The organism is Sedimenticola selenatireducens, assembly GCF_007625115.1.
Classification (GTDB): domain Bacteria; phylum Pseudomonadota; class Gammaproteobacteria; order Chromatiales; family Chromatiaceae; genus Sedimenticola; species Sedimenticola selenatireducens_A.
Genome location: NZ_VMNH01000008.1, coordinates 1 through 56077, shown reverse-complemented (window position 1 = coordinate 56077; position 56077 = coordinate 1). Strand labels below are relative to the sequence as shown.

59 protein-coding genes and 1 tRNA gene (1 of these 60 cut by a window edge) are annotated in these 56077 nt (G+C 50.4%); 39 read left to right on the top strand and 21 right to left on the bottom strand.

Annotated features, from left to right (window positions below; translation table 11 throughout):
- Together FHP88_RS08545 and FHP88_RS08540 are read left to right on the top strand one after the other, a co-directional pair.
- Positions 1–798, top strand: partial view of a YeeE/YedE family protein gene (locus FHP88_RS08545; RefSeq protein WP_144358622.1) — the 3' portion only. Its footprint begins 465 nt before the window's first position; 798 of the gene's 1263 nt are visible here — the last part of the coding sequence; its start codon lies off the left edge, out of view; the stop codon is at positions 796–798.
- Between the two features lie 57 nt (positions 799–855).
- Positions 856–931, top strand: a tRNA-Lys gene (locus FHP88_RS08540).
- Between the two features lie 211 nt (positions 932–1142).
- On the opposite strand, the gene FHP88_RS08535 is transcribed toward FHP88_RS08540, so the two are convergent.
- The 3 genes from FHP88_RS08535 to FHP88_RS19140 all read right to left on the bottom strand — a co-directional run bounded on the left by FHP88_RS08535 (position 1143) and on the right by FHP88_RS19140 (position 2941).
- Positions 1143–1886, bottom strand: coding sequence for a Crp/Fnr family transcriptional regulator (locus tag FHP88_RS08535; RefSeq protein ID WP_144358621.1), 744 nt, complete (start codon positions 1884–1886; stop codon positions 1143–1145).
- Between the two features lie 167 nt (positions 1887–2053).
- Positions 2054–2518 carry a hypothetical protein gene (locus tag FHP88_RS08530; protein ID WP_144358620.1) on the bottom strand — a complete coding sequence of 155 codons (465 nt, stop codon included), beginning with the start codon at positions 2516–2518 and terminating at the stop codon, positions 2054–2056.
- A 282-nt stretch (positions 2519–2800) separates the two neighbouring features.
- On the bottom strand, positions 2801–2941 hold the full coding sequence (locus FHP88_RS19140) for a hypothetical protein (protein WP_186297657.1): 141 nt from the start codon (positions 2939–2941) through the stop codon (positions 2801–2803).
- Positions 2942–3087: 146 nt separating this feature from the next.
- Here FHP88_RS19140 and FHP88_RS08525 point away from each other — a divergent pair, with 146 nt between their 5' ends.
- Positions 3088–3444 carry a hypothetical protein gene (locus tag FHP88_RS08525; RefSeq protein WP_144358619.1) on the top strand — a complete coding sequence of 119 codons (357 nt, stop codon included), beginning with the start codon at positions 3088–3090 and terminating at the stop codon, positions 3442–3444.
- Here FHP88_RS08525 and FHP88_RS08520 read toward each other — a convergent pair.
- Positions 3437–4207 (bottom strand): TatD family hydrolase, encoded by a 771-nt coding sequence (locus tag FHP88_RS08520; RefSeq protein ID WP_144358618.1) that lies wholly within the window; start codon positions 4205–4207, stop codon positions 3437–3439. The two genes, FHP88_RS08525 and FHP88_RS08520, sit on opposite strands and share 8 nt — an antisense overlap.
- Before the next feature lie 122 nt (positions 4208–4329).
- Between FHP88_RS08520 and xthA the strand changes: the two genes are divergently transcribed.
- The gene (gene xthA, locus FHP88_RS08515) at positions 4330–5145 is read left to right on the top strand and encodes an exodeoxyribonuclease III (protein WP_144358617.1); all 816 of its coding nucleotides are present in this window, start codon (positions 4330–4332) and stop codon (positions 5143–5145) included.
- Between the two features lie 6 nt (positions 5146–5151).
- Positions 5152–5520: a hypothetical protein gene (locus FHP88_RS08510; RefSeq protein ID WP_144358616.1), complete on the top strand. Its 369-nt coding sequence runs from the start codon at positions 5152–5154 to the stop codon at positions 5518–5520.
- A gap of 6 nt (positions 5521–5526) precedes the next feature.
- Here the strand turns inward: FHP88_RS08510 and FHP88_RS08505 are convergent, their stop codons facing one another.
- Together FHP88_RS08505 and mtaB are read right to left on the bottom strand one after the other, a co-directional pair.
- Positions 5527–6255 carry a phosphatase PAP2 family protein gene (locus FHP88_RS08505; RefSeq protein ID WP_144358615.1) on the bottom strand — a complete coding sequence of 243 codons (729 nt, stop codon included), beginning with the start codon at positions 6253–6255 and terminating at the stop codon, positions 5527–5529.
- Positions 6252–7550 (bottom strand): tRNA (N(6)-L-threonylcarbamoyladenosine(37)-C(2))-methylthiotransferase MtaB, encoded by a 1299-nt coding sequence (gene mtaB / locus FHP88_RS08500; RefSeq protein WP_144358614.1) that lies wholly within the window; start codon positions 7548–7550, stop codon positions 6252–6254. The genes FHP88_RS08505 and mtaB overlap by 4 nt, the downstream gene beginning before the upstream one ends.
- A gap of 188 nt (positions 7551–7738) precedes the next feature.
- Here mtaB and rmuC point away from each other — a divergent pair, with 188 nt between their 5' ends.
- Positions 7739–9175 carry a DNA recombination protein RmuC gene (rmuC, locus tag FHP88_RS08495; RefSeq protein WP_144358613.1) on the top strand — a complete coding sequence of 479 codons (1437 nt, stop codon included), beginning with the start codon at positions 7739–7741 and terminating at the stop codon, positions 9173–9175.
- A 38-nt stretch (positions 9176–9213) separates the two neighbouring features.
- Here the strand turns inward: rmuC and FHP88_RS08490 are convergent, their stop codons facing one another.
- A complete protein-coding gene (locus tag FHP88_RS08490) occupies positions 9214–9666 on the bottom strand; it encodes an RT0821/Lpp0805 family surface protein (RefSeq protein WP_144358612.1) in 453 nt (150 codons plus the stop codon).
- Between the two features lie 341 nt (positions 9667–10007).
- Between FHP88_RS08490 and FHP88_RS08485 the strand changes: the two genes are divergently transcribed.
- Positions 10008–11240 carry a CsgG/HfaB family protein gene (locus FHP88_RS08485; protein WP_144358611.1) on the top strand — a complete coding sequence of 411 codons (1233 nt, stop codon included), beginning with the start codon at positions 10008–10010 and terminating at the stop codon, positions 11238–11240.
- Positions 11241–11305: 65 nt separating this feature from the next.
- Here FHP88_RS08485 and FHP88_RS08480 read toward each other — a convergent pair whose 3' ends face one another.
- The gene (locus FHP88_RS08480) at positions 11306–11734 is read right to left on the bottom strand and encodes a rhodanese-like domain-containing protein (RefSeq protein ID WP_144358610.1); all 429 of its coding nucleotides are present in this window, start codon (positions 11732–11734) and stop codon (positions 11306–11308) included.
- Positions 11735–11815: 81 nt separating this feature from the next.
- On the opposite strand from FHP88_RS08480, the gene FHP88_RS08475 reads away from it, so the two are divergent.
- The 3 genes from FHP88_RS08475 (at position 11816) to FHP88_RS08465 (ending at position 15700) form a co-directional block, all read left to right on the top strand.
- Positions 11816–12718 carry a lysophospholipid acyltransferase family protein gene (locus tag FHP88_RS08475; RefSeq protein WP_144358609.1) on the top strand — a complete coding sequence of 301 codons (903 nt, stop codon included), beginning with the start codon at positions 11816–11818 and terminating at the stop codon, positions 12716–12718.
- A gap of 310 nt (positions 12719–13028) precedes the next feature.
- Entirely contained in the window at positions 13029–14843 is a 1815-nt protein-coding gene (locus FHP88_RS08470; protein ID WP_186297656.1) for a VWA domain-containing protein, read from the top strand.
- Positions 14840–15700: a hypothetical protein gene (locus FHP88_RS08465; protein ID WP_144358607.1), complete on the top strand. Its 861-nt coding sequence runs from the start codon at positions 14840–14842 to the stop codon at positions 15698–15700. The genes FHP88_RS08470 and FHP88_RS08465 overlap by 4 nt, the downstream gene beginning before the upstream one ends.
- 72 nt (positions 15701–15772) lie before the next feature.
- Here the strand turns inward: FHP88_RS08465 and soxZ are convergent, their stop codons facing one another.
- The 4 genes from soxZ to FHP88_RS08445 form a co-directional block, all read right to left on the bottom strand.
- A complete protein-coding gene (soxZ, locus tag FHP88_RS08460; protein WP_144358606.1) occupies positions 15773–16087 on the bottom strand; it encodes a thiosulfate oxidation carrier complex protein SoxZ in 315 nt (104 codons plus the stop codon).
- A gap of 72 nt (positions 16088–16159) precedes the next feature.
- Positions 16160–16636, bottom strand: a complete 477-nt coding sequence (gene soxY, locus FHP88_RS08455; RefSeq protein WP_144358605.1) for a thiosulfate oxidation carrier protein SoxY — start codon at positions 16634–16636, stop codon at positions 16160–16162.
- Positions 16637–17011: 375 nt separating this feature from the next.
- Positions 17012–18502, bottom strand: a complete 1491-nt coding sequence (locus FHP88_RS08450; protein ID WP_144358604.1) for a M48 family metalloprotease — start codon at positions 18500–18502, stop codon at positions 17012–17014.
- A gap of 193 nt (positions 18503–18695) precedes the next feature.
- Positions 18696–19250, bottom strand: a complete 555-nt coding sequence (locus tag FHP88_RS08445) for a hypothetical protein (RefSeq protein WP_144358603.1) — start codon at positions 19248–19250, stop codon at positions 18696–18698.
- Positions 19251–19461: 211 nt separating this feature from the next.
- Between FHP88_RS08445 and FHP88_RS08440 the strand changes: the two genes are divergently transcribed.
- Positions 19462–20064: an FmdE family protein gene (locus FHP88_RS08440; protein ID WP_144358602.1), complete on the top strand. Its 603-nt coding sequence runs from the start codon at positions 19462–19464 to the stop codon at positions 20062–20064.
- Positions 20065–20138: 74 nt separating this feature from the next.
- Here the strand turns inward: FHP88_RS08440 and FHP88_RS08435 are convergent, their stop codons facing one another.
- The 4 genes from FHP88_RS08435 to FHP88_RS08420 all read right to left on the bottom strand — a co-directional run bounded on the left by FHP88_RS08435 (position 20139) and on the right by FHP88_RS08420 (position 22239).
- The gene (locus FHP88_RS08435; protein ID WP_144358601.1) at positions 20139–20483 is read right to left on the bottom strand and encodes a TusE/DsrC/DsvC family sulfur relay protein; all 345 of its coding nucleotides are present in this window, start codon (positions 20481–20483) and stop codon (positions 20139–20141) included.
- 161 nt (positions 20484–20644) lie between these two features.
- Positions 20645–21304, bottom strand: a complete 660-nt coding sequence (gene cas6 / locus FHP88_RS08430) for a type I-MYXAN CRISPR-associated protein Cas6/Cmx6 (protein WP_144358600.1) — start codon at positions 21302–21304, stop codon at positions 20645–20647.
- A gap of 26 nt (positions 21305–21330) precedes the next feature.
- Entirely contained in the window at positions 21331–22035 is a 705-nt protein-coding gene (locus tag FHP88_RS08425; RefSeq protein WP_144358599.1) for a hypothetical protein, read from the bottom strand.
- Positions 22036–22062: 27 nt separating this feature from the next.
- On the bottom strand, positions 22063–22239 hold the full coding sequence (locus FHP88_RS08420; protein ID WP_144358598.1) for a sulfur relay protein DsrC: 177 nt from the start codon (positions 22237–22239) through the stop codon (positions 22063–22065).
- Positions 22240–22736: 497 nt separating this feature from the next.
- On the opposite strand from FHP88_RS08420, the gene dsrA reads away from it, so the two are divergent.
- The 17 genes from dsrA (at position 22737) to FHP88_RS08335 (ending at position 37154) form a co-directional block, all read left to right on the top strand.
- Entirely contained in the window at positions 22737–23981 is a 1245-nt protein-coding gene (gene dsrA, locus FHP88_RS08415) for a dissimilatory-type sulfite reductase subunit alpha (protein WP_144358597.1), read from the top strand.
- Between the two features lie 96 nt (positions 23982–24077).
- Positions 24078–25151, top strand: a complete 1074-nt coding sequence (gene dsrB, locus FHP88_RS08410; protein ID WP_144358596.1) for a dissimilatory-type sulfite reductase subunit beta — start codon at positions 24078–24080, stop codon at positions 25149–25151.
- A gap of 25 nt (positions 25152–25176) precedes the next feature.
- Positions 25177–25569 carry a sulfurtransferase complex subunit TusD gene (tusD, locus tag FHP88_RS08405; protein ID WP_144358595.1) on the top strand — a complete coding sequence of 131 codons (393 nt, stop codon included), beginning with the start codon at positions 25177–25179 and terminating at the stop codon, positions 25567–25569.
- 16 nt (positions 25570–25585) lie between these two features.
- On the top strand, positions 25586–25975 hold the full coding sequence (gene tusC / locus FHP88_RS08400; RefSeq protein ID WP_144358594.1) for a sulfurtransferase complex subunit TusC: 390 nt from the start codon (positions 25586–25588) through the stop codon (positions 25973–25975).
- 12 nt (positions 25976–25987) lie between these two features.
- Positions 25988–26296 (top strand): sulfurtransferase complex subunit TusB, encoded by a 309-nt coding sequence (tusB, locus tag FHP88_RS08395; protein WP_144358593.1) that lies wholly within the window; start codon positions 25988–25990, stop codon positions 26294–26296.
- 49 nt (positions 26297–26345) lie between these two features.
- Entirely contained in the window at positions 26346–26678 is a 333-nt protein-coding gene (locus tag FHP88_RS08390) for a TusE/DsrC/DsvC family sulfur relay protein (protein ID WP_144358592.1), read from the top strand.
- Between the two features lie 196 nt (positions 26679–26874).
- A complete protein-coding gene (locus FHP88_RS08385; RefSeq protein ID WP_144358591.1) occupies positions 26875–27594 on the top strand; it encodes a respiratory nitrate reductase subunit gamma in 720 nt (239 codons plus the stop codon).
- Positions 27595–27630: 36 nt separating this feature from the next.
- Positions 27631–29169, top strand: a complete 1539-nt coding sequence (gene dsrK, locus FHP88_RS08380; RefSeq protein WP_144358590.1) for a sulfate reduction electron transfer complex DsrMKJOP subunit DsrK — start codon at positions 27631–27633, stop codon at positions 29167–29169.
- A gap of 86 nt (positions 29170–29255) precedes the next feature.
- Entirely contained in the window at positions 29256–31211 is a 1956-nt protein-coding gene (locus tag FHP88_RS08375; RefSeq protein WP_144358589.1) for an NAD(P)-binding protein, read from the top strand.
- Between the two features lie 8 nt (positions 31212–31219).
- Positions 31220–31741, top strand: coding sequence for a sulfur reduction protein DsrJ (locus FHP88_RS08370; protein WP_144358588.1), 522 nt, complete (start codon positions 31220–31222; stop codon positions 31739–31741).
- A 2-nt stretch (positions 31742–31743) separates the two neighbouring features.
- Complete coding sequence (gene dsrO, locus FHP88_RS08365) at positions 31744–32517, top strand: sulfate reduction electron transfer complex DsrMKJOP subunit DsrO (RefSeq protein WP_144358587.1); 774 nt, start codon at positions 31744–31746, stop codon at positions 32515–32517.
- A 20-nt stretch (positions 32518–32537) separates the two neighbouring features.
- A complete protein-coding gene (nrfD, locus tag FHP88_RS08360) occupies positions 32538–33743 on the top strand; it encodes an NrfD/PsrC family molybdoenzyme membrane anchor subunit (RefSeq protein ID WP_144358586.1) in 1206 nt (401 codons plus the stop codon).
- A 197-nt stretch (positions 33744–33940) separates the two neighbouring features.
- Positions 33941–35332, top strand: a complete 1392-nt coding sequence (locus FHP88_RS08355) for a cobyrinate a,c-diamide synthase (protein ID WP_144358585.1) — start codon at positions 33941–33943, stop codon at positions 35330–35332.
- Between the two features lie 85 nt (positions 35333–35417).
- Positions 35418–35741, top strand: coding sequence for a HesB/IscA family protein (locus tag FHP88_RS08350; RefSeq protein ID WP_144358584.1), 324 nt, complete (start codon positions 35418–35420; stop codon positions 35739–35741).
- Positions 35742–35925: 184 nt separating this feature from the next.
- Positions 35926–36147 (top strand): hypothetical protein, encoded by a 222-nt coding sequence (locus FHP88_RS08345; RefSeq protein ID WP_144358583.1) that lies wholly within the window; start codon positions 35926–35928, stop codon positions 36145–36147.
- An 84-nt stretch (positions 36148–36231) separates the two neighbouring features.
- Entirely contained in the window at positions 36232–36675 is a 444-nt protein-coding gene (locus tag FHP88_RS08340) for an SRPBCC family protein (protein WP_144358582.1), read from the top strand.
- 71 nt (positions 36676–36746) lie between these two features.
- Positions 36747–37154, top strand: a complete 408-nt coding sequence (locus FHP88_RS08335) for a GFA family protein (RefSeq protein WP_144358581.1) — start codon at positions 36747–36749, stop codon at positions 37152–37154.
- 55 nt (positions 37155–37209) lie between these two features.
- Here FHP88_RS08335 and fusA read toward each other — a convergent pair whose 3' ends face one another.
- From fusA to grxC, 4 genes are all read right to left on the bottom strand, one after another.
- Positions 37210–39270 (bottom strand): elongation factor G, encoded by a 2061-nt coding sequence (gene fusA, locus FHP88_RS08330; RefSeq protein ID WP_144358580.1) that lies wholly within the window; start codon positions 39268–39270, stop codon positions 37210–37212.
- A gap of 165 nt (positions 39271–39435) precedes the next feature.
- Positions 39436–39879 (bottom strand): hypothetical protein, encoded by a 444-nt coding sequence (locus FHP88_RS08325; RefSeq protein ID WP_144358579.1) that lies wholly within the window; start codon positions 39877–39879, stop codon positions 39436–39438.
- Between the two features lie 4 nt (positions 39880–39883).
- On the bottom strand, positions 39884–40285 hold the full coding sequence (locus FHP88_RS08320; RefSeq protein WP_144358578.1) for an RNA-binding S4 domain-containing protein: 402 nt from the start codon (positions 40283–40285) through the stop codon (positions 39884–39886).
- Positions 40282–40566, bottom strand: coding sequence for a glutaredoxin 3 (grxC, locus tag FHP88_RS08315; protein ID WP_144358577.1), 285 nt, complete (start codon positions 40564–40566; stop codon positions 40282–40284). The genes FHP88_RS08320 and grxC overlap by 4 nt, the downstream gene beginning before the upstream one ends.
- 190 nt (positions 40567–40756) lie before the next feature.
- Here grxC and pepN point away from each other — a divergent pair, with 190 nt between their 5' ends.
- From pepN to FHP88_RS08300, 3 genes are all read left to right on the top strand, one after another.
- Positions 40757–43390, top strand: a complete 2634-nt coding sequence (gene pepN, locus FHP88_RS08310; protein WP_144358576.1) for an aminopeptidase N — start codon at positions 40757–40759, stop codon at positions 43388–43390.
- A gap of 146 nt (positions 43391–43536) precedes the next feature.
- Positions 43537–45132 (top strand): CHAD domain-containing protein, encoded by a 1596-nt coding sequence (locus tag FHP88_RS08305; protein ID WP_144358575.1) that lies wholly within the window; start codon positions 43537–43539, stop codon positions 45130–45132.
- Complete coding sequence (locus FHP88_RS08300; RefSeq protein ID WP_144358574.1) at positions 45129–45875, top strand: ParA family protein; 747 nt, start codon at positions 45129–45131, stop codon at positions 45873–45875. The genes FHP88_RS08305 and FHP88_RS08300 overlap by 4 nt, the downstream gene beginning before the upstream one ends.
- 5 nt (positions 45876–45880) lie before the next feature.
- On the opposite strand, the gene FHP88_RS08295 is transcribed toward FHP88_RS08300, so the two are convergent.
- Positions 45881–46222: a S24 family peptidase gene (locus FHP88_RS08295; protein ID WP_144358573.1), complete on the bottom strand. Its 342-nt coding sequence runs from the start codon at positions 46220–46222 to the stop codon at positions 45881–45883.
- Positions 46223–46289: 67 nt separating this feature from the next.
- Here FHP88_RS08295 and FHP88_RS08290 point away from each other — a divergent pair, with 67 nt between their 5' ends.
- The 8 genes from FHP88_RS08290 to FHP88_RS08255 all read left to right on the top strand — a co-directional run bounded on the left by FHP88_RS08290 (position 46290) and on the right by FHP88_RS08255 (position 55893).
- Positions 46290–48098, top strand: coding sequence for an ABCB family ABC transporter ATP-binding protein/permease (locus FHP88_RS08290; protein ID WP_260843203.1), 1809 nt, complete (start codon positions 46290–46292; stop codon positions 48096–48098).
- Positions 48099–48156: 58 nt separating this feature from the next.
- Positions 48157–49293 (top strand): rhodanese, encoded by a 1137-nt coding sequence (gene cca / locus FHP88_RS08285; RefSeq protein ID WP_144358572.1) that lies wholly within the window; start codon positions 48157–48159, stop codon positions 49291–49293.
- A 118-nt stretch (positions 49294–49411) separates the two neighbouring features.
- A complete protein-coding gene (locus FHP88_RS08280) occupies positions 49412–51067 on the top strand; it encodes an ATP-binding protein (protein ID WP_144358571.1) in 1656 nt (551 codons plus the stop codon).
- Positions 51067–51714 (top strand): response regulator, encoded by a 648-nt coding sequence (locus tag FHP88_RS08275; protein WP_144358570.1) that lies wholly within the window; start codon positions 51067–51069, stop codon positions 51712–51714. The genes FHP88_RS08280 and FHP88_RS08275 overlap by 1 nt, the downstream gene beginning before the upstream one ends.
- Before the next feature lie 42 nt (positions 51715–51756).
- Positions 51757–52221: a rhodanese-like domain-containing protein gene (locus FHP88_RS08270; protein ID WP_144358569.1), complete on the top strand. Its 465-nt coding sequence runs from the start codon at positions 51757–51759 to the stop codon at positions 52219–52221.
- Positions 52222–52319: 98 nt separating this feature from the next.
- A complete protein-coding gene (locus FHP88_RS08265; RefSeq protein ID WP_144358568.1) occupies positions 52320–54149 on the top strand; it encodes an SLC13 family permease in 1830 nt (609 codons plus the stop codon).
- Between the two features lie 349 nt (positions 54150–54498).
- Positions 54499–55071 carry a hypothetical protein gene (locus FHP88_RS08260; RefSeq protein ID WP_144358567.1) on the top strand — a complete coding sequence of 191 codons (573 nt, stop codon included), beginning with the start codon at positions 54499–54501 and terminating at the stop codon, positions 55069–55071.
- Positions 55072–55176: 105 nt separating this feature from the next.
- Positions 55177–55893: a hypothetical protein gene (locus tag FHP88_RS08255; protein ID WP_144358566.1), complete on the top strand. Its 717-nt coding sequence runs from the start codon at positions 55177–55179 to the stop codon at positions 55891–55893.
- The last annotated feature ends 184 nt before the right edge of the window (positions 55894–56077 follow it).

Sequence of the window (56077 nt, the reverse complement as noted above, 5' to 3'; positions counted from 1 at the left end):
TATGACTGGATTCGTCCGCTGGCGGTGACCTTTAGCACACCCCAGGATCTGGGCTCGGTGATTGCCGGGGATAATGCGGCTATCGGGCGTCTGGTGATTGGTAGTCTGTTGGGCTTGATGCTGCTGATCTACGTGCTCAAATCCGCAGACTTCCGCGGCAGTTTCGATAATATTCTGGGAGGGATGGTCGTGGGTCTTGCGGTCCTTGCTGCCTGGTATGTCAGCTCTAATGTGGTCGTAGACCTGGATGGTGAGATGCACTCACTCAGCGGTTATGTTCAGCAGTGGGATTTCCTGGCCGACTCATCCGAGGGCAAGCCCGCCGATAGTCGGCCGCTCAGCCCCCAGTCTTTTACCTTTATTAACCCGATGGGACAGGCCTTGGGCTATACCGCCTCTGGCTTCAGCGCGAAACTGCTGACCTTCGGGGTAATGGCCTTTTTCGGTGTGATTGTGGGCTCGTTTCTCTGGGCCTTGGTGAGTCGTGGTTTTCGGATTGAGTGGTTTGTTAATCTGAAGGATTTTACTACCCACGTTATCGGTGCGGTGTTGATGGGTATTGGCGGTGTACTCGCGATGGGTTGCACGATTGGTCAAGGTGTTACGGGTATATCAACACTTTCAGTAGGGTCATTTATGGCGATGGGCGCTATCGTTTTGGGCAGTGCCCTGACCATGAAGGTGCAGTATTACAAACTGGTTTATGAAGAGGAAGCGAGCTTTATGAAAGCGTTGCTGACCGGTTTGGTAGATCTTAAATTGCTGCCGGAGCGCTTTAGGAAACTCGAAGCGGTTTGAAGAAGGCATTTTCCGTTGACTGAGTTCTTGGGTAATGTATAATTCCGCGCTTCTTTGGGGCCGTTAGCTCAGTTGGTAGAGCAGTGGATTTTTAATCCATTGGTCGGGCGTTCGAGTCGCCCACGGCCCACCATTACACCCCAAGAAGCCCGGACTTTCAGTCCGGGTTTTTTTTGCTGACTAAGTACGCGAGCAGGCGGTGGATATTTGCTAGGTTGAATGGAGTGTATATATCACTGGTGGCGTAAACGGCAAGTCTGATTGGGTTGTTCTTCTAAAGCGTCGCTTTCCCACTGCGGCTGGGATTTATTCCAGGTATGTTTTAATTGTGGGCGAGTACCGCGTTACACCCATACACAGGAGAAAACCTCCTGGTCATTTCCAAGAATTTCAATTTCACGTACCCGATTGCGAATAAGGCCCTCTTCCTGCAGTTTTGACAGTGCGCGACTAAGTGACTCAGGTCGCAAACCGAGGTGTATGGCAATATCGCCTTTGGTCATGGGCAGTGTGACGCTTCTGTCGCCATTGGTGCTGACTAACCCTTTCCGTTGATACAGGTCGCTCAGGAAGAGTAGAAAGCGCTTGTCAGCGCTGAGATAGCGTCCGCGCACGATAGTGCTGTTTGTATATCGAATACGTTTGCCAAGTAGTTCAAGAATCTCATGCTGGAGTTTTGGGATCTTTATACAGAGCGATTCAATTTGCTCAAAGGGGAGTTCGCAAATCCAAGTGTTTTCCAGTGCGACAGCATCATTCTGATAGCGCGTGTCGCCGATTGCCTCGATTCCAATCAGCTCTCCATCAAAGTAAAATCCGTGAATCAGAGGCGTGCCATCATCGAGTGAAGATTCTATCTTTACCGACCCGGACTGTATGGCGAAGATGGATTTGAACGGGTCTTCCATGCGGAAGATGGTTTCCCCAGCCTGGAATGGTCCACGGCTTTTTATGAGGCTGGAAATGCTGTCAGATTGCTCTTTGCTTAATCCATCACCAATACACTTTTTCGGGAGCGGGCATGTGTCGCAATCTCGATCGGTGTTAACCAGATGCAGACTGCAGTTTCGCTTTATTTGTTGCGCCATTCATTCGCTCCTAATCTGATTTTTTTAATTATTCTTTATCGTTACTCCAAATGTAATCATAGCGAATGGCAGCTTTATTACATCCTTTTTATAATCAAGGTTATTGTGTTTGCAATAGATGATTTTAATCCATTTATCAATACTGTTAATTTCAGGATAGGCTGTTATTAGCGCGCTACAAGCATGTGGTCTCTGCTCGAATTATCCCTGAATGAAAAGGGGTGATTCAGTGTGTCAATTTGATTGCGTATGCCACTCAGTTCCTTTTCTGCATGTATCGATTTTTGTTTCTTGAAGGCCGCATAAAGCAGGCCACCGGGTACGGCTGCCACGATGACAGCATCAGTTGCAGAGAAGCGGTTTTCTTGGATGAACTTACTCAGATCGTCTTGTCGCTGCTGTAATTGCAGGCTGAGTGTATTAATCTCGGATTGTAATTCATGTGGTTTAATTTCAGGGAGTGTATAAATGAAGCCGCTGGGATTTGATTCGAGTGTTCTTGTGTTTGTCCATTCTTCCGCCTGCGTACCAAGTGGGCGCGCAACGGCCAGCGCTGAACATGAAAAGATTAATAAGAAGAGTGTTAGTTGAAAACGGATGCTGGTGATGATATCAGAATAGTTTGTAATCATGTGAAGACCCTCAATTATCCATCAGCGGCATACCCGTCTGTTGATTGAAAATTTCCAAATTACGGGTGATGTGCCTTTAATGGTTAATGTAGGGTGTGCAGATTCACTCTTACGTGAACTGCATCAAGTCAGCGGGGGTTAATGTTTATTCTGTGACAGCCCATGAAACCTCGCAGTGCGCTATGCCTATTTTTGTTGTGATAGGCCAACCAATGATTAGGGTACGACTTCACATTGAAGCTTGCCTGCTTTGAACGAGGTATAGCGCATAATGATTGATTGCTAGTGATCAGTGCGCTTCTCTGATGCATCACTACAGGGCTGTTCTTCTTTGCAGCGTGGCCGATTCTTGGTGCTGATGAGAAAAACAGAAATGATGACGAAGAGGGCTATCGCTGCCAGTGTTAGGTTGTCGAAGATCATGGTAGTACTCCGGTTGCTGCTTTAGAGTTTGGTAAAATACTAATGTATATGACGCCCTTTTGCGCTATTTGTTTAATTGAATTATTTAATATGCATATTAAATAAGTATATGGCTAATAAGTTACAGTAGGATTAGAGGTTATTATATGCACAAGATATTGTTTCTATTAACAATAATTCTTTTATCTCAGCCGGTTGCGATTAGGGCTCAGGAGTCCCCGCAGGTACTCGGTTATGGTGTAAAGGGGTGTGACCACTACAACCACTCTTATAATGGCTGGCAAGAGGGGCAGGGCGATCATATTGCGGAATATATTCATTATCGTGATTGGTTGACGGGGCTGGTGACAGGATTGTCGCTGGCGACTGGCACCGATGTCCTAAAAGGCGTAGATGTTAAGGGGGCAATGCGAAGAATACAGCTCTATTGTGATGAGCATCCTACGGATGATTTTTTTACAGCTTCAATGGATCTGATTCGATTATTGAGCAATCTCAAATAGCCGGAAGATTGAAAAGTCTGCGGGCATTTTCTGTGGTGGCTTCTGCTAGCTTGGCTTTCGATAGCCCTTTTAATGAGCAGATGACTTCTATTACCGGCTGTAAAAAAGCGGGTTCATTTCTTTCGCCACGATGAGGCAAGGGGGGTTGGTCGGGTGAATCAGTCTCGAGTAGAAGGGATGATAAAGGTAACCCTTTTACCAGGGCGTGTAGTCGATGCGCATTGCTATAGGTAACCGGTCCGCCAAATCCAAGCATACAGTCCAGGTTAATCAATCTTTCGGCTTGTTGCTGACTGCCGGAAAAGCTGTGTAAAACCCCTTTGACCTTTGGGAAGTGACGCAGGGTGTTGATTACTTGCTCCACGGATTTTCTGGCATGGATGATAACAGGTAGCTGAAAGTGGTTGGCCAGTTCAAGCTGAGCTTCGAATAACCACTGTTGTGCAGCTTTATCGGGTTCAGGGATATAAAAATCCAATCCACATTCACCTACCGCGACAGGTTTTCCTCGTTCAAGCCATTCCGCTAGCTCAGCGATATGTTGTTTCCGGTGTTGTGGCATGAACATGGGATGCAGCCCATAGGCGGGGAGCAGTGAATGATGTTGTCCGCAGATCTGATTTAGGTGCTCCCAGCCAGCCGCATGAATGGCCGGCACGATCATTCGGGTGATGCCAAGCCTATGAGCACGTTCAATGACCTTGTCACGATCCAGGTCAAAGCGTGGATCGTCCAGATGGGTGTGGGTATCAATAAACCTCATGCTCCTAGTATAAAGCAACCGGGTAAGTTTACGGGATGCATAGAAGCGTGATGACTGGCATAGTATTGGTTATTCGGAGGGCGGCCTCCTAACATTTTAACAGTGTGGCAGTGAAGGTGGTTATGAAAATTGTCTCATTTAATACCAATGGTATACGTGTACGTGGTCATCAGCTGGAGCGGCTGAAGGAGCGCTACGACCCCGACATCATCGGTATACAAGAGACAAAAGTTCAGGATTCTGAGTTTCCAGAAGAGATGATTGAGGCGTTGGGTTACCGTGCCCACTACTTTGGACAGAAAGGGCACTATGGCGTAGCACTGCTTTCCAAGCAGGAGCCGCTCGTACTGCAGAAAGGTTACCCCTTTGATGAGCCTGATGCTCAGCGGCGTATTATCTGTGGTGAGTATCAAAGTGATTCAGGTGAGCGGGTCAAGATCATCAACGGTTATTTCCCCCAGGGGGAGAGTCGGGATCATGCAACAAAATTTCCGGCTAAACGCCGTTTCTATAGCGATTTGATGCGCTACCTTCAGGAGCAATATTCCTCAGGCGACCACCTGTTGGTAATCGGAGATATGAATATTGCCCGTTTGGATGCGGATATTGGGATTGGTGCAGACAATGCTAAACGTTGGCTAAAAGGCGGCAAATGCAGTTTTCTGCCGGAAGAGCGTGAATGGATGGATGATCTGTTGAATTGGGGGCTGAGTGATACCTTTCGTGATCATTATCCCGATTCAAGTAACTGTTTTAGCTGGTTTGATTATCGGAGCCGGGGTTTTGATCGAGAGCCAAAGCACGGATTGCGTATTGACTTGATCCTAGCCAGCACCCCATTACAAAATCGCTGCACAGGGGCAGGAATTGCCTATGATATAAGAGGGATGGAGAAACCTTCCGATCACTGTCCGATTTGGGCTGAATTTTCGATCTGAACCGCTATGGAATCACAGGCGCAGTTTTTAAATGAATGGAGAGAGGGCGGATTGGAAGCCGTTAAAGAGGCATTTCGGCTTTCCGATAAATCGCTCTCAGAGATTGAGCTTCTGTTGGCGTCCTATTCTCGCGATGCCTATTGCGGAGAAGCCTTTGTGCTTTTTCGTCAAGGCGGAATGCTCTATGAAGTTAATGCCAGTCACGACTCCAGCAATTGTATGTCTGGCCAGTGGGAGCCCGAAGAAACACTCTTGATGGCACTCGAGTTCCGTATGGAAAAAGGGCGACTCGGACTGCGAACGGATGGCAAGAATCTGTTTGCCGATGAACTGAGGTTTCTGCTGGCAGAGCTGAAGGCTAACGGATTCAACTGATCCGCTTCATGGTTTTATACGTTTGAACAGGCGGTCAACCTGGCGTTGAAACCACCCAAGTATCACCTGATGTAGCGGTGTGGCAAATAACCAGCTGAGTGCAATCAGTCCCAGACTCAGGGCACCTACAATCTCATCCGTCACCCAGTGTGCACCGCTCATCAAGCGTGGCAGTGTGAATAACACCATGAACATCAGGGCTAACAGGCCGTGAGGCAAGGGCAGGTAGATCATTGCAAAACCGGCACAGAGTAACAGTACCAACCCATGATCGCCTGGGAAACTGTCAGACGAGAAGTCTTTTGTTGGGATGTCTGTCACCAGTTGAGACAGCCGCAGTGCCTCAGGGAATAGAGCGGTTGCGCTGGGGCGCACAATAGGGAGTTCCTTGCTGATCACGAGCATTAACAGCAAAGTAACAAACATGAACCCACCTACCGCTAAATACTGCTTCAACCTTTTTCTGTCACTGAACAGTGCTCGATGTGCAAACAGCGATGCCATAGCCGTAGCGGCCGCTAGATCAAAGGCTCTGTTATTGGCTATGGCCCAGAATCTCTGCCACCCCTCTCCCCAGTTCAATGACCGGTTCATTGCCCAGAATAACTGCTCATCCAAATCCAGCCAGAGACTGCGTGTTGGCTCCAGCAGCCAGCTCACCATCAACAGGAGTGCCAGTACGTTGGCCGTGATCAGCAGAGTCAGACGCCAGCCGTTACTGTTATTCAAGGTCAAGAACGTTGCTCCTCTAGCAGTGAGCCCATCAGGGTGTCTCCCGATTTAGAAAGCTGTAGCAGTTTGACGGGAATGATGCGGTTTTCGAGATCATCTTCTATTGGGTGGTTGATCTCCACACGCAGAAAGTTTGGTGTATAGCCACTCCAGAATGCATCAGGAGCCGTCGGGGCGCTTTCAATAAGCACGGGAAATTCTTTGTCGACGTAGCTGCTCAGAATTTCCTGTTTCATCATTTCGCCTATTTGATGCAGCTGTTCGCTGCGTGCTCGGATGATTTCTCTGGACACCGGGTTAGGAAGGATCGCGGCACGCGTACCCAGTCGTTGGGAATAAGCAAAGATATGCATGTGGCCAAAGCCGATCTGTTGAACATAATCAATGGTTTGCTGCCACTCTTCTTTGGTCTCACCTGGGAAGCCGACGATAATATCGGTCGTCAAATTGAGATTGTCTACTCGTGATCGAGCTTCGTTAACCAGACGAGTAAACTCTTCCTGTTTACAGCGGCGGGCCATTCGTTTGAGTACTGTATTTGATCCGCTCTGAATCGGCAGGTGCAGGTGAGGCATCAAACGGCTATTTTCAAACAGAGTCCAGAAGTTTTTGGGTAGATCCCAGGGCTCGACAACACCGAGTCGCACTCTTTCAATGTCAGTCTGATCCAGAATGGCGCGGATCAGTTTTGAAAGATCACTGCCGCTATCGCTGCCATAGCCGCCCAAATGTACGCCGGTTAAGACGATCTCCTGGATGCCCTGGTCTTGGTTCAGCTTTATTTCATCAATAATCTGCGCGATAGGGCGAGAACGCTCTTGCCCACGTGCTACGGTCACTATGCAGAAAGTACACTGATAGCGGCAGCCGTCCTGTACCTTGATAAAGGCTCGTTGGCGTCCCCGGCTGAGCAGGCTGATCTCACCGGGAGTGGTTGCCTGTTCCGGCATAGCATGCAGGTCCAACTCCCTGGCGGTTATCTCAACAAGCCGATCTTTATCACGATTATCAATGACCAGGTCGACGCCAAGGCTCTGGATATTTTCAGCAGGATTGAGTGAGGCATAACAGCCGCTGACAATCAGCTTTGAGCGCGGATTTTTTCGCTGTGCTTGGCTAAGCAGTTTGCGTGATTTTCGTACCGCTTCTCCGGTGACGGCACAGGTGTTGACCACAACCAGATCAGCTTCTTCGAGGCGCGATGTGATTTGATGCCCCAGATTATGAAAATCACGAGACCATGTTTCCAGTTCTGCCTCATTCAGTCGGCAGCCAAGCGTTTTCAGGTGTATTCGCATCGGTCGGATTGACTCAATATCGCTGGTTTGGCGCAAGTTTACGGTTGTTGTCACCGGATGCAAGTAATCTGCTGTAAAAACAGTAAAAGACACTGACTCATGCTTTGAGTCAGTGAGTGCCTAAGCTGTAGGATTAACCCGACTGGTTGCTGTAACATATTGTTAGTATTTAAAAAAGGCGACACTATATGATTTCGTTCTTTCAGCAGATTTTGATTTACAGCGATATTATCTTGCTGGTCGGCATGCTGTGCATCGCAGTATTGCTCATTGCGCTATGGCGGCGCCAATCATGGTTTATCCGTCAAATCACTGATCAGAGGATGGCGGTCGATACCCGTTTTTCTGCAATGGAGCAACTGATGCGAGGGCAAGAACGGCAGTTGATGGAAATGCTGTTGAATGACCGAGAGCGGCAGCGTACCGCATTGCATCAACTGCAACATCAGATTCAGCGTCTGTTATCCCAGTCGCATCAGATGCTGGAAAAACGTCTGGGTGAATTACAGCGGCAACTGCTGGATGAGGGTGGCCAGCTGAAGGTGAATTTGGTGGAACGGTTTGACCAGTTTCAGCAGAGAGTCAGTCACACTTTGGCGGAGAACAGGGTAAACCAGCAAGAGAGTCTGACCCAAGGTATTGAGGGGATTGGCCGGCAGTTGTTAGAGGGACTAACAAGTACGGCTGAGTCTCTCGGAAAGCAAGTCAATCAATTGGTTGAGAGTAATGACCAGCGGTTAAAAGAGATTGGGGGTTTGGTTGAAAAGCGCCTAAGTGAGGGGTTTGAAAAAACCACAGAAACCTTCAATCGTGTGCTCGAGCACCTGACCCGCATCGATGAGGCGCAGAAGCGGATCAGTGAGTTGTCATCCAATGTGGTCAGCCTGCAAGAAGTGCTTTCAGACAAACGTTCTCGCGGTGCCTTTGGTGAAGTGCAACTGACGGCATTGATCTCCAATCTGATGCCAGAGAGCAGTTATTCCCTGCAGCATACCCTGAGTAATCATACACGAGTGGATTGTATGTTGATGCTTCCTGAGCCTACCGGAAAAATTGGCATTGATGCTAAATTCCCGCTGGAAAGTTATCGGAAAATGACGGATACGGAGGCCTCTGAGCAGGTGCGCACCCGTGCCCAGAGCCAGTTCCGACAGGATATCCGTAAACACATTGATGATATTGCAGGGAAATACATTATTCCCGGGGAGACTTCTGATGGGGCTGTTATGTTTATCCCAGCGGAGTCTGTGTTTGCCGAAATTCATGGGCATTTCCCCGATCTGGTCGATGAAGCTTTCCGAAAGAAGGTATGGCTGGTTTCTCCCACGACGATGATGGCGATATTGACAACGGCCCGGGCGGTTCTGAAAGATGCAGCAACCCGAGAACAGGTGCACCTGATTCAACGTCATCTTCATCTGCTATCCAAAGACTTTGGGCGATTCCAGGGGCGTATGGATAAACTGGCTGTACATATACGTCAAGCCCATGAGGATGTAAAAGATGCGGCCATTTCAGCCAATAAAATCACCAAGCGGTTCGGGCAGATCGAGCGGGTGGAGTTGGATGAGTTGCCCCCTTCCACTTCGATAGCTCGCATTGGTGAGACAGTGGAGGGTTTGTAGTGTGATTTGCCCCCGCTATGACGCGGGGGCAGAGGTGTTTAGTTGGCGGCTTGCCAGCTTCCGTCAGGTTGACGACAGGCGGTCCCATAGATCGTTTCTGAACGGCCGTTGATGACTGCCTCAGTGGTGTATTCCCTGCAAGGGCCACTGTCGCTCTCATAGGTTCGTGTCGGAGTCACCTGATAGGTGTTTCCAGAATCGGGGTTACGCCAGCTCGAAGTCCGGTTCACCGGATTCGATTCCAATGCCTGTTGGGAACGATAGCGATCATTCTCATCCATCTGTTTTCCGATGGAGCCGCCAATAAAGGAACCGGCGATGGAGCCGACTATAATGGCGGCAGTGCGTCCTGAACCCTTGCCAACCTGATTGCCTATGATACCACCCGCTATGCCTCCAAGAACGGCACCCGTATCTCGTTTGGACATATTTTCGCAGCCTGTCAAAAACACGATAGGGGCCAGGAGAATAATGATCAGTCGTGTAAGCATGGTTGACTCCCAGGGGGTTCAGTTGTTTGATCTTATATTACCAATTATAGATTTTCTCGCGAAGCTGTAGCGTTATTCTGTTCGCGCTTTTCTAACAGCCATATCGAATTGCAAGTGCCCTTGTTTTAAGCACTTAGAAGACAGCGTAATGGGATGTTTGTTCAATAGATTTCAAGCAGGCTGTGACAGGAATAGGTTGTGACTCAGGGGGTCGTTGTCACAAAATGGTGTATTTTTGATTAAATACGGGCTGATCCAGATCCGTTAGCCTGTTGTTCTTGTATACTGTATATCGATTTGAACACAACAAACCCATTTGAAAAAAGCATGGAGGAAAAGGAATGCGGGGCTTAAAAAGAGGGTTACTACTAGCGGGTGCAATCTGTGCATTGGGCGTGATGTCTGTCGCGCAGGCTGATTTTGTGGCTTACTCAGTCACTGAGGCAGGCGAGAAACTTCCGCTGCCAAAGGATGTGAATGCAATTGATGTTGAATACCTCGTGAATGTTGAGTGGGGTCAATATGCAGGCAATAAGACCCGTATTGGTGTGCTTGAGGTACAAAATACATCCAGCGCCTCCAGCGTCAATGTTATGGGGCCTGGCGGCACAGTGACCTACCAAGTGGGCAGCGGCGGTGTGCCGGTTCAAGGTATTGAAGCTATTCTGACTGATGTGATGCATCGTACCGGCCGCTTTCGTATGGTTGAGCGTAAGGTGCTTGGTCAGACGCTGAAAGAGCAGGATCTCGGTGCTTCGGGTCGTATTGCCAAGCCCTCCGCTGCAAAAGTTGGCCAAGTACTGGGTGCCGAATATCTTTTTCAGGCAGTGATCACCAACTACGAATCCGGTGTTGAAGAGAAGGGTGGTGGTCTGGGCGGCCTGATTGGTGGTAGTGCCGGAGCCCTGTTAGGTGGTCTCTCCATGAAGTCCAGCAAGGCGATCATCGGTATGAATTTCCGGCTGATCAACGCTGAAACCAGTGAGATTATCTACACTGACCAGGTTCAGGTGGATCTCTCCTCTTCGGGTTTGAATTTCGGAGGTCTTGGGTTTGCCGGCGGTGTGGGTCTGGGTGGATTTATGTCGGAATATTCCAAGACACCTATCGGCCATGCCGTAATTGCTGCGGTTAATAAGGGTGTCTTTGACCTGGTCAAGCAGGTGGGTAGTGCCTCGGCAAGTGGTTCGGTAGTCCAGGTTAAGGGTGGCAAGGTGTATGTCAATCTGGGTAGTGGCGTTGTCTCTGTGGGTGATAAGTTGACTTTGATGGATCGGGGTGAGGCTTTGATCGATCCAGATACGGGCATCGCTTTAGGAGGAGAGGATGAGCGGATTGGAGAGCTTCAGGTTACCTCGGTGAAGGAGAAATATTCACTGGCTAAGCCCGTGGGGATCAAACTCTCAAAGATTAAACGGGGTAACAAGGTAGTTTCCCAACGTCAAGCCGATCCACTGATGTATGCCAGTTCGTTTGTTGCGCCGAAAAAAGAGGGGGGCTTCTTTAGTGGTGGTAGCAATAATTCAAATTCTAACTCAAATTCCAACAGTTGGGGTACTGGGCCACAGAATTAACAAGGCTGAGTTTTAACAGAGAGCTGTACAATGTGAGAGCGCCCTGCAGGGCGCTCTCTTGATTTTCAGCACTGCTCCCAGGGAAGCCCATGATAGCGCCAGCCGTTAACTGAGCTGCGTTGATGCTGCTCGTTAAGTTCCCCTTCAAATCCTTCGTCGACGTGGAAGACGCGGCTAAAGTCAGCCTTGATCAGCGCTTTGCCTGCTTCATGCGAACGTTTGCCGCTTCGACATATCAACACTACAGGCGAACAGCCCTCGTCTTCTGTGCAGATCGCCCCGCCTAGCACTAATTTTCGGATATCGGTCACGAAGTGCGGGTTAACCGTCCAGTCTGGCTCGTCGATCCAAGGGACATGAACCGCCCCTTTGGCGTGACCAACAAACAGAAACTCCATGCTTGAGCGGATATCCACCAAAATAGCCCTGGGGTCATCTTCCAGCATTTTATAGGCTTGTTGTGGATTTAACGGGATCGGTTCATCTGCGCTCATTGATCAACTCCTGGTTTCATTTCGGTATGCGTTGGGTCAGGGTATAATACCGACAATTTGATGCTTTTATAAATATATCTTATGCAAGACAAGGCAATTCTTTTAATTCTAGCCCTTTTTTCAAGATTGCCACTCTCTTTAGCTCAGCGATTGGGTACGGTGATTGGATGGCTAGCTTATGCGATTCCCAATAAAGAGCGACGCATTGCCAAGATCAATATTGCCACCTGTCTACCTGAAATAACGGCTCACCAGCAGGATTTACTGCTCAGGCAGTCGATGATTGAATCCGCTAAAGGAGTGGTGGAGATGCCAATTGTCTGGGCCTCTAAGCCTGCTCGCTGGATAGATGTGGTTGTTCCTGGGGAAGGGGCAGGTCTGATTGAGGAGGCACTGAGCCGGGGTAAAGGGGTTATTGCTGTCGGTCCCCATCTGGGAAACTGGGAGGTTGGTTTGCACTATCTTACCTCTCTGGCCAAAGTTACAGCGATTTATCGACCACCGCGGCAGGAGAGTCTGAACGATCTACTCAAACAGGGTCGGAGTCAGGGGGGGGCAACGCTTGTACCGGCTACCCCGCAGGGCGTTAAATCACTTTACAGCGCACTCAAGCGGGGCGAGATGATGGCACTGTTGGCCGATCAGCAGCCCAAGGCGGCAGGACGACAGGGTGGCATCTACGCCCCGTTTTTTGGACATCCTGCGTTGACCATGGTGCTTATAGGGCGATTGGCCCGAAAGACAGGGGCGCCGGTCCTGTTTTGGTTTACTGAGCGATTACCTGCTGCAAAGGGTTACAAGATCCACTGGTTTCAGGCCCCCGAAGGTATCGACAGCGATGATCAGGATATTACAGCCGCAGCACTTAACCGCGGATTGGAACAGTGTATTCGGCAGGCCCCAGAGCAGTATCTCTGGAGTTATAAACGCTTTGCCAGTCAGCCGGAAGGTGTGGTTTCCCCCTATTATGTAAACCCATCCTGATGCTCTGGCGGGGCTGATTTATGCGGGTGCTCAACACACAACTTCTCATTAATTGACCCTTCCTGAGGTTTCTTCCCTTAATCATTTGCTTATTCACCGTTGCATCTGGGTGGCTTCCGGAAGTGCAAAACTATCAAAATTCCGCTATCTTCAATAAGATGAGCCCTTTATCTATCAATATCCTTAAAGTCTTTGGCGGGGGTTGCCGTTAACATAACCAGATACTGATAGGTGTTGACGACAGATGGGACAGAATGCTGTCTTAGATTGCGAGAGACCAGTGATGGTTACAAAAGGAATCATAACAATAATGAATAAGGCGCTGTTTGCGGGATTGCTGCTCGCGTGTACGCTATCGGCGCAGGCAAATGCGGAGACGGGGGCGAAGGCGGATGCCCGTATTCTGATTGATGTCTCTGGCAGTATGCATAAAAACGATCCACAAAACCTCAGGCGACCGGCGCTGCGCCTGCTTGTCGGACTGTTACCAGACGATGCCAGGGCTGGGGTATGGACATTTGGTCAATATGTCAACATGTTGATACCACTCGGCCAGGTGGATGCCGGTTGGAAGCGTAAGGCCAGGGCAGAGGCGGCCAAAATTGCTTCACCTGGTCAGTTTACCAATATTGAAGATGTGATTCGCCGAGCCAGTGCAGACTGGGAGGGACCCGCTACGATCTACCGTCGTCATCTTATTCTGCTTACCGATGGCGTAGTCGATATTAGCAAAGATCCCAAGAAAAATGCCGCTTCGCGCAAGCGAATTCTTGAAGAGTTGCTACCAAAACTTAAATTACACAATGCAGCATTACACACCATAGCCCTGTCGGAGCGTGCTGATCATGAGTTGATGCAGACCCTGTCCAGAGAAACAGGTGGGTGGTATGAGCAGGTGAATAATGCCGAGCAGCTGCAAAGAATCTTTTTGAAGATATTTGAAAAAGTGGGGCGCCCGGATACCGTGCCGCTGAAAGATAACAAGTTTCTCGTGGATAACAGTATCCAGGAAGTGACTCTGTTGGTGTTCAGAAAAGAGGGTGCTGAGCCTACCCAGGTTATCACGCCTTCTGGTGAACAGTTTGATGCAAAGAGTGCCCCGAAATCGGTCAGTTGGCATCGTGATGTTGGCTATGACATGTTAACCATCACCAAACCTGAAACGGGAGAGTGGCGTGTACAGGCAGCGCTGGATCCGGATAACCGAGTCATTATCGTTACTGATCTGAAAATGATTTCCAGTCAGCTACCCAGTCGTTTTGTGCTGGGTGAGTCATTGCCACTGACCGTCAATTTTTCCAACCAGGGCAAACAGATTACCCGCAAGGATTTTCTCGATGTAGTTAATCTGAAAAGTGGTCATGTTGATGCCAATGGTGCAGGGGAAGAGCGGCCGATACTTGATGATGGAAAAGATGGGGATGAAGTATCAGGTGATGGAAACTTTACTCTCAGGGTTGGTGAGGGCCTTGCTGCAGGTAAGGTCGAGTTGATTGTTACGGCGCAAGGCAATACTTTTCAGCGGGAGCAGCGCCAGCTCTTTGAGCTTGCAGACCCTATGGTGATGAAGGTTCAACCAAGTGCTCAGGGGGAGGCGGAGTGGCAGGTGAGCCTGATACCAGATGGTGAAGTTGTTGATCTGGACAGTCTGGAATTAAATGCCAGTTTGATCTCCAAGACAGGGGAAGAGCAACCCGTCATGCTGTTGCCTGGCATAGAACAGGGCATGCGGGAAGCACGAATCAATGCGGATAACTTGTTGGGTGACTGGACGTTGAGTGTATCTGTAAAGGGTAGGACACGTGCCGGATCGGCGCTTGATCTGACGCTGGATCCGGTCGCCATCGAAGGTAAGGCAGCGCCACCTCCCCCGCCTCCACCCGAGCCTATTGTGGAGATGCCACCCAAGGAAGAGCCGGTTGTAGAGCCACCGCCACCTCCCTCTGAACCAGAAGTTGTTAAGGAAGAGGATGATTTTATGTTCCAGGTTGCAATTTTCGGGGGCGCCAATCTGTTGCTTATCCTAACAGGGGCGGGATTGTTCTGGTTTATCCGGCGGCGAAAAGGAAAGCCTGACTTTCAATTGGAAGAAGAAAATGAAAATCAGGAGGCGGCGGCCAAATGATCGAGGTGAGCAAGATACTGTTATTGGTGTTTGGTGAGCTGTTTTTGGTCAGTATTGTAGCCGCATGTATTGTTGTTTATTTAATGGTCTCAAAGCATCAACGGGACCGTGCAGCCATGCGAACACTGGTTGCTCGAATTAAGGAGGATAGTGGTCGGCGTGAACAGGAAACACGAAAGATCATGGAAGAACGATACGGTTTTACAGGAGTCGATCTGGAAGAGATCGTCAAAAAGATTGCGCGAGAAGAGAAGGCCTTCTACCAAGTTCTTTTAGATGTTTACTTAAAAAGAAATGCTGACGCTCTGCAGAATCTGTCAGTTGATTACGAAGGTTCAGTTGAGACCTATAGAACGCTGGAGATTCCTCGTCGAGGTAATGCTGTAGCTGACACAGATGGAGAATCTGTCGATTCAGAAGAGGTAATGCATCTAAAAGAGGAGAATCTGCGACTCACTGAAGAGTTGCAATTGACCATGGATACCATGGGTCGAATGTTGAGTGAATACTCGTTGATGTTCTCCGGTGGTACGGACACCAGTCTGGATAAGGATAAGATGAGGGAAATGTTGGCATCCGATACAAAGCCTGCTGAGCAACCCGCCGTTCAAGAGGATGTAGAGAAAACGACTGAACCTGTCGCTGAGTCAATTAGGGATGAGCATTCTGATCCGGGCGATGCATCGGTCGAGGATGAGGGACTGAAGGCACTTGATGAAGAGTTGGCGATGCTTGATCTTACAGAGGAAGAGTTATCAGGTGTTGCTGATTTGGATGAGACGGTGGTTGTTCCACTCGATCAGAGTGATGAGGTCGTGGATCTGGATGATGTTCTGGATGATTCAGAGCAGAAATAACCCGACACCGATATCTTCACCTGCATAGGGATAACGGGCGAGCGCACTTCCCTGTGCGCCCGATAGCGAGTACTACTCAACCTTAACGGTGGCAGACTCCGTATTGCCTAGGTTGTCTACCCAGGTCAATGTAAGATCATCGCCCGCACTGGCTCCTTTATATTTGAAGGAGATGTACGGGTTTTTAGAAATACCTCCGCTCCAATCGGCGGTTAGAATATCCTTCCCGGCAGAGGCGCAGGTCACCTCCTGAATAAAATGTGCGGGGATGGTTGCGCCCTTGCTATCTTTCCGGTTGCCTGTTTCCATCGGGTGCGTCATCAGGGCTTTGACCGTTACTTCATCTTCTTTTATTTTGGCGCGTATCTTAATGGAATTGCTTGCCATTTCAGTATCCTCAAAATCTCTTATCTCATTTACACCAGTCCAGCCGGTATACGATTGATTGAATGGGGAAGATTAACCGCCACATCCACCAATGGTGACTTTGACCTCTTTGCCGGCCTTGTAGAGTTTTCCGCCGGCCTTTACTACGGCCAAGACATCACCGCTTTTTCCCATCTTGATGCGCGTAGAGACAAACCCTTCTGCACCCTCTTTCAGGTTAAAGTTGGCAATCAGCGGAACAGGATTATTCGCAGCCATTATCGCGATTGATTCTACACCGGCTAAGGACGTGCTGACGGTAACAGGAACCACGGCACCGTTCTCTGCGATATCGGGTGCCTTGATGTTGATATCACCGCTCACTTCGGCACTATCGGCACCCATCAATACACTCAGGGCTCCTGGGATATCCTTTGCGGTAAATGCTTCTTTTGGCCAGGCGGCAAGCACCTGGACAGGTGTCAAGAGTCCAGCGCCGATCGCGATACCGATTGCACTGGTTGCAAACGTGCCTTTCAGTAAGATCCGGCGGTTTAAATCTATCTTCATTTCTATCTCCTGTCTCAACAGAGGGATGGTTTCTATTCTGTCGTTAAGAGGTGCGTACGTTAATCGCAATGGCTCAAATGAGGCGCTTGCGTTTCTAATGCATAACGAGCTTATCTCTGCCACAAACATCTCAGATTACTCCTACATAGTGCCTTCCCGAGAGAAGGAATGCACATAAGCAAGAGATATAGCCATATAAGTAGTTTGTGCCCTGGGGTTCAGATCAATTCGACCATTGGTAAAGGGTCTGTGCTCGGTTACCTCCACATTTTTGCCTTGATTCATCAAGCCTAATTGTTATTCTGGGTCCTTTTTTGTCCTGCTTGTAGGCAGTCCTCAAGCATAACCCACTCAATTAAAGTGGGAAAGGGGGCGTTACCTGTCTCGTGCTTCCAAGTCACTTTTTTCCTGGCGTATCTCCTTCATTCGTGCCGCTATTTTGGCGCTCTCATAGTAACTGAGATTCCGATCTTTAAATGCAATCTCAAGTTGCATTAATGCCTCTTTCAATGCGCCCGTGTGATAATAGTACTCTGATAGATACTGATGACCCTGGGTTTTGTTTCCCGCATCACCGGAGGCTTGTGCGAGCAGTTTATAGGTCAATGCATCGTTGGGACGACCCGTTAGAATTTTTTCCAGTAACGGGTTTACCGCCTCAGGTTTTCCAATATCTAGAAGGGCCTGCGCGTAGTACATAGAGAGCGGGTAGTTTCCTGGATGTTCGTTTAAACCCTGTTCCAGTGTTTTAAGCCCTTGTTCCGGTTTGCCTTGTTTCTTTTCCAGCTCGGCTTTGGCAACAAGGTATTCACTCTGATGAGGTCTTTTGGCGATTAGTTTTTCCAAGATTGCACTGGCTTCAGAATATTGCCTGTTGCCTACGAGTGACAGAATATAACCGTATTGATGAGACTCTTCGTTTCGATGACGGCCATCCCTAAGTGTTTTGCTGTAAAACTCAATGCCCTCTCTCGCATCGCTATAGGCTAATACCCGCAACCGTTCTCTGGCGAGATGATAGCCCAGCGAATCACTGCGTTGTTTATAGGGGAACGCATCTGCTCGTCCATAGGCATCCGCTATCCGATTGGCGGTTACCGGGTGAGTACGCAAAAATTCCGGCAAAGTGCCGTTATCGTAGAGGCGGGAGGCCTTACCCATGCGAGAAAAGAATACCGGCATGGAAGTTGGGTCAAAACCGGCCCCGGCGAGCGTCTTGATACCAATACTGTCAGCTTCCTCTTCATGGGACCTCGTGAAGTTGATTTCACGCTGGATCATGCCGGCCTGAACGCCGGCTGCGGCGGCAACAGCAAGATCTGGGGTGTTGGTGGCTGCCCCAATGACCACGGCGGCAATTGCAACGGCGGCAGCCGGTAGGGACATGCTTTTTACCGCATCATAGGTTCTTACGAGATGCTTTTGAGTCACATGTGCGATCTCATGGGCAATTACCGAGGCAAGCTCACTTTCCGATTCAGTTGTTGTGATCAAACCTGAGTAGACGCCAATGTTGCCGCCAGGGCCAGCGAAGGCATTTATTTGTGGGCTATTAATCAAAAAGAACTCAAAGCTTCCCGTCGCACTCGCATTAGCATTCACCAGTTGATCGCCGAGAGATTGGATATAGGCCGTTAGTAGTGGGTCTTGTATCACCGGCATTGTTTTGCGGATACTGCGCATGAAGGCACGCCCAAGACGATCCTCCTCGGCGGGCGAGAGAATATTGCCTGAAGGATTGCCAATATCGGGTAGGGCAATCTCTTGTGCCTGGAGCGATGTTGTCGGCAATAGTAAGCAGAGCAATAAGAATTTCAGGCAGAGTCCTTGAAGGAGACGCCTGTTTTTTTGTGAATCTTTTAGCATGTCACCACTGACCCATTGAGCAGGAATAAGTTCAGTTAGAATTCGAAAGGAGGGTGGATAAGAGCCCGTTTTGTTGTCATCAAGACAGTTGTGTTCCCTGCGGATTCCAGTTCAATATAGCAGGATTCGTGGCCGCTAACCTGCCCTTGACTGATCTGTGCGGATTGGGTGGCTGTATAGCCAAATGATCTGTCTAGGTGAACAGGTTCTTGACAATACGGGTCAGCTGCTTGATTAGCTCTGGAGCATCGACATCCATAACTTGATCGATTACCCAGCGATTTTCTTGGCTTTCTCCCATGGTCTGTTGAATTTCATAGCCAAGATGTCGGAGAAAGGGGTATGTGGGGCCTTCATCGGTATAACCATGCTCGGCATATTCGGATGCCCGCTGATTGAAAACGCTGATGAATTTGCTGCGGTAGTCACCTGCACCCAGTAGGGCCTGACTGTTCTCATCAAAATGGTCGGCCATTTTCAATACAATCGCGGTTACCAGTTCACGACGCTCATCATCTGTAAGTGAACTGGCCGTCATACGTTCCACCGCCAGTGCTTGGAAAATCAGGTATTCAGCAATAACCGCCAACCGTTGTTCATCATCGCGATATGTGAAGTGTTTACTGTGAAGCGTTACGGCTTTATCCATGCCCAAGCGCCAAGCATTAAACGCGATCGCCCCGCCAATTTCAGACAGGGTGCGTTCGGAATCTTCATTGTGCCACTGGCTTTTGAGTCTCAGGGCCATCGCGCGCTCCTCGTACGGAAAGCAACAGTTACTGCGGCTTCCCTTTTTTAAATATAAGATGAGATTAATATAGCACAGCGTAGTCAATGGGGAAGAGTTTAAACCCACTGAACGGTTGCGTGAGCGTGATCGCCGGAATTGATCTGGTATAAGGTGCTACGCTTTGACACTATGGATAATCTGCATTCGCTTACCTTGTCAGGAGAGTCTCATGCAATACCCCAGTTTCTTTGATCGCGTTGAATCCATTGTATTACAAGATCCACTGTCTGCTTGTCTGGGGGTCTTCGAAAAGGGCGTGATCCAGATAGATTATCTTGATGTGGTCAAATTGGCGGGACACTCCTGTCCGACGGTTGCGGGGGCATTCCTGATGGCACGGAAAGGGCTAAAGGCCCTTTATGGCGATGCATTACCTGTTCGGGGTGAAGTTATTGTTGAGATGCAGCAGTCGATAGGTGAAGGGGTGTGTGGTGTTATTGCGAATGTGCTGTCCTTTATAACCGGTGCTACCGATAAGGGTGGATTTCACGGTTTGGCGGGTCAGTTTGATCGCCGCAACCTGCTTTCATTTGATAATGAAATCGCTACCCTTGTCCGGCTTACCAGAAAAGATACCGGCCAGATGGTTTCGCTGCACTATGATTCGAGTTTTGTGCCGGCTGATCCGCAGATGAGCACGCTTTTTTCAAAGGTGTTATCTGGCAAGGCAACCCCTGAAGAAGCCAGTCAATTTGGCAAGCTCTGGCAGGATCGGGTGCAGGCTATATTGTGTGACTATGCAGAAGATGCACGACTGATTTCAGTTCAGTGAGTCAGCGGTTGTCAGGCTCAGAAGTGATGTTGGACGGTGGGGATTCACCTCACCGTTCAACATCATAATACTGATTAATAGCCGCCCTTACGTTTGGTTTCGGGAAGTCCGGCAATCTTACCCGCCTGCTTCGCTGGTCCCATGGGGAAGTGCTCGTAGAGTGATTTTGCATCCACTTTGTCCAGGTCAGTCCAGACCTCTTTGAAGTGTTTCACCATGTTGCGCTCATTCGGCTGGTTGCCATTGTTATTGAAATACTCATCGCGCAAATAGTTAATCACATCCCATGCCTTCTCAGACAAGGTGATACCTTCTGCTGCGGCAATGATTCCCGCTACATCTTCGTTCCAGTCTTCGTGATTAACCAGATAGCCGTTATCGTTGGCCTCCAGGGTGTTGCCGTTGTATTCATAAGACATGGGTTACCTCCGGTTATGTTTCTTCAATATGCCTGACCATCTTGTTAGCGTCTTTTAAGCGAGACGTATAGCGGCCAATTAAGGATATTATGGAAAACTTATATGTTATAAGGGCTGGTGATAAAATTAAATACCTTTTTTTGATGGTTATTATCAGTAGATCAGAAGGATTTCTGCGGTAAGAAAATACCACAGCCAAGCGATCGATGGTTACCCATCCCTTGTTCCTGTAGCGTTATGGCATCTTCATAGGGGAGTTCAGCGACCAGCAGGCTGCGGGTGTGAATGGGACAGCCCGGTCTTTGCAGTTGATGGCTTTTACCACAGAGGATCTTCTTGAAACGCAGTCCCATCTGTTTAAGCTCCGAGACGGCCCAGGCGATAAACTGATCTTCAGAGAGTTCCGGGTCTATCTCGATATAACGGGAGTAGAGAAAACGGCTCATCGCAAGTTTTTTCTGTTTGGCCGATAAAATCTGCATGCTGTGGCCCGCAATATCCAGCGTACGCCCTATTAATTCTAGGGCTTCATCTGCCTGTGCGATGGGTAGCCGGAGTGTCAGGGGGGTGCGTTTAGAAAGATGAAGCAAGGCGTCAGCGTCTTCAGGTCTTTCCCATCCATTGCCTGATTCTGCGCCATGGATAAGATGGAGTCCTACTGCTGCTTCATCATTAAACCAGGGAAGAACTTGTTCGATTGCTTGTGCCAAGTGCCATGCGTGATCGACCGGAAGCGTAGGGCAGATCACCTTGAACTGCAGGTCAATCACATCCTCCGGTATGATAAAGCCCTCTTCATTTGTCTCTTCTTCCCAGTACATCAATGCGTAATCCTGTTTTAAATGACCTAATCCGGAATTTGTTCTCGAAGTTTGTCTTTGTCGTACCACCAGTTATTACTAACCAGTACATCTAATACGGTTGCCAGTCGCGGGAGGAATTTTCCCGGATCATCCAGTTCGAGCTGTTGTACCCAAAAATCAAAAATATCCTGTTCTTCTACCTGGCTGTGGCGACGGGCTACTTGTCCAAGCAATTGGTTTGTAAAGAAAAGCAGGTTCTCCCGGCTGTTTTCATCGGCGCGGATATCCACGATGTAGTTGGCTACAGCGGCAGCCACGGCGGCACCATCTGATCGGTCTGGGGTTTCATCAATCAGATGTTGCAACATCGCTACGGTCAATTCGGGATCTATTGGGAAGGTGACGCTGAGCCAGATACCTTGCGCAAGCGCAGGAATTGAATCGGGTTGTTCCGACTGAAACATGATGTCGCAAGCCTCAACGGCTTGTTGCCATTGGGTCATTTCAAGGGTCTGATCGAAAACCCTTCGAGCAAGTGACCATGCTTCATCAAACCGGTTCAGCTCAAGCAATGCATAGCCGCAATCTAGCTCAAGTTGGGTTTTTTCACTCTCTGGGGCATTTGGACTTAGCTTGGCAAGCTGTTGTTCCAGCTCGGCCAGATGCAATTCGACCTTTTGGGTAGAAGGTACAGCATCTTCTGCGGAGTCGTTATCTCCCATGATGGCTTCTGTTTGCAGATACTTCACGCGATGGTCATCCTTATAAAGGAGGCTTCAGGTAAACGCCGCTTCGAGACGGTCTTCCCAATCTTCCGGTGTATCACTGAAGGGGGGCTTTACATCTATCCGAAAAAACATTTCGGATTGACGGCGTACTTTGATTAGTTCAATGAGCTCCTCAAAAGAGTCCACATCAGGGCTTTGTATCAGGACCTCACTTAACAGGAGCATGGGTAAACCTCGTTCAATAATTGATAAAAAGCAGTAAAATTATCACCTGATGAGAGCGTGACTTTAATACCCAAGTAAACTGTTCAGGCATTATTGAACCCCAGAGAAGAGGCTAGACGCAAGCCAAAAATGAGCGGATGAATATGCTGCGCTGCACGATCAACTTGCCCCATAAAAAATAAAACCCGGTGAAATCTAAGTGGCTATCTATTTGTTTATAAAGCATAATATATTTTAGATTCTTATAGTTTTCATATATTACCAAATTATCATATATCCCATAGTGGATATGCCTTTTTCATCTCTTCCCCCCCATTAGCGGGGTATTTTTGCTGCATAAGTGAATCCTAAAATGCTACCCATGTTTTGGAATGAGGGTCTGTAGTCCGAAGCCGGATTTCAGAGTCGGAATTTCTCGCTTGTTGAGCCTGTTTTTTGTCAAGGGTAAGACGGGTCAGAAACCACTATATAAATCGAGATCAATGGGAGAATAACAGATGGCGAAACCGATGCATGATACCCCCATGCTTGATCAGTTGGAGAGCGGCGTATGGCCGAGCTTCGTAACCGGACTCAAGCGCCTGGCCAAAGACAACGACATGATGGTTGACCTGCTGGGCCAGCTGGAAACATCCTACGAAACCAAGAAGGGATACTGGAAGGGTGGAACCGTGGGTGTTATCGGTTATGGTGGTGGTGTTATTCCCCGCTTCACCGAACTGAAAGATGCCAACAATAAGCCGCTGTTTCCAGCTGCTGCCGAATTCCACACCCTGCGTATTATGCCGCCTCCTGGCATGCACTACGACACCAAAACCATTCGTGATTTCTGTGACATCTGGGAAGAGTATGGTTCAGGCCTGATCGCATTCCACGGCCAGTCTGGTGACATTATGTTCCAGGGTTGTACCACTGAGAATGTTCAGCCAGCCTTCGATGCCATCAATAAGATGGGCTTTGATATGGGCGGCGCAGGTCCAGCGGTACGTACCGGCATGTCCTGTGTAGGTGCGGCGCGTTGTGAGCAGTCCTGCTTTGATGAAGCACGTGCTATGCGCACTTGTGTAAATGCTAACCTGGATGATATGCATCGTCCTGCGCTCCCCTACAAACTGAAGTTCAAGGCCTCAGGTTGTGCCAATGACTGCATGAACTCCATCCAGCGTGCTGACGTATCCATGATCGGTACCTGGCGTGATGACATGAAGGTTGATCAGGCTGAAGTGAAAAACTACGTCACCAACAAGGGACGTAAGTACATCATTGATAACGTGATCACCCGCTGTCCTACCCAGGCACTGTCACTGAATGATGATGACACACTCGCCGTTGACAACCCCAATTGTGTTCGTTGTATGCACTGCATCAATGTCATGACCAAGGCGCTTTCACCGGGTGATGACCGTGGCGTCAGCATCCTGGTGGGTGGTAAGCGTACCCTGAAAATTGGTGATTTGATGGGCACTGTAATCGTGCCTTTCCACAAGCTGGAATCAGACGACGATTTCGAATGGTTGGAAGAGCTGGGTACCGAGATTCTTGAATTCTTCGCTGAGAATGCGCTGGAACACGAGCGTACGGGTGAGATGATTGAGCGGATTGGTCTGACTAACTTCCTTGAAGGCCTGAATATCGAGATTGATCCTAATATGATCAATCAACCTCGTACCAACCCGTACGTCCGTACCGACGATTGGGAAGGCGAGGCGGCCAAGTGGAACGAGCGTCAGGCTGCTCAATAAATACACAGGTGGTGACCCGCTGATCATCAACGGGTCCTCAAACCGGCATGCCGGTTTAAATAATAGATTCAGATACTAGAGTTTTTGGAGGTAATAATGGCTGAAGCACCTCGCATGCCCGATGAGACAGGCGTACCAGAGATAGAGCCCTATCTACACCCTGTTTTGAAGAAGAACTACGGCAACTGGAAATGGCATGACCGTCCACGTCCTGGCGTTCTTCATCACGTGGCCCACAGTGGTGATGAGGTTTGGACCGTACGTGCCGGTACCCAGCGTCAGATGGATGTCTACACGATCCGCAAGCTGATGGACATCGCTGATGATTTCGCTGAAGGCTATGTTCGCTTTACCATCCGTTCAAATATCGAATTCATGGTCTCTGAAGAGTCCAAGGTTCAACCGCTGATCGACAAGCTGCTTGAAGAGGGCTTCCCTGTCGGTGGTACCGGTAACTCGGTCTCTATGATTTCGCACACCCAGGGTTGGTTGCACTGTGATATCCCGGCTACCGATGCATCCGGCGCTGTTAAAGCCCTGATGGATGAGCTGCATGAAGAGTTTGTTCGTGAAGAGATGCCAAACCGCGTTCGTCTGACCACATCATGCTGTCAGATCAACTGTGGTGGCCAGGGCGATATTGCCATCAATATCCAGCACACCAAGCCCCCCAAGATCAACCACGATATGGTGGGTAACGTCTGTGAGCGTCCTTCCGTTGTGGCACGTTGTCCTGTAGCCGCTATTCGTCCTGCAGTGGTCAACGGCAAACCAACACTGGAAGTCGATGAGCGCAAATGTATCTGTTGTGGCGCTTGTTTCCCTCCTTGCCCTCCGATGCAGATCAACGATCCAGAGCACTCCAAATTTGCGATCTGGGTAGGTGGTAAGAACTCCAATGCGCGTTCCAAGCCAACCTTCCACAAGCTGGTTGCGGCAGGTATCCCCAACAACCCACCACGCTGGCCGGAAGTTTCCGCAGTGGTCAAAAACATCCTCCGCGTTTATAAGGAAGATGCCAAAGACTATGAGCGTATTGGCGAGTGGGCTGAGCGTATTGGATGGCCACGCTTCTTTGAGAAGACCGGGCTGCCATTTACCAAGTATCACATCGATAACTGGCGTGGAAGTCGTGCAAATCTGAATGCATCTGCACACATCCGCTTCTAAGTAATTGGCTAAAAGGGAATCGAGAATGAAATTTGCGATTCAAGTAAACGAAGGTCCTTATCAGCACCAGGCTGCCGATTCGGCCTATCAGTTCACCAAGGCCGCACTGGAGAAGGGACATGAGATTTTTCGTGTCTTCTTCTACCACGATGGTGTGAACAATGCGACCAAACTGACCACGCCACCTCAGGATGACCGTAATATCGTTAATCGTTGGAGTGAGTTGGCAGCACAGCATGAGTTGGATCTGGTGGTCTGTGTTGCGGCTGCTCAGCGACGCGGTATCGTAGATGAAGGTGAAGCCAAGCGTAACGGCAAAGATGCAGAGAATATTGCACCTGGCTTCCGCATCTCTGGTCTTGGTCAGTTGGTAGAGGCCGGCATCCAGGCTGATCGCCTGGTTGTGTTTGGCGATTAAGAGAAGGGGTAGAGAGATGTCCGAAGAAGATATGATGGACGGCGAGATCGTTAAGAAGTTCATGTTTGTCAACCGGCGTGCCCCGTATGGATCGATATACGCGCTGGAATCGCTTGAGGTTGTGCTGATTGCGGCGGCCTTTGACCAGGACGTGAGTCTGGTGTTCAGCGATGACGGTGTTTTTCAGCTGAAAAAAGGGCAGGATACCGCTGATATCGGCATGAAGAACTTCTCACCTACTTATCGCGCCCTGGAGATGTATGATGTTGAAAAGCTCTATGTCTCGAAAGCCTCGATGGATCAGCGTGGTCTGACTAAGGACGACTTGATTGTTGATGTTGAGGTTTTGAGCGATGAGGCCCTGGCGGACCTTATGGATGACCAAGACGTCATCTTCAGTTTCTAAGAGGTGAGTAAGATGAGTATTCTACACACGGTAAATAAATCACCTTTCGAAAAGAACTCTCTGGATAGTTGCCTGAGTCTGGCAAAAGAGGGGAGCGCAGTACTGCTGATTGAGGATGGAATATTTGCAGCGCTAAAGGGTGCAGCAAAAGAGGCTCAGATGAAAGAGGCCTCCCAGAAAATGAAGCTGTATGTACTGGGGCCCGATCTAAAAGCGCGAGGTATGGCTGAAGATCGAGTTATTGAAGGTATTGAAATTGTTGATTATGCCGGCTTTGTTGATCTTGCGGCTTCACATGACAAGGTTAACGCGTGGGTCTAGTCACCTGTACTGAAATTTAGACACTAGCACTATATTGGAGAAATGAATCATGGCAATTGAAGTCAACGGCAAATCGTTTGAGACGGATGAAGAAGGTTATCTGGTAAATCTGTCTGATTGGGAGCCAGGTGTGGCAGACGTCATGGCTAAAGAAGATGACCTTGAGCTGACCGAAGAGCACTGGGATATCATCAACTTCCTGCGTGAGTACTACGAAGAGTATCAAATCGCTCCAGCAGTGCGTGTACTGACCAAGGCTGTTGGTAAGAAGCTGGGTAAAGAGAAAGGCAACAGCAAGTATCTGTATGCACTGTTCCCCTACGGACCAGGTAAACAGGCTTGTCGCTTTGCTGGCCTGCCAAAACCAACCGGCTGTATCTAAGTCGAGTGTTAGCGGTTACCGTCCTCTACGCAGTATCTGAGGGCGGATCAAAGTGGCCTTCTCCACGCTGGAGAAGGTAGCTTTGGGTGTTCGAATGCGGAGTTTCTTCCAGATACTTGCACGCTTCGTTGAAGTACTTTGCATGCCGGAGAGAGTGTCTCTCTGACTAACAGAATAGCTTGAGGATTGCAGGAACATGTCCACTGTCTATGCGTTGCTGTTTATCGTGGCGACTCTTGTGTTGGTGATTGGCCTGGCAAGAAAAATTGTCCAGTATGCCAAAACACCGGCCCCATTAAAGATTGCGACGACCCCGGCTCCAGTCACTCAGGCCGGTGTTGTGATGCGCATGTTCCGTGAAGTGGTGTTCTTTGAGAGCCTCTTCAAAGGCACAAAGTGGACCTGGATTTTTGCCTGGTTATTTCACATGGCGCTGTTTGTGGTGTTGTTGCGGCATTTGCGTTACTTCACCGACCCAGTCTGGTTGCCCATAGAATTAATTCAGCCTTTCGGCGTCTATGCGGGCTTTGCAATGCTCGCCGGTTTGGCCGGATTGCTGGTGCGCAGAATATTTGTCGATCGGGTGCGCTACATATCCGCCCCGTCCGATTACCTTTGGCTGTTGGTGCTGATCTTTATTGGCATCAGTGGTCTGATGATGAAGTTTGTTGCCCATACCGATATCGTGATGGTGAAGCAGTTTTTCACCGGGCTGATGGGGTTTAGTATCGGCACACTACCCATCGATTTCCCATTAGTTGTTCACCTCACCCTGGTAGCGTTACTGATGATTCTATTCCCATTCAGTAAGCTGCTTCATGTGCCGGGCATTTTCTTCAGCCCATCACGTAATCAGGTGGATAACCCCCGTGAAAAACGTCACCTCGCCCCTTGGGCGAAGGCGATGGAAGAATAACGTAGTAGAAGCGACTGAGAGCGACGAGGGTATTACATGGCTAAGGCAAATTTCGATGTACCGGAGCTTAAGGAGTATGTGGATGTTCCGGAACTCGTGGAAGGCACCATGGCGCATCTCAGCCCATTCATTGCCAAGCCCGATCACAACATACCGCTGGGATTCCCGGGTGAGTTGGTCGAAGACTGGCATGACAAGGCGCTGGAGAAACTGGATGATCTGCGCTCACGTTATCGCTCGCTTCAGGTGTACTTGGATGCCTGCGTAAAATGCGGCGCCTGTACTGATAAGTGTCACTACTACCTGAGTACTAAAGATCCAAAGAATATGCCGGTAGGTCGTCAGGATCTACTGCGCAAGGTCTACCGTCGCTACAACACCTTTGCCGGGAAATATTTCCCCTGGTTGGTGGGCGCTGAAGATCTGACACGTGAGACTCTGGATGATTGGTACAGCTACTATCATCAGTGTTCCCAATGCCGCCGCTGTTCTGTCTTCTGCCCTTATGGTATCGACACGGCAGAAATCTCCATGGCAGCCCGTGAGATTCTTGATAGCGTCGGGTATGGTCAGAAGTACTGCAACGAGATTATCGCCAAGGTCCATGAGAAGGGTAATAACCTGGGACTGCCTGGTCCGGCTATTCTGGATACTCTGGAAGGACTGGAAGAGGATGTTGAAGAAGAGACCGGTGTTGTGGTCAAGTTTCCGCTCGACGTCAAAGGTGCTGATATCCTGCTGGTAACCCCCTCGGCGGATTTCTTTGCTGAGCCCCATGTCGATGGCCTGATTGGTTATGGCAAGGTATTCCATGAGGCCGGCATTAGTTGGACATTGAGTACAACGGCTTCGGAAGCTGGAAATTTTGGCATGTTCATCGGTAGTTACGAGAACATGCGTAAGGTTGCCATGCGTATTCGTACTGCTGCGCTTGAGCTGGGTGTCAAACGCATTGTATTTGGTGAGTGCGGCCATGCCTGGCGCGTTGCTTACGCCTTTCTGAATACACTGGCAGGGCCGTTCGATTTTCTCGATCCCAAATATCCGGTGCCACAGCATATCTGTGAATTCACTTATGATCTGATACAGCAGGGCAAACTGAATTTCGATAAGTCAGCGAATGATGACATGACGCTGACATTCCATGACTCCTGCAATGTTGCCCGTGCTACCCGCATGGGAGACAAACCCGGTGGTCAGTTTGATATACCCCGTGCCGTGATCAAGGCAGTCTGCAATAACTATGTGGATATGGATCACGAAACCATCGGTGAGAAGACCTTCTGCTGCGGTGGCGGTGGCGGTCTGTTAACGGATGATCTGATGGAGATTCGGGTGAAGGGTGCCTTGCCACGAATGACGGCATTGCAAAATGCCATCAAAGAGGAAGGGGTCACCCATATGGCGGCAATCTGCGCTATTTGTAAGAGCCAATTTACCAAGGTATTGCCTTACTACGGAATGGACATGGACCAGATTGTCAGCGTCCACCAGTTAGTCAGCAATGCCATTATCCTCACTGGACAAAATACGGATGAGGATGACGCCGATGATGAATCGGATGGCGACGAGTAAAACAGAGTGACAATTTGAGGTATAACGCGTCGGTGAATAATCTCTGACGGTGTTTTAAGAATTATATAGGTTGAGGAGAGAATTCCATGGCAACTCCTACGGAACAGATGAACACAAAACTGAGTTATCGTCGATATAAAGAAGGCGATAACGAATGGGATGATTTTAGTGAGAAGATCTTCAGAGAAGATACCTCTTACAAATGCCCAACCTACATCCACAAAACACCACCCTGTCAGGGTAGTTGTCCCTCTGGTGAGGATATCCGTGGTTACCTGGCAATAGCGCGAGGGCAGGAGAAGCCGCCTGAAGGCGTTGAGCGTGACGAGTACATGTTCCGTCGCTCAACCAATGCCAATCCATTCCCTTCCATGATGGGTCGGGTCTGTCCTGCGCCTTGTCAAGATGGTTGTAATCGCAACGATGTTGAAGATTTCGTCGGTATTAATGCAGTCGAACAATATATCGGCGACTCGGCGATTGCCAATGGCTATGCTTTCACGGCCGGCCCAGATATCGCTAAAAAGGTTGCTGTGATTGGTGGTGGTCCTGCGGGCATGTCAGCCGCTTATCAGCTGCGTCGTCTCGGTTATGGGGTGACGATCTTTGATGAGAATGAACACCTGGGCGGCATGATGCGTTATGGCATCCCCGGCTATCGTATTCCACGTGACAAACTGGATGCTGAGCTGAACCGCATTGTCGATATGGGTGTTGATCTGCGTCTCAAGACTCGTGTGGGTCGTGATGTGTCTGTCGCTGATGTTGAAAAAGAGTTTGATGCGCTGCTTTGGGCATTGGGTTGTCAGAGTGGACGTGGTCTGCCAGTTCCCGGTTGGGAAGGCACGCCAAACTGCGTGACTGGCGTCGCATTCCTGAAGGCCTTCAATGAAGGTCGCATGAAGGTTACGGCAGAGAAAGTGGTCTGTATCGGTGGTGGTGATACCTCTATCGATGTGGTTTCTGTTGCCCGTCGTCTGGGTCATGTGAAAAATCAGAACCCGACGGATCGTCCAGAGCTTGTGGTTCAAGATGGCTATGTGGCTCACGATGCGGCTGTTACTGCGGCTGCGCAGGGTTCCGAGGTTACGCTGACCTCACTGTTCACCAAAGAAAAGATGATGGCAGCTGAGCACGAAGTCTCTGATGCCACCACAGAGGGTGTCACCATTCTTGATGGAGTGATGCCTTTGGAAGTGCTGGTAGGAGAAGATGGTCGTGCAACAGGTCTGAGGGTATGTGACTGCACCATGGATGGCATGAAGCCAATCCCGGTTGAAGGAACTGAGCGCGTCATTGAAGCTGATCTGATTGTTTCGGCTATCGGACAGGGCGGTGACATGACCGGTCTTGAGGAAATGGCCAATGATCGCAACCTGATTGATGCAGACAAGTTCTTCCAGGTGCCTGGTAAGAATGGCCACTTCGTCGCGGGTGATATCATTCGTCCTCATCTGTTGACCACGGCTATTGGTCAAGCATCGATTGCGGCTGAGAGTATTGACCGCTTCCTCAAACAGGAAGAGCAGGTTAAACGTCCTAAGGTTGATGTTCATCACTTTGATCTACTGGATAAGCTGCACGAAGCCGGTAAGGATCCAGAGCGGTTTGATTCCAAAGCAGGTGATCAGCGTGGTACCGATGGTGCCAAGTATGCGGTGCATAACTTTGAGAATCGTGCTGAGCAGGAAGTGATTCCGTCCAGCGACCTGTTCCTTGGGCACTTCTCCTTTACGCCACGCAACAAACGTAGTGAAGAGGTCCCTTCTGCTGAAGTGGTACTGGGGCATTTTCAGGAACGTCTGCATCCCTATAGCGAAGAACAGATGGTCGCTGAAGCCAAGCGTTGTATGAGCTGTGGTATGTGCTTCGAATGCGATAACTGCGTGGTGTTCTGTCCTCAGGATGCGGTATTCCGCGTGAAGAAGACCGAGGCAACTACTGGTCGTTACGTCGACACCGACTACAACAAGTGTATCGGCTGCCATGTTTGTAGCGATGTGTGCCCGACCGGTTATATCCAGATGGGCCTTGGTGAATAGGAGCAGTGATGGATCGTTTAACCGGCATTAAGCGATTCGCTGGTGTACTCATAGGGGGCGCTTTATTGCTCCTCTCTACGGGAGCAATCAGTGAAACGGCTGTTACAAAGGGATCGAAGGCAGCAGGCCTGGATGCCTGCGTAGCACCCACGGCTGTCATGCGACGTGATCACATGGATTATCTCAAGCATGATCGGGATATGACTGTACGTAAGGGCGTTCGAGATACGCAATACAGTCTGTCTGAGTGTGTGGAGTGCCATGCCGAGAAAGATGATGCGGGTGCCTATAAGCCGGTTAATGCCGAGGGGCAGTTCTGTTCTTCATGCCACAACTATGTGGCGGTTAGTCTCAGCTGCTTCCAGTGCCATCGTAAGACGCCGGAATCAACAGCCGGATCAGGAACGGCCATGAAGCAAGAGGGTTCATTTAGCACTGATTCACTGGGTCTGCTGCAATCCTTGGGTAATCCTGTTTCATTGAGTCGTGATGAGCTGGTCCGCCTTCATGCCACTGTTAAGGGGGACTGATCATGAGTTGTTCAAATGACCAGCCTGATATGAATCGGCGTGAGTTTTTAGGTAAATCCGTTGTGGCTGCTACAGCCGCAGTGGTCGCGCCCGGAGTTATGCTGACCGTAGCCAATGCTGCGTCAGATGAGGGCGCCTCCAGTGCGGTACGCTGGGGTTTGCTGATCGATACCAATAAATGTGCGGATGGTTGCAGTGCCTGCGTTGATGCCTGCAATAAAGAGAATGGTATTGACCTGATGCAACGACCAACCGGTCAGTCTGATGAGATGTGGAATGCTCAGCGTCCGCAATGGGTACGCAAGGTAAAGCTGCGTGATAAGCAGACCGGAGAAATCTCCAATCTGCCGATGATGTGCCAGCATTGCGAACACCCACCCTGCGTTGACGTCTGTCCCACTGGCGCATCCTTCAAACGTGCCGATGGCATTGTCATGGTTGATCGCCATACCTGCATTGGTTGCCGCTATTGCATGATGGCTTGTCCCTATAAGGCGCGCTCCTTTATTCATCAGGATGTCGCCGAGCAGCTCACCGGTACACCCCGAGGTAAAGGGTGTGTGGAGTCTTGCAATCTCTGTGCTGGACGTATTGATGCAGGTCATTCAACAACAGCTTGTCAGGATGCCTGCAATAAGGATGGACATCAGGCCATTCTGTTTGGTGATCTGAAAAATCCAGACAGTGCGATCGCCAAGGCATTGAAAGCAGAGAGCAGCCACCAGATACGGGCCGATCTCGAACTGAATACTGGCGTACGCTACACCAATATCTAGCGGTACGGAGAAAGAAGTCGATGATAAAAACACAATACCGCGAACTTTATTGCAGCTCTCCTCGTTATTGGGGTGGCCTTGCCTCTCTTGCCTTTATTATTCTGGTGGGCCTGGGTGCTGCATTTCATATGGAGCATAACGGCCACTTTGTGACCGGCATGAGCAACCAGATCGTATGGGGTCTGCCTCATGTGTTTGCCATCTTCCTGATTGTTGCGGCTTCAGGCGCGCTTAATGTGGCCTCAATCGGTTCCGTGTTTGGTGGACCGATGTATAAGCCTCTGGGTCGTTTCTCAGGGTTGCTGGCTATCGGCCTGCTTGCAGGTGGCCTGGTCGTACTGCTGCTGGATCTGGGTCGTCCAGATCGTTTGATTGTAGCGATGACAACCTACAATTTTAAATCGATCTTTGCCTGGAACATCATCCTTTATACGGGTTTCTTTACCATTGTCGGCCTCTATCTCTGGACCATGATGGATCGTAAGTTTGAGCAGTATAAGCGCCCTGTGGGATTTGCCGCTTTCTTCTGGCGTATTGCACTGACAACAGGTACGGGTTCGATCTTCGGCTTCCTCGTGGCACGTGAAGCCTATGATGCTGCCATTATGGCGCCGATGTTTATCATTATGTCATTCAGCTACGGTTTGGCATTCTTTATCATTACCCTGATATCTGCTTACTGGTGGGCCGGGCGTACCATTGGTGATCTCCGTTTGGCCAAGCTGAAGAATCTGTTGGGCGTGTTTGTTGGGGCCGTGCTCTACTTTGCACTGGTCTATCACCTCACGAATCTCTATGTGACTCAACACCATGGTGTGGAACGCTTCATTCTGTTGGATGGTGGTGTTTATACCAATATGTTCTGGATCGGACAGGTGCTGATTGGCGGCATTATCCCACTGTTCCTGCTCTATTCACCGGCGTTCACCACGTCCCGATTTGCCATCATGGTTGCCTCGTTGCTGGTATTGATTGGCGGTTTTTTCCAGGTCTATGTGATTGTGATTGGCGGACAGGCTTACCCAATGAACCTGTTCCCGGGAAAAGAGGTCTTAACCAGCAGTTTCTTTGATGGTGTTGTCGCAAGTTATACCCCCACGATTGCTGAAGCCCTGCTGGGTATCGCCGGTATTGCTGTCTCCATGACCTTGGTCGCTATCGGCTCACGGATGCTCCGTGTACTGCCTGAGAGTCTGGAAGATCCAGCCGATGGCGAATGTATTTGATGTTTGTGGGTTCTGATCTGTGAATAATGAATCCACTGTCGCTAAAGGCAGTGGATTTTTTTTGTCTGGGGCTGAATAAGCCTGGTTCATATCCGCTTTACAGGCTTTTCTGGAAAGGGGACTATAAGGCTTAGGTTATAAGCTGATGGTCTCACGTAATCGTTCAGACCGGTCCCTCATTTAACGAATCATGACTGATGTCCTATTTTTTTATCTCAGCGGCACATAAATCATCGGGCAAGACGACGCTGTCGATCGGCCTGACGGCTGCCCTGCGCAACCGAGGGATGTGTGTACAGACCTTCAAAAAAGGACCGGACTATATTGATCCACTCTGGCTGACAGCCGCCAGTGGACGCCCCTGTGTCAATCTCGATTTCTTCACGATGGATAAGGGTGAGATCCTCGACGAGTTCGGTCGTGCGATGCAAGCTGCCGAGATTGGCGTCATTGAGGGTAATAAGGGTCTCTATGATGGCCTGGATCTGGATGGCAGTAACAGTAATGCGGCATTGGCTGCACAGTTGCAAGCCCCGGTATTTCTGGTGATCGATGCGCGGGGTATGACACGGGGTATCGCACCACTTATTCTGGGTTATCAGGCCTTTGATCCCGATGTTCGCATAGCGGGGGTTATTCTGAATAAAGTGGGTGGCAGCCGGCATGAGGCCAAACTCTGTAATGTGATTAAACACTATACCGATATACCGGTAGTGGGCTCTGTACATAATGCCCCTGAGTTGGTGATTGATGAGCGCCATCTTGGATTGATGCCCAGTAACGAAACGGATCTGGCGCAGAAAAAAATTGCACAATTGGGTGAGACGATAGCCAAGCAGGTGGATATGGATCAGGTGTTGCGCATAGCAGCAGATGTACCCATACCCGCCTACAAACCAGAAGCGGTGATTAGGCAGGATCATCAAGGCGTGCGCATTGGTTATCCTCGGGATCAGGCCTTTGGTTTTTATTATCCCGGCGACCTGGAGAAGATGAGTGCACATGGTGTCGAGTTGGTGGCCTTCGATGCACTCCATGATGCACATTTGCCGCCTGTGGATGGGTTGTTTATCGGTGGTGGGTTTCCTGAGATGGCGATGGATGGCCTTACTGAAAATGTTTCATTGCGCCAGGATATCCGAGATTTTATTGAGCAGGGTGGGCCCGTCTATGCAGAATGTGGCGGATTGATGTATCTTGCCAGAAGAGTGATATGGAATGAAAAGTCCTGCGATATGGTAGGGGCAATTCCCGCAGATGTACGGATGCATGAACGACCACAAGGGCGTGGCTATGTAAGACTGCAAGAGACCGAATTTAGTCCATGGCCAAAAGTGCCAGGAAGCAATGACATCATTGCCGCCCATGAATTTCACTATTCTGCGCTGGAGAATATTGATTCAGATATTCAGTATGCGTACAAGGTGACTCGAGGTACTGGGATCGACGGAATCAATGATGGCATCGTCTATAAAAACCTTCTTGCCAGTTACACCCATATGCGGGATGTTGGCGGAAACCACTGGATTGCGCGTTTTCTGGCGCATGTCAGACAGTGTAAACATAAAGCTGACTTGACGATTGGTTAGGTTTGATTGCAAGGTCAGTAACAAAAAAAGCTAGGCTAGGTATAACCGGGATAAACCAATCCCAAATGCAGTACGGAGCATTCTCATGTTTGAAATTACAGAAAATGCCGCTGAGCAGGTACGCAATGCAGCAGAACAAGGTGGCACTGAGGGAATGGCGCTACGTATGGCCGCACGGATGAAGGAAGATGGCAGCATCGATTATCTGATGGGATTTGATGAGGCCAAGGAAGATGATATACGACACGTTACCAATGGGATTGAAGTGGTCATGGCGCCACAGCATGCGGCTTTACTGGATGACGCCGTTATGGATTATGCGCAGTTGGATGATGGAGAGTTGCGTTTTATCTTCCTCAATCCAAATGATGCCAACTACCAACCGGCATCATCCAAGCGATCCAAATAATAACTATAGGATTGGACTTACTAGAGAGGGGCAGCTGAGACTGCCCCTTTTTTATCTCATGGCAAATGCACTCAGAACTCAGTGGTGAATGAAAGTATTTTCGATCTGAGCGTAAGTCTTGAATAACCTAGTAAATAGGTCTACTATTTTCTCTACGACTTATAACCACCCGTGGAGAAGGCGTATGGATAATCAAGTAAATGTAATGCTCGACAAGGCTGTGTATGACCAATTGGTCAGTTTGCAGCATGGATCAATGCAGGATATGAACGATGTAATCGAACGCCTGATCTTTCATGGGGAAAGAAAAGTTCGCTTGGAAGTCGAGGAACCCCACTACACCATGGAGCAGGAGCTGCAAAGAGAGCGAGACGGTGTATTTGCCAGTTCGGGTATCTGTTCGTAAAGCCCTCTCCATGGCCTACTTTTCTGGCCTCCCAATCGCATATAAGGCCAATGGGTGGGCTCATTAATCGCTAAGGGAGAGGCAATGGCCGAGATCCACCATCAGATAGGTATCCTGGGTAAGGCCGAAGCGATTTACCATGCCCTGACCACTGATGAGGGGCTGTCCACCTGGTGGACCAGTGAAACCACGGGTGCAGGGGGTGTTGGCTCCGTCATTCAATTTCGCTTTAATGGTGATGGTCCTGATTTTGAGGTGACCGAACTGCAGCCCAATCAGCTGGTTCGTTGGAAGCATAGTGGGCGCATGCCTGAAGATTGGATGGGTACTGAGATTACGTTTCGACTCGTGGATAAAGCTAATCAGGTGATGGTGCGTTTTACGCATTCCAACTGGCAATTTCCAAGCGACTTTATGGCGCACTGCAGTACCAAGTGGGCGGTCTTTTTACTCAGTCTGAAAGAGGCAATAGAGACAGGGAAAGGTCGGCCGTTTCCACGCGATATTCATATTGATCATAACGAATAACCTCCACATTGAAATGCCATGCTTTGACTGGCACTATCCGCTATCGACGCTGAATTATTAGGGGAAGGGCGATGAGTAAAATAAAAGGGAGTTGCCTCTGTGGCGCAGTCACCTTTGAAGTGACTGGACCATTTGATCAGTTCCATCTCTGCCATTGTTCACGCTGTCGTAAGTCATCTGGATCCGCCCACGCATCGAATATCTTTACCAAACCAGACCGCATCACTTGGCTCACGGGTGAATCTTTAATCAAACGTTTTGAACTGCCGACTGCCGAGCGATTTGCGCGCTGCTTCTGCGGTCAATGTGGTTCCGGTGTGCCCTGTCTGAGTAGAAACGGTTTGGCGTTGAATATTCCGGCCGGGTCGTTGGATGAAGATCCAGTGATACGCCCACAAGATAATATCTTTTGGCGTGACAGAGGGTGTTGGTATGACGAAGGGCTGGTGGCCCCTCGTTTTGATGAGTATCCCGAGTAACTTGCCTGTGGTCAAAACACCCCCCGCGCCCTAAAGCGGGAGGGTGTCAGGTGGGTTATTGCTCATCCTGATGGTGGATGTGCTGCTGATGTTTTTCTGCCAGTGTACGCTGCACATTATCAGGCACCGGATCATAATGGCTGAAGCTGATTTCATAAGTACCTTCGCCACCGGTCATGGATTTGAGTTTGGTGCTGTAGCTGTCTAACTCAGCCAGTGGCGCCATACCACTGATCACCATGCGGCCTTCCAGGGTCATTTCGGTATTATTGATGCGCCCCCGTTTGACCGAAAGATCCGCAGTAATATCACCCATGGCATCACCGCTTGCGATGATGTTGATGTTAACTACGGGTTCCAACACGATGGGGCGCGCCTTGTTTAAGGCATCATGGAATGCTTTTTTACCCGCGGTGACAAAGGCGATCTCTTTTGAATCTACAGCATGATACTTGCCGTCAAAGACGGTGACTTGCAGGTCTTGAATGGGATAACCTGCAATAAAACCCTCTTCAAGTGCCAGCCTGACGCCTTTCTCAACAGCAGGGATGAACTGGCCAGGAATTACGCCACCTTTAACCTCATCTATAAATACAAAACCCTCACCACGAGCCAGCGGTGCTACCCGTAATGAGACTTCGCCGAACTGTCCTGCTCCCCCTGTCTGTTTTTTGTGTCGGTAGTGCCCTTCGCCTGAGCTGCTGATAGTCTCACGATAGGCAATACTGGGTGGCTTTGTATCGACGTGAACGTTATAGCGTTGCTCAAGTTGTTCGAGCACTATTCTCAAATGCAGTTCACCCATTCCGCGTATCACGGTTTCATTGGTCTGGGTGTCGTGCTCAATGGTGAGGCAGGGATCTTCAGACGAGATTTTAAGCAAGGCATCGGAAAGTTTCTGCTCATCGCCGCGTTTTTGTGGGATGAGTGCCAAGCCAAACAACGGCATCGGGAACTGTTCAGGTTGGAGATGGAAATGATCTTCATCGTGGCTGTCATGCAGGACTGCATCGCGGAATAGTTCATCAATGCGCGCAATGGCACAGATATCCCCAGGAATGGCCCGTTGAATTTCGGTCTGCGTGTTGCCCTGAATCTGATAGAGATGAGCCGGTTTGAAGGGTTTTCTGGAATCCCCAATTAATAATTGGCTATTAGGCGTTATGGTTCCCTGGTATACACGCAAGTAGCTCAGCTTACCCTTGAAGGGGTCATTACTGATCTTAAAGACATGGGCGATAATGTGCTTGTCTGGATCAGGGCTTACCTCAACAGGACGTGCATTGGGAGATTCGCCCTTTTGAAAGTGTGGTGGATTGCCTTCTGTGGGATCTGGCAACAGGCGCGAAATGATCTTAAGCAGTTGCTTGATACCCGCACCGGATTTGGCGGATACAAAACAGATCGGAATCAGGTGGCCATCTCGAAGTGCGGCTTCAAAAGGGTCATGCAGTTGAGCGGGTTTAAGCTCCTGGCCCTGTTCGAGATAGAGCTCCATCAGTTGCTCATCCATCTCGACCACTTGATCGACGATATTGGTGTGTGCATCTGCAACAGATGAAAAGGCGGTGGCTTCACCGTCTGGGCTAAAGAAACAATCCACCACTTTTCCTGCTTCAGCCGAAGGTAGGTTTAGCGGCAGACAGACATCACCAAAGGTCGCACGAACCTGGTTAAGTAATCCCTCCAGATCTAGATTATCTGCGTCAATTTTATTGATAATGATAGCCCTGCAGAGATCGTCATTCTTTGCATGTTCCATCATGGCCAACGTAGCCGGTTCAATACCGGCTTCAGCATTAATGACAACCGCGGTCGTTTCGGCCGCCTGCAAAACGCCGAATGAACGCCCGAAGAAATCAATCAGCCCCGGTGTGTCGAGGAGGTTGACGTGCGTGTTGTCAGTAGTCAGATGGGCGACAGCGGCATCCAGTGAGTGCTCATAGTGCTTTTCTTGCGGGTCAAAATCACAGATGGTATCGCCCCGATCAATGGTGCCCTGGTTTTGTATCGCGCCTGCATGATACAGGAGGGCCTCTACCAGCGTCGTTTTACCGGCGCCTGATTGGCCCACCAGGGCGATATTTCGGATATCCTGGGTGGTGTAAGCAGGCATTGTTCTCTCCTCGGGTTTATTAAGATATACGACATTATGTCATTTACCCGTTATCCCACTGCAAGATCTGACTTAATGCCATGACCCGGGTCAACAAGTCGGTATCAAAGGGTAACGGGGTGTTTTTTTAGAGTGTAGACGCTGGATTGGCGGTGGTGGAGTAGCTTAACCTTTTCGCCCTTTGAAGGCGGCGATCTGCTGAATTAACTCACTGAACGGGAGCTCGGTCAGATTAGTGTAGCTATCAATGGCCTTTCCGAGGAGTGAATGAATGTCTGCAACGAAGTGTGTGGCTTCTTCTCTATTTTCGATTATCTTATCCAGGCCGCGAATACCGCCTACCTGCAAGCGCAATGCTTGAGTATGGCTCAGGATGTCATGTTCATCGCTGAACTTCAGTATGAATCGACTGTGCTGATGCAAGAGATTGAGCAGTTCAGCACACTGTGCCTGGGCCGAATCGGATTTACAGTGTATGCCTTCCCTTTCAGCCAGGTTGAAACGCTCTGACTGAGAACAGCCCGCATGACCGGCAAACAGACACTTCTCAAACAGGCAGAAGCGCTCATTCATCTGCTGGTAGGTTTTTCGATAGGCGTCCTGGTCCATCGTGTCAGTCTTTGCCTGTAAAACTATGGATCATGCGCCGATCCCGTTTGCTCGGTTTTCCTGGGGCGGGTCGGGGTGCTGATGCACGCAGCAGTCGCTGTTCTTCAATCAGCTTCTGTCGCCTCAGTTGGCTCGCCTCATCTTCGCGATAAAAGTGGATCGCCTCGCTGGCGGGGCGTCGCTGCTTGGGGATGACGCTGACTTCAATCTCCCATTCCAGAGAATCTTTATGAATGGTCAGTCGGCTTCCGATGCCGATGTTTTTCCCTGGTTTTGATCGTTGTCCATTGAGGTGAACCTTGCCGCCATTGATCGCCTCAATGGCCAGCTGACGGGTCTTGAAGAACCGTGCCGCCCAGAGCCATTTATCCAGTCGGATGCTCTGTGCTTGTTCCGGCTCATTCATGTAATGATATCAGGTCCAATTTGAGGTGCCAGACCAAGCAGGGCGTCAAGTTCACCCAGGGCGTCCAGCTCGGCCATATCGTCGTATCCGCCGACATGGTAATCATCAATGAAAATCTGCGGAACGGTATTACGCTGACTGCGTTTGAGCATTTCCCGCATGATTTCACGATTGCCTTCAATTCTCAGCTCTTCGTATTCCATTCCCTTGCGGGAAAGCAGCGCTTTGGCGCGCATGCAGTAAGGACAGATGGCGGTGGTGTACATGACTACTTTTGGCATACAAAATCTCTTGTTTACTGCAACTATCCCTATCGTACCAAGCCGACATGGGGTGGTCTACTGAACGAAAATCAGCCAGGATGTTCTACAGTGATAGTGATATCGCTCCCACCCTTGAATAGTGCGATAGAATCCTAATCTAGGAAGAAGGCGTTTCTTTATCGAATTCATTTAATAACCAGGATGCATCATGCTCAGAGATACCCCAACCACGATCTACCTGAAGGATTATCGCCCCCCGGAATACTTGATTGATCGGGTTGACCTCACTTTTGAGTTGGGTGAAGAGGAGACGCGTGTTCGCTCGGTCCTGCAGATTAGAGAGAATCCGGCAGCAGAAGTTTCAGGTGTTTTAAGGCTGCATGGGGAGCAGCTAGAGCTGATCGCGCTGTCACTGGATGGACGGCCACTTCAAGCCACCGAATATCAAGTGGATGATGAGGGTCTCACCATCCAGCAGATGCCTGCACAGTGCATCTTGGAGAGTGATGTGCGGATTCTGCCGCAGAAGAACACCGCGCTGGAGGGGCTGTACAAGTCTGGCACGATGTTCTGTACCCAGTGCGAAGCGGAAGGTTTTCGCAAAATCACCTGGTTTCTGGATCGGCCTGATGTGATGAGTCGGTTTACCACGACCATCAGGGCGGACAGAATTCGCTACCCGGTGTTGCTGTCGAACGGAAATCCGCTGAATGAGATCCAAACCGATGACGGTATGCATCAGATCACCTGGGAAGACCCTTTCCCGAAACCGGCCTACCTGTTTGCCCTGGTAGCGGGAGATCTCCGGTCAATCGAGGCCAGTCACACCACCCCCTCTGGCCGGGACGTGGCCCTAAAGATCTATGTGGAGCCGGAGAATATTGATAAGTGTGACCACGCGATGGCTTCTCTAAAACACGCCATGGCCTGGGACGAGCGGTGCTATGGCCGGGAGTATGATCTGGATATCTATATGGTCGTTGCGGTCAATGATTTTAATATGGGTGCCATGGAGAACAAGGGGTTGAATATCTTTAACTCCAAATATGTCTTGGCTTCTCCGGAAACCGCTACGGATAGGGATTTTCAGGGTATTGAGTCAGTTATTGCCCACGAGTATTTTCATAACTGGACGGGCAATAGGATCACTTGCAGGGACTGGTTTCAGCTCAGTCTGAAAGAGGGGCTGACGGTGTTCCGGGATCAGGAGTTCTCTGCGGATATGGGGTCACGTGGCGTCAAGCGCATTGAAGATGTGCGATTGCTGCGTGCCCACCAGTTTGCCGAAGATGCCAGCCCTATGGCCCATCCGGTCCGGCCTGATTCCTATATGGAGATCAACAACTTCTACACCGTGACCGTGTATGAAAAAGGGGCCGAAGTGGTCAGGATGCAGGCGAATCTATTGGGGAGTGATCTGTACCGCAAGGGAACGGATCTCTACTTTGAGCGGTTTGATGGCCAGGCTGTTACCACCGATGATTTTGTCCAGTGTATGGCTGAGGTCAGTGGTCGTGATTTCAGCCAGTTCAAGCGCTGGTACAGTCAAGCCGGAACGCCAGAGTTAAAAATCAGCAGTGATTTTCAGCCCGAACAGCAGCGTTACACGCTTACAGTGGCACAACACTGCCCAGCCACGCCGGGTCAGCCAGACAAGGCTGCCTTCCTGATTCCGTTTGCGGTTGGTTTACTCGATAAGAACGGCAATGAGATGCCCTTGCAACTGCAGGGTGAAGCGGAGGCCATTACCGGCACCCGCATGCTGGAAGTGAGTGAGCGGCGTCAGCAGTTCACCTTTATCGGTATCAACGAACGCCCTGTCCCGGCACTGCTCAGGGGGTTCTCTGCACCGGTCAAGGTGCAATACGACTACAGCGATGAGGAGCTGATGTTCCTGATGGCCGCTGAGCCTGATGGTTTCTGTCGTTGGGATGCGGCCCAAACGCTGGCCCAGCGCATCCTGCTGAAGAGGGTGGCAACCCCGGATGCTGAGATCCCCGCTGGTTTTGTGGAGGCCTTCAGAAAGGCATTGACTGACCGGGAGAGTGATCAGGCGCTGCTTGCCGAGGTACTGACACTTCCTTCAGAGAGTTACCTGGGTGATCAAATGAAGGAGGTGGATGTGGAGGGCATCCATCGCTCAAGAGAGTCACTAAAGCGGCATTTGGCGCTCACATTAAAGGATGAACTACTGTCGCTCTATCACGATAATTATTCAGCTGATGGGTATGCCCCGGATGCGGTTTCTATCGGTCGGCGGAGTTTGCGTAATCTGGCGCTCTCCTATCTCATACAACTGGATGATCCCGCCGTCCTTCAACTCTGCATTGACCAGTTCAGAGCAGGGCAGAATATGACGGATGTGTTAGCGGCCCTTTCGCTGGTAGCCGATAAAGATGTTCCTGAAGCGGAACAGCTGCTAGAGCAGTTCTATCAGCAGTGGAAAAATGATCCGCTGGTTATGGATAAATGGTTTACCCTGCAGGCACTTGCCAATCGCCCCGATACCCTGAGCCGGGTAGAAAATCTGATGAAGCATCCTGCCTTCTCACTAGCCAATCCCAACAAGGTACGCTCCCTTATAGGGGCCTTCTGCTCCGGTAATGCGGTAGGTTTTCATGCTGCCGATGGCAGTGGCTATCAATTTCTCGGTGATCGCGTATTGGAGTTGGATGGGATGAATCCACAGGTGGCGTCAAGGATGGTGCGAATCATGGCTCGCTGGCAACGCTATGACAAACAACGCCAGCAGATGATGAAGGCCCAGTTGGAACGCATCCTGAAGACCGAGGGAATCTCCAGGGATGTGTTTGAGATAGCGTCCAAGAGTCTAGAGCAATAACAGGAAGACGAATGCTGTGGGGCAGGTGTTACCCCTGACCCACAGACAACTGTAATGGTAATTTATCCTGTGCTTTATTAGTATCTAGTCCTTGCTAGGGTATAAAAGCAATTCAGACTCCCGGGACAAGGGCAGGATATAACAATATGACAGGTCACACGTATCAGTATCAGTTGGGTGATTCTGATTCTATCGAAGCGCTATTGACCGCGCTCTCATCGCAGTTTCATCTGGGCACAGAACCCAAGAAGTCAGTGCGTCATCTCCTTTTTGACAGCTTCGACTGGCGGCTATTTCAGGCAGGTATGCAGCTGGATGAAGTGCAGGATAAGGATGGACATCATTTGGTGTTGCGCAGCCTGGCTGACGATTCCCCTTATGAGACGATTCGACTAGAGGGTGAGGTGCCGCGTTTTACCTGGAATTACAGCGCAGGACTGATGCGTGAGCGGATTGCTGGTCCGCTGCAGATGCGGGCACTTTTGCCTGTGGTGGAAATCCGTTCCCAAGTGATTGGCCTGAATCTGCTTGACCGCGAAGAGAAGACTGTAGTGCGCCTGCAACTGGAGGAGAACCGGGCAAGACCCGCCGGACGGGCTGACTATCAGCCGATGACCCACCTGATTCGTTTATTACCCGTGCGAGGCTATGATAAATATCTCAAGCAAGTCAGTCGTTTTTTATCCGATAAAGTGGGCTTGCTGAACCAGTCACAACCGCTGATCTCACTGGCCCTTGAGGCCATTGGCCGAAAGCCAATGGATTACAGTTCCAAGCTTGATTTTGATTTGCAACCCGACACCCCAGCGGGTGAGGTGGCCAGGCAAATACATACCACACTCCTGGATACCCTGGAGCAGAATCTTCCTGGCACCCGCGCAGACCTCGACTCAGAGTTTCTACATGATCTCCGGGTGGCTATCCGGCGCACACGCTCTGCACTGACCCAGATAAAGGGGGTCTTTCCCGATGCTATTGTTGAAGAATTCAAAGAGCGGTTTTCATGGATAGGTTCGATCACCGGTCCTACCCGTGATCTGGATGTCTACTTGCTGGGTTTTGAGGGTTACCGCGATACGCTGCCTGAGCAGTTCCAGTCTGATCTTGATCCACTGCACGCCTTCCTGGTTTCGCATCAAAAGATTGAGCAGCAGGCTATGGTGCGCAAGCTGAAATCACCCCATTTCCATAAACTGTTAAAGGATTGGCGTGCTTTTCTAAGTACACAAGCCGATCCAGGCAGTGCAGGGGACCATTCCCAAAAACCGATTAAAAAAGTGGCGCGTAAACGGATCTACAAAACATTTAAGCTGGTCCTGGAGGAGGGCTTGGCCATTCATCCTCATTCTCAACCCGATGAACTGCATGAGCTCAGGAAAAGCTGTAAAAAACTCCGTTACCTGCTGGAATTCTTCCAGAGTCTCTATCCCAAAGAGGAAATCAAGCCACTGATCAAGACCCTGAAAAGTTTGTTGGATAACTTGGGTGACTATCAGGATCTCGAGGTACAGGCGTACAAACTGCGTGAATTTGCACACCAGATGGTGCAGGAGGGGGCGGTGCCTGCAGACACACTGCTGGCAATGGGGATGCTGGTGGATGGCCTGCTGAAGCGACAACAAGAGGCGCGGTTGGTGTTTGCCGAGCGTTTTGCCCAGTTTGCGGATGAACAGCATGTCGAGCGCTATAACAGACTGTTTGCAACCAAGCAGGATGCCAAGCTGAATGGAGCGCCGTCATGAGAATTATAGGCGTCTATAACATCAAGGGCGGGGTCGGCAAGACCGCGGCAGCGGTCAATCTGGCCTATCTCTCTGCGCAGGCAGGTTTTAGAACGCTTGTGTGGGATCTTGATCCCCAGGGGGCAGCCAGTTACTACTTCCGCATCAAGCCGCGCATCAAGGGTGGTGGTCGGAAGATGATCAAGGGCAAGCGAGATCTGGATGAACTGATCAAGGGGAGCGATTTTGAAAACCTGGATCTGCTGCCGGCAGATTTCTCCTATCGCAATATGGATCTCATGCTGGGCGATACCAAAGGTCCCGTAAAGCAACTATTGAAATTGATGCGCCCGCTCTCTATGGAGTATGACCGGATCTTTCTTGACTGTCCGCCCAGTATCTCCCTCGTGTCCGAAAATATCTTTCGGGCAGCGGACGCCCTGATGGTACCGACCATACCGACCACCCTCTCCATGCGTACCTATGAACAGTTGGTGGAGTTTTTGGATGGCCACAGGGTGATGGATGTGAAGCGGATGCCCTTCTTCTCCATGCTGGATCGGCGCAAAAAGATGCATCTTGGCATGCTGGAGGATCTCCCTAAAGTCTTCCCGGAGATGCTCAAAACCCCGATACCTTATGCCAGTGATGTCGAGCGAATGGGTTTTCACCGGGCACCGCTGGGTAGCTTTGCTCCGAACAGTCCGGCAGGATTGGCCTATGCCGAACTCTGGAAAGAGCTTGAAGCGGGACTGGCTGGGTAAGCCATCTAATTCGCTAGGTGACTGTTGTGCTCGTAGGGTTTGTAGTGCTTTATCTTGCGGCGAATATTGCGCTGGACAATCACCCCTTCAATTTTATGGTTGGTACCTGCAAGCGCTGTGGTAGGGTATTGCGGATTGAGCGGGACCAGTTGTTCCTGGCCTGAATCATCGCGCATAAGCTGGCGAAAAAGTCGCTCACCATCGACGTTGATGATGACATAGGCGCCAGAGGCACACACCTCGGAAGGCTCGATCACGATCACGCATTTGGCCGGAAACTCCGGTTCCATGCTGTCATCAAGTACCTGAAGGGCGTAGAGTTCGTTATAACTGCAATCTTGTGTCATACCTGTTGATCCTGGAATTCAGCTAGAACCCAATCTATTTTAGTAAATTATAATACAGTCTCTCTATATGGCACACACTCGTCAAGCCCAAGCACGTCCGCACAGTGATCGCCGCGACTGGCAGAACCTGAAAAAGATGCTGCCCTACCTGTGGAACTATCGGGGAAGAGCCCTGGTTGCCCTGGCCTGCCTGATCATGGCCAAGGTCGCCAATGTGGGTATTCCCGTGGTGTTGAAGGGGATTGTGGATGGCATGGAGAACCATCGCGAGACCCTGCTGGTGCTACCCGTCGCCCTGTTGCTGGGTTATGGCGCATTGCGTGTCAGCAGCACCCTGTTCAATGAGTTACGCGATATCGTGTTTGCCCGGGTCCGCTATCACGCCATGCGACGACTGGCGACCGAGGTGATGACCCATCTGCATCGGTTGTCACTGGGGTTTCACCTGGGACGGCAGACCGGTGCGATCAGCCGGGACCTTGACCGCGGTACCCGGAGCGTCAGCTCGATCCTGAACTACATGGTCTTCAGTATCATTCCTATGGTGGTGGAGTTCTCCCTGGTGGCGGTGATTCTGCTGTCAAATTATGATCCGGTCTTCACCCTGGTCACCTTCGGAACGGTGGCTATCTATATCGCCTTTACCTTTGCGGTGACCGAGTGGCGCATGGACTATCGCCACACCATGAATCGTCTGGAATCCCAATCCAACTCCCGGGCCATCGATAGCTTGATCAACTATGAGACCGTCAAGTATTTCGGTAACGAGAAACTCGAATTGGAACGGTTTGACAGTACCCTTGATGAGTGGGAGGAGGCAGCGGTCAAGAGCCAGAGTTCCATGTCCATGCTCAACTTCGGTCAAGGTGGAATTATTGGTTTGGGTGTCACCGCGATCATGTTCTTTGCCGCTGGGGGGGTGGTTGATGGCAGCATGTCGATCGGTGATCTGGTACTGGTCAATGCCTTTCTGTTGCAGCTCTTCATACCGCTCAATTTTCTCGGAATGGTCTATCGTCAGATCAAGTATTCCCTGGCGGATATGGATCTCATCTTCAAACTCATGGAGGAGCAGCCCGAAGTGCAGGATCGTCCGAATGCCCCTGCACTGGTATTAAAGGCGGGTGAGGTACAGTTTAGTCATGTCGGGTTCTCTTATGTGCCTGAGCGGCAGATTTTGCGGGATGTGAACTTCACTATTCGGCCGGGACAGAAGCTGGCGGTGGTAGGTCATAGTGGTGCGGGTAAGTCGACGCTCTCCCGACTGTTGTTCCGTTTCTATGATGTGACATCGGGTGCCGTGCTGGTTGATGGGCAGGACGTACAAGCGGTTACCCAGGAGAGCCTACGTCAGGTGATCGGTGTGGTACCCCAAGATACCGTGCTGTTTAATAACACCATCTACTACAATCTGGCCTATGGCCGGCCCGAAGCGAGTCAGGAAGAGATTGAAGCGGCGGCTGGCATGGCCCATATACGTCAGTTTATCGAATCGCTGCCGCAGGGCTACCAGACCCTGGTGGGAGAGCGGGGCCTAAAGTTGTCGGGTGGTGAGAAGCAGCGTATTGCCATTGCCCGCGCAATTCTCAAACGTCCCCGGATTCTGGTCTTTGATGAAGCGACCTCCTCGCTGGATACGCAGACTGAGCAAGCCATTCTTGAGACCATGCAGGAGGTAGCGGAGAACCATACTACGCTGGTCATTGCCCACCGGCTCTCCACTGTGGTGGATGCCGACCAGATCCTGGTGATGGATGAAGGACGTATTATTGAGCAGGGCACCCACCGACAACTGCTGACGCAGGGTGGGGTCTATCGGGATATGTGGTTGCTGCAACAAGAGGAGCGGCAGATGCAACTGGAGCAGGCAGAGTGAAAAATTGGCAGGATAGACATATTTCACGGCCGCAGGCCGCGGCACAGGGAGGTGCCGCATGAAAATATTTCTTGTAGGGGGTGCCGTTCGTGATCGCCTTTTGAATATCCCGGTCAAGGATCGGGATTGGCTGGTTGTGGGTGCCACGGAAAGTGAGATGTTGGATCAGGGGTTTACTCGGGCTGATGGGCTGTTCCCGGTCTTTCTTCATCCTGAAACGGGTGAAGAGTATGCCCTGGCTCGTCGCGAGACAAAGACCAGCCCCGGATATAAAGGCTTCACGGTTGAATACGGGCCTGATGTCACCCTGGAAGAGGATCTGCAGCGGCGTGATTTCACCATCAACGCCTTGATCGAAGATTTGCAAGGTGAAGTGATAGATCGAGTGGGCGGATTGGCCGATATCGAACAGCGCCGCCTGAGACATATCTCGCCGGCATTTCAAGAGGACCCGGTTCGGTTGCTGCGTGGTGCCCGATTCATTGCCAAACTCTCCAAATACGGCTTCTCACTGGCCCATGATACCTTTGGCCTGATGAAAGGCATGGCGTCCCAAGAAGAACTGGCTGCGCTGAAACCAGAGCGGGTTTGGCAGGAGATGATCAGGTCCGTGGCAGAGCCCGAGCCCTGGCGCTTTTTTGAAGTACTGCATCGCTGCGGTGCGCTTGACACGTTACTGCCACAACTCGCGCAGGTTATGGGAGAAGAGCAACCCCACGGCGAACAGTCGGTGAGCGAGCCCATCCTGGCATTGAAGCGCTCGGTGGCGCTTGATGCGGAGCCAGTCGTGCGTTTTTGCGCGCTCTTTCACGGGGTATGCCAGGGCCCAGGTGGCAGCCGCTGGTTAACCCGCTGTCTTCCCGTAGAGCGTGAATACCTTGATCTACTGGAGTTGTTGCAGGGGGTGGCGCGATTCTATCCCCATGTTGCTGAGCATGATCCCGGCGCTACCCTGGATCTGCTGATTCGGAGCCGGGCCCAGCAACACCCGGAACGGCTGAAGCGGTTGATGACCCTGGGTCAAATTCTCTGGCCAGATCTTGAAGATGAGATTGAAGCGTGGGTCGATCTGGCCAATCAGGCCCGTGCATCTGTTTCACCTGCCGCGCTGGGGGAAGAGGGATTTCAAGGGGCCGATTTGGGCCGTGTACTGCGGGAGCGTCAATTGCAGGCCATTGCGGCTATTCGTTCATGACATCAACCGAGTTAAAAACAGGCGTGCTATTTCATATCGCCACCTGTTTCATGGTAAATTAGCAATCACGAATACAGTTTAGCCACCTATCACAGTTTGCATCCGGAAAAGGTAAGCAATGAGCAATGCCCTGACGAACGATGAAAAGCTGACTCGTTCCGCCGCTCCGGAGGCTGGAGGCCTATTGCTGACCATTGCAGGGCGCTACCCTTATCTGCAAGTATTGGTCGCTGCACGCCTCATCGGGCCGTTGGTAACACTGGCCTTTGTCCTGCTGTTCAATCTAATCCTGGTGTTCCTGTTTGTACGCGGTGGTGATGCCGGGGTTATCGGTATACTGTTTCTGCTCTCCAGTCTGGTCGCTATTGCGTCCTTTGCGCTCGGTGTGAACCGCCTGCGTAACCGGCTGCTTGCTCCTCTGGTTCAACTAGAACGTGCGGTCGGTGATGTCTGCCAGGGCGAACCCTGGACCACTCTGGTGTTTGATGATGTGGGTGTGCTGGGGCCGCTGGCCCGGGATCTTGACAGTCTCAGCAGTGAGCTGATCGATCTCTACGAAGACATGGATAACCGGGTGGCCCGCCAGACCCGGCGGCTTGCACAACAGACCACGGGTTTGAAGGCGTTGTATGACGTTGCCGCCAGTATCAATCAGATCGATGACATGGATGATCTGTTAATGCGCTTCCTGCGGATATTGAAAGAGATGGCCCACGGTGTCACTGCCACTGTGCAGTTGACGACGCCTGAAGGGCTGATGCGTCTGGTGGGTAGTCTTGGACCGGATGATCAACTGCTGACCGAGAGTGAGCAGCTACCGGTTTCGCTCTGTCAATGTGGCAAAGCGCTCTCCAGTGGTGACGTATTGTGTGAACATGATGCCGAAGCCTGCTCGCGGCGTAATGGGCGTCACATGTACAGCAGTGATGAGCTGGAGCAGGTAACGGTTCCGCTGAAGTTTCATGGTAACGTACTGGGACTGTACCGTATCTATATCCGAAAGCCGGCCCTGGAAGGGCGGGAAGAGATGTTTGACTTGCTTTCAACCATTGGCAGTCATTTAGGTATCGCTATCGCCAAACACCGCTCAGACGAAGAGGCGCGCCGCCTCTCCATTATCGAAGAGCGGACGGCCTTGGCGCATGAGCTACATGATTCGCTGGCGCAGACACTCGCGAGCCTGCGCTTTCAAGTGCGCATGTTGGATGAGACGCTTGAGCAGGAAACAGTCGATCCCTCTCCGGCCCGTTCCGAGTTGGAGCGAATCAAAAATGGTCTGGATGAAGCGCATACCGAATTACGGGAACTGCTCAATAGCTTCCTCGCGCCCGTTGATCAACGGGGTTTGATCATAGCGTTAGAGAAAATGGCGCAACGCTTTAAACAGGACACTGGCGTCTCAATTTTCTTCCAATCGGGCTGTCGTCAGGTCAATATGGGCGCCAGCGAAGAGATGCAGTTATTACGTATTGTCCAGGAGAGTCTGGCAAATATTCGCAAACACGCCAAGGCGCACACGGTACGCGTGCTATTGACCTGCAATCCAGAAGGTGAATATCGATTGCTGGTTGAGGATGACGGTGTTGGTTTTGATAACGTTCGCCCACCCGGAAATCCAGGGGAGCACATCGGTCTATCGATTATGGAAGAGCGTGCCAGAAGAGTCGGCGCCGAGATCAAGATTGAGAGTGAGCTCGGTGAAGGTACCCGGGTTGAGCTAACCTATAATCCCGGGATCAGTCCCCGTAAGAGTGAGAAAAAAGAGACCCATTAATGCGTATCCTGCTAATCGATGATCATGCCCTGTTCCGTATAGGACTCCAAGAGCTGCTGCAGCGCCGGGGGATCAACGTTATTGGTGCCTTTGGAAATTGTGAAGAAGGGATAGCGCTGGCAGCAAGTGAAAAGCCGGATGTGGTGTTGCTGGACATGCGCATGCCGGATATGAGCGGAATCGAAGTGTTGCAGGTGTTGCGTGAAAAAGGATTAACCATGCCGATTGCCATGCTGACTACCAGCCGAGAAGAGAGTGATGTCATTAACTCGCTGCAGGGTGGTGCACAAGGTTACCTGCTCAAAGATATGGAACCGGATGAGCTCATCAATGCCCTGCGCGCCATTCTGGGTGGTGCCACCATCGTTGCGCCAGAGCTGATGGGTGTGTTGGCAAAGGCGGTGCAAGGTGAAACACAAACACCTTCAACACGCGATATATTTGCAGACCTGACGCCCCGCGAAGCTGAAATTCTCTGTCTCTTGGCAGATGGTCAAAGTAATAAAGTGATTGCCCGCAATCTCGGTATATCCGATGGCACAGTAAAGCTGCACGTAAAATCTATTCTGCGAAAATTGAATGTGCACTCGCGTGTCGAAGCCGCTGTTATTGCGGTTGAGCAGGCCCTCTGTTCCAGAGACCAGTAATTCCATCAACGGTAACCCAAAGTAGTAACAGGAACACTCCTTATGATGCGTTTTATTGAATTAATCCGTAGTTGTTTGACGGATGTAAAAGAGATTATGCCGTGGGATCTGGAAGAGCGCCAGCTGGCCAATCCAGACCTGCTGATTGTCGATGTGCGTGAGCCTGGGGAGTTTGCAACGATGCATATACCCGGATCAATGAATGTGCCACGCGGTATTCTTGAATCGGCCTGCGAGTGGGACTACGAAGAGACCGAACCTGAACTGGTTAAAGCCAGAGATCGCGAGATAGTGGTCGTCTGTCGATCAGGTTATCGCAGTGTCCTTGCGGCCAACTCACTGCAAGTGCTCGGTTTTAATAATGTTGCCTCGCTCAAGACAGGACTGCGGGGCTGGAACGACTATGAACAACCTTTGGTGGATCAGGTCGAACAACCCGTGGATGTCGAAGACGGTGATGACTACTTCACCACCAAGCTACGACCAGATCAGATGCGGCCAGTCTAAGGCGTTCATTTGCTGCTGATGTGATAGAGGGTAACAGGCACTAGAGAAGTGCCTTGGCTCTATGCGAATTGAGTAAACGACTTTCGGAGGTGAATGCAATGGAATTTCCCGCACTGCCCGATGCCCATGGTCTGGCTGTCCTTTTGCTGGTGGTGGTGGCCCTGGCGCTTTTTACCCGAGAACGTGTTCCACTGGAGACATCCAGTCTGGTGGTGTTAGTACTCCTGACCACAGGGTTTGAAGTTTTCCCCTATGTGTCCGATGGCATACAACTCCATGCAATCGATTTTTTCAGAGGTTTTGGTCATGAAGCGCTGGTCGCCGTTTGTGCCCTGATGATTGCAGGGCAGGGGCTGGTGCGGACCGGTGCACTGGAACCGGTGGGTCGTCAGCTGGCACGGCTGTGGTCGGTCAGTCCGATGTTGTCGTTACTGTTAACCCTATTGGTCGGCGCATTTTTGAGTGCCTTCGTCAACAATGTGCCAATTGTGGTGTTGTTGTTACCGATCCTGATCAGTGTTTCGTTGCGCAACAACCGTCCGGCATCGGAGATCCTGATGCCGATGGGCTTTGCCACGCTGGTGGGCGGGATGAGTACTACCATTGGTACCTCTACCAATCTGCTGGTTGTCTCTGTTGCGGCTGATATGGGACTACCACGTTTTAGTATGTTCCACTTCTTTGTGCCGGCGGCAATTGCTGGCGGACTGGCGATCCTGTTTTTATGGCTGGTAGCACCGCGTATGCTGCCGAAGCGTGAGGCGCTAATGGAGGACATATCGCCACGTGTTTTCAATGCGCAGCTAAATGTGGAAGAGGAGAGTTTCGCCGCCGGTAAGACGCTGGCTGAAGTCAATGAAGCAGCCGGCAGGACATTGAAAATCTCACAGATTCATCGGGGTGAAGGTGTCGTATTGACCCCCTTTCCCGATGTTATTCTCAAACCAGGTGATCGGTTAAGCCTAAAAGATACGCCGGATAATCTCAAAGAGATGGAGGCCGTGCTGGGTGCCAAGCTTTATATCGGCGATATACGGGTGGACGAAGATCATCCGCTTGCGGACGAGGATCAGCAACTCGCCGAGATCGTCGTAACCCAGGGATCACCGTTGGACGGTACCACACTGTCGCGTCTGCGATTTGCTGATTACTACCAGTTAGTCACCCTGGCGTTACATCGTGCCGGAGCCGAAGTGCGCACGCTAAAAAAAGAGGTTGGAGATGTACCTCTGGAGGTTAGTGATGTACTACTGGTACAAGGTCGACGTGAACATATTGCCGAGTTAAAACGGAGTGGTGAGCTGTTGGTGCTCGATGCCACCAGCGATCTTCCCACGACTAAGCGTGCCTCATTAGCACTGCTGATCATGGCAGCGATTGTAATTACTGCCGCCTTCGGTCTGCTACCGATTGCCATCAGCGCGACCTGCGGTGTGTTACTGATGATTACTACACGTTGTCTCAGCTGGCGCGATGCCGCACAGGCACTCAATACCCAGGTGATTCTGATCGTGGTGGCGAGTCTTGCCATGGGTATGGCGCTGTCGAAGACAGGTGGCGCAGAATACCTGGCGCAACTCTTTGTCGGCGTGAGCGCTGGTAGTTCACCCACCGTGATGTTGAGTGGCCTGATGTTGGTCATGGCGATACTGACCAACATCGTTTCGAACAATGCAGCAGCGGTGATTGGTACCCCGATTGCGATTGATATTGCGCAGCAACTGGGTCTGCCAGCCGAGCCCTTTGTGTTGGCGGTACTGTTTGGCGCCAACATGAGTTATGCCACCCCTATGGCCTACAAAACCAACCTGTTGGTGATGAATGCGGGAGGGTATCAGTTCAATGATTTCGTGCGTGTCGGAATCCCACTCACCCTGATTGTCTGGCTGACACTCTCCTGGCTGCTGCCGATGATGTATCAGATTTAGTCGTGCAAAATGGGTATGTATTGCGTGATGTCTGGGGAACGTTAGCGTAAAAACGCTATATAAGAGTCAGAGTCGTGGCTCGACTCTGACATCTCACCCCGAACATCGCTTAACTCCATCAATCCAATCGGTTACCCATCCAGAAGAAAATAGTTCATCTGTACGAAATTCTCTGCTAACCTGCTGAGTAATTTAAGGAATAACCACTTGGCAGGACGCTGAAAACTCATTTCAAAGTCATCCCTCCAAGTCGGTCTAACATAGCGACCGGAAATATAATGCGTAGAACGAACTGTCGTAATCTTCAATATATTCTACAGCCGTATATTGTCATAAATGTGTGGGCTGTATGATCGGCGTTAGTGGCGAGAAAGATATGAAACACTTTTGTATATTCATGGTTACCCTGGTATTGCTTGGTTCAAGTGCGAGTTGGGCAACCGAAATAGTTCAGCCGGAACCAGATTTTCTCGATTTCGTACCAGAGCAAAAATACCCGCTGAATATTCCAGAAGGAAAAATGAGGCACTTTCTTCCATATGCCTATCTGAAACTTTCGTTGCCTAGCACCACTAAAGTCCCTTTTTCGGCAAAATATTGGGTCAACGTTAACAAACAGAATATGCGCGTATCACACGTGACGCTTGAAGTGCCGCTTGATAACCCAGCCCGCTGTGTAGAAATAGAGAAAGAACTCAAGGCAATACTTTTTAAGGAAGGCTTTAAGCCGGCAGAGCCCGATGCGCTTTTCTTTGATCTCGTGGCAAAAAGAGGAAAACTGGTGGCAAGAATGCGCTGTTCTATGGGAGCAATACCTGCTAGTGAACCTTCGCGCCGCTTGCCCCCAAAAGTCCGCCTTACCGTTACAACAGCTGAAGAACATCACCAGTTTGAAGAGACTATGCGCAATGTACGCCACTAACAAACGCATGCACACGGATAAAATAAAGCTGCGCCGCTTCGCTCTGCAACTTTATTTTTCCGGTGACGCGAAGCGTTATACGGTAAGAACTAAGGGGGGCCTAGATTGAGTGAAAAAGCAGAAAGCACTCCGCCGAAGGAAAAAAGGAGTACTTATCACCATTTACGGATTCACTACGGTCTCGTAGCGCTGCTCTATACAGTCGGACTTTTCGTCGCCGTTCGCGTGCTTTCGCTGCCCGAAAGCCAAGCAAACCTCGTCACACTCCTCTCTTCAGGGGCAATACTGGCTACCTTTGGTTCAGCTATCGGCGCTATTGGATTGATCTGGCAAACAGATCTACACGAAAGAGTTCGTCTGAATGTCGATATCCTGTACCGGGATATTCTCAAGCAAGAAACGCCATGGCGACGTTGGCCATTTTTGCCTAGGTCGGCTAAACGAAAGCTCCTGAATGGGGATCGACATGAGCTCACTTTGAGCAATCCAGAGGTCCCTCTAGATGTTGGAACACACGTCTTAAAAACACATCTCCCAACAGTAGTGGAAGACTACTTCGACCTTCCTTTGATCAATAACTTCTGGCCGCTCCTGCGATTCCGTAGTTCCGCACACACTGTATTTGGGCGAAAGAAAAAGGACGAGAAGAACCCAGAAACAGGTTTGACCCCGTCAGATGAATACATGGCATTCGAATGTATGCTCGACATCTGGTCGGCAATTTTCAAGTTCCGCCTTTCCCGGTACATAATTCATTTCGGCTCAGGCATTACTATTTTCGGCTCGTGTATGGCGGGACTATATGCGGTTAAATTCGTATAACACGTCGCTCCAGCCGACATCAGGCCGCGATGCGGCCTGATGTCGGCTGAGCTTGGCGTTAGATCTCCGAGTTACCCACGAATAGTAGACACCTTCTATAGTTAGATTTAGGTCTAGCACGGAGATGTCACATGACAAAGCATAGAAAACCAGCCTATACCGAAGAGTTTCGCAGAGAAGCTGT

Excerpts from the sequence above, each read along its gene's own strand:
- grxC (WP_144358577.1), bottom strand. The coding sequence starts at position 40,566 with ATGCCAAAAGTAGTCATGTACACCACCGCCATCTGTCCTTACTGCATG.
- FHP88_RS08260 (WP_144358567.1), top strand. The coding sequence starts at position 54,499 with ATGATCGGCGTTAGTGGCGAGAAAGATATGAAACACTTTTGTATATTC.
- FHP88_RS08350 (WP_144358584.1), top strand. The coding sequence starts at position 35,418 with ATGTTTGAAATTACAGAAAATGCCGCTGAGCAGGTACGCAATGCAGCA.
- dsrB (WP_144358596.1), top strand. The coding sequence starts at position 24,078 with ATGGCTGAAGCACCTCGCATGCCCGATGAGACAGGCGTACCAGAGATA.
- nrfD (WP_144358586.1), top strand. The coding sequence starts at position 32,538 with ATGATAAAAACACAATACCGCGAACTTTATTGCAGCTCTCCTCGTTAT.
- FHP88_RS08355 (WP_144358585.1), top strand. The coding sequence starts at position 33,941 with ATGTCCTATTTTTTTATCTCAGCGGCACATAAATCATCGGGCAAGACG.
- FHP88_RS08420 (WP_144358598.1), bottom strand. The coding sequence starts at position 22,239 with ATGCTCCTGTTAAGTGAGGTCCTGATACAAAGCCCTGATGTGGACTCT.
- FHP88_RS08525 (WP_144358619.1), top strand. The coding sequence starts at position 3,088 with ATGCACAAGATATTGTTTCTATTAACAATAATTCTTTTATCTCAGCCG.
- FHP88_RS08485 (WP_144358611.1), top strand. The coding sequence starts at position 10,008 with ATGCGGGGCTTAAAAAGAGGGTTACTACTAGCGGGTGCAATCTGTGCA.
- FHP88_RS08375 (WP_144358589.1), top strand. The coding sequence starts at position 29,256 with ATGGCAACTCCTACGGAACAGATGAACACAAAACTGAGTTATCGTCGA.
- cas6 (WP_144358600.1), bottom strand. The coding sequence starts at position 21,304 with ATGTACTGGGAAGAAGAGACAAATGAAGAGGGCTTTATCATACCGGAG.
- FHP88_RS08480 (WP_144358610.1), bottom strand. The coding sequence starts at position 11,734 with ATGAGCGCAGATGAACCGATCCCGTTAAATCCACAACAAGCCTATAAA.
- FHP88_RS08345 (WP_144358583.1), top strand. The coding sequence starts at position 35,926 with ATGGATAATCAAGTAAATGTAATGCTCGACAAGGCTGTGTATGACCAA.
- FHP88_RS08445 (WP_144358603.1), bottom strand. The coding sequence starts at position 19,250 with ATGGCCCTGAGACTCAAAAGCCAGTGGCACAATGAAGATTCCGAACGC.
- FHP88_RS08270 (WP_144358569.1), top strand. The coding sequence starts at position 51,757 with ATGATGCGTTTTATTGAATTAATCCGTAGTTGTTTGACGGATGTAAAA.
- FHP88_RS08385 (WP_144358591.1), top strand. The coding sequence starts at position 26,875 with ATGTCCACTGTCTATGCGTTGCTGTTTATCGTGGCGACTCTTGTGTTG.
- tusB (WP_144358593.1), top strand. The coding sequence starts at position 25,988 with ATGAGTATTCTACACACGGTAAATAAATCACCTTTCGAAAAGAACTCT.
- FHP88_RS08465 (WP_144358607.1), top strand. The coding sequence starts at position 14,840 with ATGATCGAGGTGAGCAAGATACTGTTATTGGTGTTTGGTGAGCTGTTT.
- fusA (WP_144358580.1), bottom strand. The coding sequence starts at position 39,270 with ATGCCTGCTTACACCACCCAGGATATCCGAAATATCGCCCTGGTGGGC.
- FHP88_RS08510 (WP_144358616.1), top strand. The coding sequence starts at position 5,152 with ATGGAATCACAGGCGCAGTTTTTAAATGAATGGAGAGAGGGCGGATTG.
- FHP88_RS08440 (WP_144358602.1), top strand. The coding sequence starts at position 19,462 with ATGCAATACCCCAGTTTCTTTGATCGCGTTGAATCCATTGTATTACAA.
- FHP88_RS08325 (WP_144358579.1), bottom strand. The coding sequence starts at position 39,879 with ATGGACCAGGACGCCTATCGAAAAACCTACCAGCAGATGAATGAGCGC.
- FHP88_RS08370 (WP_144358588.1), top strand. The coding sequence starts at position 31,220 with ATGGATCGTTTAACCGGCATTAAGCGATTCGCTGGTGTACTCATAGGG.
- FHP88_RS08390 (WP_144358592.1), top strand. The coding sequence starts at position 26,346 with ATGGCAATTGAAGTCAACGGCAAATCGTTTGAGACGGATGAAGAAGGT.
- rmuC (WP_144358613.1), top strand. The coding sequence starts at position 7,739 with ATGATTTCGTTCTTTCAGCAGATTTTGATTTACAGCGATATTATCTTG.
- FHP88_RS08275 (WP_144358570.1), top strand. The coding sequence starts at position 51,067 with ATGCGTATCCTGCTAATCGATGATCATGCCCTGTTCCGTATAGGACTC.
- pepN (WP_144358576.1), top strand. The coding sequence starts at position 40,757 with ATGCTCAGAGATACCCCAACCACGATCTACCTGAAGGATTATCGCCCC.
- cca (WP_144358572.1), top strand. The coding sequence starts at position 48,157 with ATGAAAATATTTCTTGTAGGGGGTGCCGTTCGTGATCGCCTTTTGAAT.
- xthA (WP_144358617.1), top strand. The coding sequence starts at position 4,330 with ATGAAAATTGTCTCATTTAATACCAATGGTATACGTGTACGTGGTCAT.
- FHP88_RS08520 (WP_144358618.1), bottom strand. The coding sequence starts at position 4,207 with ATGAGGTTTATTGATACCCACACCCATCTGGACGATCCACGCTTTGAC.
- FHP88_RS08320 (WP_144358578.1), bottom strand. The coding sequence starts at position 40,285 with ATGAATGAGCCGGAACAAGCACAGAGCATCCGACTGGATAAATGGCTC.
- FHP88_RS08295 (WP_144358573.1), bottom strand. The coding sequence starts at position 46,222 with ATGACACAAGATTGCAGTTATAACGAACTCTACGCCCTTCAGGTACTT.
- FHP88_RS08450 (WP_144358604.1), bottom strand. The coding sequence starts at position 18,502 with ATGCTAAAAGATTCACAAAAAAACAGGCGTCTCCTTCAAGGACTCTGC.
- soxZ (WP_144358606.1), bottom strand. The coding sequence starts at position 16,087 with ATGGCAAGCAATTCCATTAAGATACGCGCCAAAATAAAAGAAGATGAA.
- tusD (WP_144358595.1), top strand. The coding sequence starts at position 25,177 with ATGAAATTTGCGATTCAAGTAAACGAAGGTCCTTATCAGCACCAGGCT.
- FHP88_RS08305 (WP_144358575.1), top strand. The coding sequence starts at position 43,537 with ATGACAGGTCACACGTATCAGTATCAGTTGGGTGATTCTGATTCTATC.
- FHP88_RS08435 (WP_144358601.1), bottom strand. The coding sequence starts at position 20,483 with ATGTCTTATGAATACAACGGCAACACCCTGGAGGCCAACGATAACGGC.
- mtaB (WP_144358614.1), bottom strand. The coding sequence starts at position 7,550 with ATGCGAATACACCTGAAAACGCTTGGCTGCCGACTGAATGAGGCAGAA.
- FHP88_RS08470 (WP_186297656.1), top strand. The coding sequence starts at position 13,029 with ATGAATAAGGCGCTGTTTGCGGGATTGCTGCTCGCGTGTACGCTATCG.
- soxY (WP_144358605.1), bottom strand. The coding sequence starts at position 16,636 with ATGAAGATAGATTTAAACCGCCGGATCTTACTGAAAGGCACGTTTGCA.
- FHP88_RS08265 (WP_144358568.1), top strand. The coding sequence starts at position 52,320 with ATGGAATTTCCCGCACTGCCCGATGCCCATGGTCTGGCTGTCCTTTTG.
- tusC (WP_144358594.1), top strand. The coding sequence starts at position 25,586 with ATGTCCGAAGAAGATATGATGGACGGCGAGATCGTTAAGAAGTTCATG.
- FHP88_RS08535 (WP_144358621.1), bottom strand. The coding sequence starts at position 1,886 with ATGGCGCAACAAATAAAGCGAAACTGCAGTCTGCATCTGGTTAACACC.
- FHP88_RS08280 (WP_144358571.1), top strand. The coding sequence starts at position 49,412 with ATGAGCAATGCCCTGACGAACGATGAAAAGCTGACTCGTTCCGCCGCT.
- FHP88_RS08290 (WP_260843203.1), top strand. The coding sequence starts at position 46,290 with ATGGCACACACTCGTCAAGCCCAAGCACGTCCGCACAGTGATCGCCGC.
- FHP88_RS19140 (WP_186297657.1), bottom strand. The coding sequence starts at position 2,941 with ATGATCTTCGACAACCTAACACTGGCAGCGATAGCCCTCTTCGTCATC.
- dsrA (WP_144358597.1), top strand. The coding sequence starts at position 22,737 with ATGGCGAAACCGATGCATGATACCCCCATGCTTGATCAGTTGGAGAGC.
- FHP88_RS08340 (WP_144358582.1), top strand. The coding sequence starts at position 36,232 with ATGGCCGAGATCCACCATCAGATAGGTATCCTGGGTAAGGCCGAAGCG.
- FHP88_RS08475 (WP_144358609.1), top strand. The coding sequence starts at position 11,816 with ATGCAAGACAAGGCAATTCTTTTAATTCTAGCCCTTTTTTCAAGATTG.
- FHP88_RS08300 (WP_144358574.1), top strand. The coding sequence starts at position 45,129 with ATGAGAATTATAGGCGTCTATAACATCAAGGGCGGGGTCGGCAAGACC.
- dsrK (WP_144358590.1), top strand. The coding sequence starts at position 27,631 with ATGGCTAAGGCAAATTTCGATGTACCGGAGCTTAAGGAGTATGTGGAT.
- dsrO (WP_144358587.1), top strand. The coding sequence starts at position 31,744 with ATGAGTTGTTCAAATGACCAGCCTGATATGAATCGGCGTGAGTTTTTA.
- FHP88_RS08490 (WP_144358612.1), bottom strand. The coding sequence starts at position 9,666 with ATGCTTACACGACTGATCATTATTCTCCTGGCCCCTATCGTGTTTTTG.
- FHP88_RS08335 (WP_144358581.1), top strand. The coding sequence starts at position 36,747 with ATGAGTAAAATAAAAGGGAGTTGCCTCTGTGGCGCAGTCACCTTTGAA.
- FHP88_RS08530 (WP_144358620.1), bottom strand. The coding sequence starts at position 2,518 with ATGATTACAAACTATTCTGATATCATCACCAGCATCCGTTTTCAACTA.